Annotated in this window: 47 protein-coding genes, 1 tRNA gene, 4 pseudogenes and 2 riboswitches (2 of these 54 running past the window's edge); of the genes and pseudogenes, 24 read left to right on the forward strand and 28 right to left on the reverse strand. The window is 63.1% G+C overall.

Going from position 1 to position 57671, the window contains the following annotated elements; genetic code table 11:
• Both ACQ651_RS05075 and ACQ651_RS05080 read right to left on the reverse strand, forming a co-directional pair.
• Positions 1-1478: the 5' portion of a Y-family DNA polymerase gene (locus ACQ651_RS05075; RefSeq protein WP_430448615.1), read on the reverse strand. It extends 46 nt beyond the left edge of the window; 1478 of the gene's 1524 nt are visible here — the first part of the coding sequence; the start codon lies at positions 1476-1478; its stop codon lies off the left edge, out of view.
• Entirely contained in the window at positions 1393-2154 is a 762-nt protein-coding gene (locus tag ACQ651_RS05080) for an ImuA family protein (RefSeq protein WP_430448616.1), read from the reverse strand. Before ACQ651_RS05080 ends, ACQ651_RS05075 begins: the two co-directional genes overlap by 86 nt.
• A gap of 241 nt (positions 2155-2395) precedes the next feature.
• Here ACQ651_RS05080 and ACQ651_RS05085 point away from each other — a divergent pair, with 241 nt between their 5' ends.
• The 4 genes from ACQ651_RS05085 to ACQ651_RS05100 are packed head-to-tail and all read left to right on the forward strand — an operon-like array spanning position 2396 to position 9129.
• Entirely contained in the window at positions 2396-3652 is a 1257-nt protein-coding gene (locus tag ACQ651_RS05085) for an ATP-binding protein (protein ID WP_430448617.1), read from the forward strand.
• Positions 3653-3655: 3 nt separating this feature from the next.
• A complete protein-coding gene (locus tag ACQ651_RS05090; RefSeq protein ID WP_430448618.1) occupies positions 3656-6649 on the forward strand; it encodes a TrlF family AAA-like ATPase in 2994 nt (997 codons plus the stop codon).
• Positions 6650-6701: 52 nt separating this feature from the next.
• The gene (locus tag ACQ651_RS05095) at positions 6702-8264 is read left to right on the forward strand and encodes an AAA family ATPase (RefSeq protein WP_430448619.1); all 1563 of its coding nucleotides are present in this window, start codon (positions 6702-6704) and stop codon (positions 8262-8264) included.
• A 4-nt stretch (positions 8265-8268) separates the two neighbouring features.
• Positions 8269-9129, forward strand: coding sequence for an HNH endonuclease (locus ACQ651_RS05100; protein ID WP_430448620.1), 861 nt, complete (start codon positions 8269-8271; stop codon positions 9127-9129).
• A 76-nt stretch (positions 9130-9205) separates the two neighbouring features.
• On the opposite strand, the gene ACQ651_RS05105 is transcribed toward ACQ651_RS05100, so the two are convergent.
• A complete protein-coding gene (locus ACQ651_RS05105; protein WP_430448621.1) occupies positions 9206-10510 on the reverse strand; it encodes an integrase arm-type DNA-binding domain-containing protein in 1305 nt (434 codons plus the stop codon).
• 313 nt (positions 10511-10823) lie between these two features.
• Between ACQ651_RS05105 and ACQ651_RS05110 the strand changes: the two genes are divergently transcribed.
• A tRNA-Arg gene (locus ACQ651_RS05110) sits at positions 10824-10900 on the forward strand.
• A gap of 330 nt (positions 10901-11230) precedes the next feature.
• Here ACQ651_RS05110 and ACQ651_RS05115 read toward each other — a convergent pair.
• Positions 11231-12364: pseudogene (locus ACQ651_RS05115) on the reverse strand (IS3 family transposase).
• Between the two features lie 129 nt (positions 12365-12493).
• Complete coding sequence (locus ACQ651_RS05120; protein ID WP_430448622.1) at positions 12494-13504, reverse strand: glycosyltransferase; 1011 nt, start codon at positions 13502-13504, stop codon at positions 12494-12496.
• A gap of 309 nt (positions 13505-13813) precedes the next feature.
• On the opposite strand from ACQ651_RS05120, the pseudogene ACQ651_RS05125 reads away from it, so the two are divergent.
• Together ACQ651_RS05125 and ACQ651_RS05130 are read left to right on the forward strand one after the other, a co-directional pair.
• Positions 13814-14574 (forward strand): annotated as a pseudogene (locus tag ACQ651_RS05125) (IS5 family transposase).
• Positions 14575-14877: 303 nt separating this feature from the next.
• Positions 14878-15627 (forward strand): NERD domain-containing protein, encoded by a 750-nt coding sequence (locus ACQ651_RS05130; RefSeq protein ID WP_430448623.1) that lies wholly within the window; start codon positions 14878-14880, stop codon positions 15625-15627.
• A 279-nt stretch (positions 15628-15906) separates the two neighbouring features.
• Here ACQ651_RS05130 and ACQ651_RS05135 read toward each other — a convergent pair whose 3' ends face one another.
• Genes ACQ651_RS05135 through ACQ651_RS05150 form a run of 4 tightly spaced genes read right to left on the reverse strand, consistent with a single transcriptional unit; the run spans position 15907 to position 18934 of the window.
• Complete coding sequence (locus ACQ651_RS05135) at positions 15907-17142, reverse strand: DUF6522 family protein (protein WP_375552217.1); 1236 nt, start codon at positions 17140-17142, stop codon at positions 15907-15909.
• The gene (locus ACQ651_RS05140; protein ID WP_430448624.1) at positions 17135-17806 is read right to left on the reverse strand and encodes a P-loop NTPase; all 672 of its coding nucleotides are present in this window, start codon (positions 17804-17806) and stop codon (positions 17135-17137) included. The genes ACQ651_RS05135 and ACQ651_RS05140 overlap by 8 nt, the downstream gene beginning before the upstream one ends.
• The gene (locus tag ACQ651_RS05145) at positions 17803-18279 is read right to left on the reverse strand and encodes a P-loop NTPase (protein WP_430448625.1); all 477 of its coding nucleotides are present in this window, start codon (positions 18277-18279) and stop codon (positions 17803-17805) included. Before ACQ651_RS05145 ends, ACQ651_RS05140 begins: the two co-directional genes overlap by 4 nt.
• Positions 18280-18289: 10 nt before the next feature.
• Positions 18290-18934 carry a MarR family winged helix-turn-helix transcriptional regulator gene (locus ACQ651_RS05150; protein ID WP_430448626.1) on the reverse strand — a complete coding sequence of 215 codons (645 nt, stop codon included), beginning with the start codon at positions 18932-18934 and terminating at the stop codon, positions 18290-18292.
• Positions 18935-18976: 42 nt separating this feature from the next.
• Between ACQ651_RS05150 and ACQ651_RS05155 the strand changes: the two genes are divergently transcribed.
• Positions 18977-19837, forward strand: coding sequence for a sigma-70 family RNA polymerase sigma factor (locus ACQ651_RS05155; RefSeq protein WP_430448627.1), 861 nt, complete (start codon positions 18977-18979; stop codon positions 19835-19837).
• A gap of 353 nt (positions 19838-20190) precedes the next feature.
• On the opposite strand, the gene ACQ651_RS05160 is transcribed toward ACQ651_RS05155, so the two are convergent.
• The 5 genes and pseudogenes from ACQ651_RS05160 to ACQ651_RS05180 form a co-directional block, all read right to left on the reverse strand.
• Entirely contained in the window at positions 20191-21180 is a 990-nt protein-coding gene (locus tag ACQ651_RS05160) for an ABC transporter substrate-binding protein (RefSeq protein WP_227287166.1), read from the reverse strand.
• Positions 21177-21932 carry an ABC transporter ATP-binding protein gene (locus ACQ651_RS05165; RefSeq protein ID WP_227287165.1) on the reverse strand — a complete coding sequence of 252 codons (756 nt, stop codon included), beginning with the start codon at positions 21930-21932 and terminating at the stop codon, positions 21177-21179. Before ACQ651_RS05165 ends, ACQ651_RS05160 begins: the two co-directional genes overlap by 4 nt.
• Positions 21929-22522 carry an ABC transporter permease gene (locus ACQ651_RS05170; RefSeq protein ID WP_227287164.1) on the reverse strand — a complete coding sequence of 198 codons (594 nt, stop codon included), beginning with the start codon at positions 22520-22522 and terminating at the stop codon, positions 21929-21931. The genes ACQ651_RS05165 and ACQ651_RS05170 overlap by 4 nt, the downstream gene beginning before the upstream one ends.
• A gap of 199 nt (positions 22523-22721) precedes the next feature.
• The gene (locus ACQ651_RS05175) at positions 22722-23330 is read right to left on the reverse strand and encodes a YkoF family thiamine/hydroxymethylpyrimidine-binding protein (protein ID WP_430448628.1); all 609 of its coding nucleotides are present in this window, start codon (positions 23328-23330) and stop codon (positions 22722-22724) included.
• Positions 23324-23436, reverse strand: a riboswitch (TPP riboswitch). Its footprint overlaps the gene before it by 7 nt.
• Positions 23437-23805: 369 nt before the next feature.
• A pseudogene (locus tag ACQ651_RS05180) lies at positions 23806-25603 on the reverse strand (DUF3363 domain-containing protein).
• Between ACQ651_RS05180 and ACQ651_RS05185 the strand changes: the two are divergent.
• Together ACQ651_RS05185 and ACQ651_RS05190 are read left to right on the forward strand one after the other, a co-directional pair.
• Positions 25551-25976, forward strand: a pseudogene (locus tag ACQ651_RS05185) (integrase core domain-containing protein); the annotation flags it as partial. The pseudogenes ACQ651_RS05180 and ACQ651_RS05185 overlap by 53 nt on opposite strands.
• 87 nt (positions 25977-26063) lie before the next feature.
• A protein-coding gene (locus tag ACQ651_RS05190; RefSeq protein ID WP_430448865.1) for an IS3 family transposase occupies positions 26064-27166 on the forward strand; the annotation gives its coding sequence in 2 pieces (ribosomal slippage) (positions 26064-26316 and positions 26316-27166; 1104 coding nt in all).
• 42 nt (positions 27167-27208) lie between these two features.
• Here ACQ651_RS05190 and ACQ651_RS05195 read toward each other — a convergent pair.
• Complete coding sequence (locus tag ACQ651_RS05195; RefSeq protein WP_430448629.1) at positions 27209-28303, reverse strand: hypothetical protein; 1095 nt, start codon at positions 28301-28303, stop codon at positions 27209-27211.
• 103 nt (positions 28304-28406) lie between these two features.
• On the opposite strand from ACQ651_RS05195, the gene ACQ651_RS05200 reads away from it, so the two are divergent.
• The 4 genes from ACQ651_RS05200 to ACQ651_RS05215 all read left to right on the forward strand — a co-directional run bounded on the left by ACQ651_RS05200 (position 28407) and on the right by ACQ651_RS05215 (position 30894).
• Positions 28407-28871, forward strand: coding sequence for a zinc-binding dehydrogenase (locus ACQ651_RS05200; protein WP_375552228.1), 465 nt, complete (start codon positions 28407-28409; stop codon positions 28869-28871).
• A 41-nt stretch (positions 28872-28912) separates the two neighbouring features.
• Complete coding sequence (locus tag ACQ651_RS05205) at positions 28913-29113, forward strand: hypothetical protein (protein WP_430448630.1); 201 nt, start codon at positions 28913-28915, stop codon at positions 29111-29113.
• 228 nt (positions 29114-29341) lie between these two features.
• Positions 29342-29953, forward strand: coding sequence for a MarR family winged helix-turn-helix transcriptional regulator (locus ACQ651_RS05210; RefSeq protein ID WP_430448631.1), 612 nt, complete (start codon positions 29342-29344; stop codon positions 29951-29953).
• Positions 29950-30894 carry a DMT family transporter gene (locus ACQ651_RS05215; RefSeq protein WP_430448632.1) on the forward strand — a complete coding sequence of 315 codons (945 nt, stop codon included), beginning with the start codon at positions 29950-29952 and terminating at the stop codon, positions 30892-30894. The genes ACQ651_RS05210 and ACQ651_RS05215 overlap by 4 nt, the downstream gene beginning before the upstream one ends.
• A 426-nt stretch (positions 30895-31320) precedes the next feature.
• On the opposite strand, the gene tenA is transcribed toward ACQ651_RS05215, so the two are convergent.
• The 7 genes from tenA to ACQ651_RS05250 form a co-directional block, all read right to left on the reverse strand.
• A complete protein-coding gene (gene tenA / locus ACQ651_RS05220) occupies positions 31321-31992 on the reverse strand; it encodes a thiaminase II (protein ID WP_227287890.1) in 672 nt (223 codons plus the stop codon).
• Positions 31989-32816, reverse strand: coding sequence for a bifunctional hydroxymethylpyrimidine kinase/phosphomethylpyrimidine kinase (thiD, locus tag ACQ651_RS05225; RefSeq protein ID WP_430448633.1), 828 nt, complete (start codon positions 32814-32816; stop codon positions 31989-31991). Before thiD ends, tenA begins: the two co-directional genes overlap by 4 nt.
• Entirely contained in the window at positions 32813-33448 is a 636-nt protein-coding gene (gene thiE, locus ACQ651_RS05230) for a thiamine phosphate synthase (RefSeq protein ID WP_430448634.1), read from the reverse strand. The genes thiD and thiE overlap by 4 nt, the downstream gene beginning before the upstream one ends.
• The gene (thiM, locus tag ACQ651_RS05235; protein ID WP_430448635.1) at positions 33445-34239 is read right to left on the reverse strand and encodes a hydroxyethylthiazole kinase; all 795 of its coding nucleotides are present in this window, start codon (positions 34237-34239) and stop codon (positions 33445-33447) included. The genes thiE and thiM overlap by 4 nt, the downstream gene beginning before the upstream one ends.
• 52 nt (positions 34240-34291) lie before the next feature.
• Positions 34292-34388, reverse strand: a riboswitch (TPP riboswitch).
• Positions 34389-34626: 238 nt separating this feature from the next.
• Entirely contained in the window at positions 34627-37425 is a 2799-nt protein-coding gene (locus ACQ651_RS05240) for a cation-transporting P-type ATPase (RefSeq protein WP_430448636.1), read from the reverse strand.
• A complete protein-coding gene (locus tag ACQ651_RS05245) occupies positions 37422-37637 on the reverse strand; it encodes a helix-turn-helix domain-containing protein (protein ID WP_375552236.1) in 216 nt (71 codons plus the stop codon). Before ACQ651_RS05245 ends, ACQ651_RS05240 begins: the two co-directional genes overlap by 4 nt.
• Before the next feature lie 260 nt (positions 37638-37897).
• A complete protein-coding gene (locus ACQ651_RS05250) occupies positions 37898-39928 on the reverse strand; it encodes a glycoside hydrolase family 31 protein (RefSeq protein WP_430448637.1) in 2031 nt (676 codons plus the stop codon).
• Between the two features lie 133 nt (positions 39929-40061).
• Between ACQ651_RS05250 and xylB the strand changes: the two genes are divergently transcribed.
• Together xylB and xylA are read left to right on the forward strand one after the other, a co-directional pair.
• A complete protein-coding gene (gene xylB / locus ACQ651_RS05255; RefSeq protein ID WP_430450311.1) occupies positions 40062-41501 on the forward strand; it encodes a xylulokinase in 1440 nt (479 codons plus the stop codon).
• Complete coding sequence (gene xylA, locus ACQ651_RS05260) at positions 41498-42799, forward strand: xylose isomerase (RefSeq protein WP_430448638.1); 1302 nt, start codon at positions 41498-41500, stop codon at positions 42797-42799. The genes xylB and xylA overlap by 4 nt, the downstream gene beginning before the upstream one ends.
• On the opposite strand, the gene ACQ651_RS05265 is transcribed toward xylA, so the two are convergent.
• On the reverse strand, positions 42783-43835 hold the full coding sequence (locus ACQ651_RS05265) for a LacI family DNA-binding transcriptional regulator (protein ID WP_430448639.1): 1053 nt from the start codon (positions 43833-43835) through the stop codon (positions 42783-42785). The two genes, xylA and ACQ651_RS05265, sit on opposite strands and share 17 nt — an antisense overlap.
• A 130-nt stretch (positions 43836-43965) precedes the next feature.
• Between ACQ651_RS05265 and ACQ651_RS05270 the strand changes: the two genes are divergently transcribed.
• From ACQ651_RS05270 to ACQ651_RS05300, 7 genes are all read left to right on the forward strand, one after another.
• Positions 43966-44295, forward strand: a complete 330-nt coding sequence (locus ACQ651_RS05270; RefSeq protein ID WP_430448640.1) for an EthD family reductase — start codon at positions 43966-43968, stop codon at positions 44293-44295.
• Complete coding sequence (locus tag ACQ651_RS05275; RefSeq protein WP_430448641.1) at positions 44292-45047, forward strand: SDR family NAD(P)-dependent oxidoreductase; 756 nt, start codon at positions 44292-44294, stop codon at positions 45045-45047. The genes ACQ651_RS05270 and ACQ651_RS05275 overlap by 4 nt, the downstream gene beginning before the upstream one ends.
• 4 nt (positions 45048-45051) lie before the next feature.
• Positions 45052-47133, forward strand: a complete 2082-nt coding sequence (locus ACQ651_RS05280) for a glycoside hydrolase family 31 protein (RefSeq protein WP_430448642.1) — start codon at positions 45052-45054, stop codon at positions 47131-47133.
• A 70-nt stretch (positions 47134-47203) separates the two neighbouring features.
• A complete protein-coding gene (locus tag ACQ651_RS05285; RefSeq protein ID WP_430448643.1) occupies positions 47204-48418 on the forward strand; it encodes an ABC transporter substrate-binding protein in 1215 nt (404 codons plus the stop codon).
• A 64-nt stretch (positions 48419-48482) separates the two neighbouring features.
• Positions 48483-49385, forward strand: a complete 903-nt coding sequence (locus tag ACQ651_RS05290) for a carbohydrate ABC transporter permease (RefSeq protein WP_227287876.1) — start codon at positions 48483-48485, stop codon at positions 49383-49385.
• Entirely contained in the window at positions 49382-50209 is an 828-nt protein-coding gene (locus ACQ651_RS05295) for a carbohydrate ABC transporter permease (RefSeq protein WP_430448644.1), read from the forward strand. Before ACQ651_RS05290 ends, ACQ651_RS05295 begins: the two co-directional genes overlap by 4 nt.
• Positions 50206-51291, forward strand: a complete 1086-nt coding sequence (locus tag ACQ651_RS05300; RefSeq protein WP_430448645.1) for an ABC transporter ATP-binding protein — start codon at positions 50206-50208, stop codon at positions 51289-51291. The genes ACQ651_RS05295 and ACQ651_RS05300 overlap by 4 nt, the downstream gene beginning before the upstream one ends.
• A 12-nt stretch (positions 51292-51303) precedes the next feature.
• On the opposite strand, the gene ACQ651_RS05305 is transcribed toward ACQ651_RS05300, so the two are convergent.
• From ACQ651_RS05305 to ACQ651_RS05325, 5 genes are all read right to left on the reverse strand, one after another.
• Positions 51304-52170, reverse strand: coding sequence for an SMP-30/gluconolactonase/LRE family protein (locus tag ACQ651_RS05305; protein ID WP_430448646.1), 867 nt, complete (start codon positions 52168-52170; stop codon positions 51304-51306).
• Complete coding sequence (locus ACQ651_RS05310; RefSeq protein ID WP_227287872.1) at positions 52167-53114, reverse strand: ABC transporter permease; 948 nt, start codon at positions 53112-53114, stop codon at positions 52167-52169. The genes ACQ651_RS05305 and ACQ651_RS05310 overlap by 4 nt, the downstream gene beginning before the upstream one ends.
• Positions 53111-54079 carry an ABC transporter permease gene (locus ACQ651_RS05315; protein ID WP_430448647.1) on the reverse strand — a complete coding sequence of 323 codons (969 nt, stop codon included), beginning with the start codon at positions 54077-54079 and terminating at the stop codon, positions 53111-53113. The genes ACQ651_RS05310 and ACQ651_RS05315 overlap by 4 nt, the downstream gene beginning before the upstream one ends.
• Entirely contained in the window at positions 54076-55575 is a 1500-nt protein-coding gene (locus ACQ651_RS05320; protein WP_430448648.1) for a sugar ABC transporter ATP-binding protein, read from the reverse strand. Before ACQ651_RS05320 ends, ACQ651_RS05315 begins: the two co-directional genes overlap by 4 nt.
• Positions 55576-55649: 74 nt before the next feature.
• Entirely contained in the window at positions 55650-56684 is a 1035-nt protein-coding gene (locus ACQ651_RS05325) for a sugar ABC transporter substrate-binding protein (protein WP_430448649.1), read from the reverse strand.
• A 975-nt stretch (positions 56685-57659) separates the two neighbouring features.
• Here ACQ651_RS05325 and ACQ651_RS05330 point away from each other — a divergent pair.
• Positions 57660-57671, forward strand: the beginning of a protein-coding gene (locus ACQ651_RS05330) for a Hint domain-containing protein (protein WP_430448650.1). 717 nt of this gene lie beyond the right edge of the window; 12 of the gene's 729 nt are visible here — the first part of the coding sequence; its start codon is at positions 57660-57662; its stop codon lies beyond the right edge, outside the window.

Below are 57671 nucleotides of genomic sequence, written 5' to 3' on the forward strand. Positions count from 1 at the left end.
GCGTCCTCGCCGTCGCCGGCCCGGTAGATCCAGTAGCGTTCGCCGGCCTCGTCCTCGACCTGGAAATAATCGCGCACCGCGACCAGCTCGGCATCGCGTTTCCACCACTCCCCGAAGACACGTTCGGGACCGTCCGCACAGGCGACGCGGCGGCGAATGCCGCGCCACGTGAACGCGACGGGCGGATGATCGGGCAGGAGGGCCATCGCCTCGATCGGCTCGGGCCGGGCGAGCAGGCGCGCCGGCCGCGGCCAGTGGCCGGGCCAACTCGCCCCTGTCTCGGGGGCCATGGCCGGAATGCGGGTCACGGACCGCTCAGGCACATCGCTCGCAACGGGAGACGCGCGATAGAGCCGCAATTCGCCAACCCGGTTGGCGAGCGTGTCGACCAGATCGGAGACGTCCGGAACGGTGTCGTCCACAAGCGAGGTCACGCTTTGCCGCTCTGGCAGCGGTTCGGCGATGCTGGCGGCGAGCGTCATGATCTCGATGCCGAAGCCAGGATCGATGGTCTCGATCTTGTCGCACAGCAGCCGCGTCAGGCGTCTAGTGTCGCGCACCGGCAGAGCCGTGCCGACCCGCACGGCCTGGGCATGATTGTCGACCCGGTGACAGATGAGATCGAGCCGCCTTGCCCCCAGTCCCTTGGCCTCCAGCGAAGTGCAGAGCGCATCAACGAGCTTGCCGATATAGCGGGCGATGGTTTCGGCGGTCGAGATCGGCTCGGCAAAGCGGCGGCGCGCGTCGATGAGATCAGGCGGGCGGATCGGGTCGATGGGTTCGCTCGCCGTCCCCAGCGCCTGATCGACGCGGCGGCCGAGTTCCGGCCCGAAGCGCAGCGCCAGGGGCGCACGCGGCTGGTCGAGAAGATCGGCAATCCGCTCGAATCCGAGAAGACGCAGGCTCGCCGCCATATCGGCGGGAATTCGAAGTGCGGTCAGCGGCAGGTCCGCAATGTCCTGCGAGGCGGTCCCGGAAAGAGAGATGAAGGCGGCCTGTCCGCCGTAGCGCGCTAGAGCATGAGCCGCGCCCCAGGTGTCGGCGACCGCGGCGCGTGCGGTGATACCGGACCCGGCGAGACGCTCGATCATCTCGGCCAACATCGCGGTTTCGCCGCCGTGGAGGTGATCGGCGCCAGTCGTGTCGATCACGAGACCATCGGGCGGATCGGCGGCGGCGAGCGGCGCGTAGCGCCGGAGCACCCATCCGGCGAGCCGGTCGAGCGCTTCCGCGTCGGCCGTCGGATCGGCCTCCTCGATGATCAGGCCAGGGACCAGGACCCGCGCCTTGGTCTCGGGCATCCCGACGCGCAGCCCCGCGGCTTGGGCGGCAGCATCCGCCGCCTGCACCACCCGCCGTCTTCCCTCTCGGCCAACCATAATCAGCGGCGCCTCAACCGGAGGCGCGGCGTCGCCCGATTTCCTTCTGAACCGGTCGGTGGACCAGGTCGGAAGGAAGAGCGAGACAACCCGTGTCATCGCAAGCCTCCAGTTCAAAATCTGCGCTTTCCCCGGCCCGCGCGCGGATAAGCTCAACGAGCCAGCGGGCACGTCCAACACCCGGCACGGGCAACTTGGCCGAAGGGAGAACCGACACCCGCCAACGCGTGGTGGCGGCGGTCGGCTGTCCGAAATCCACCGCATCGTTCTGTCGCCGCCAGCGCCGGAGCGCGAAACCGACGGTGCCGGAGGTCTCGGCGGCCAGCTGCAACCGGCGCGAGGCCGTCATTGACAGGCGCGCGACTTCGCCGACGACCGCCCCAAGCCCGCCATGGCGCAAGCCTTCCTCGACGCATGCCAGGACGGTCTTGTCGTCGCCCGCCTCGACATAGATCACGCGGTCGGGGGGAAGGCCTGCCTGTGCCAGCGCCGGTGCGAAGAGATCCGGCCGGGTGATGCACCACAGCACCTTGCCCTTGGTCCGCGCGGCGATCCCGGCGGCGAACAGGGCCGCTGCCGCGCCATCGACCGTCCCGTGGCCACCGCCTGCGACCTCATGGAGCGCGCCCAGTGCGAGACCGCCGCCCGGCAGACGCGAATCGACCTCGGCGATCCCGAAGGGGAGCACCGATGTGACGCGCTTGCTCTTGCTTTCGAGTCGCTCGATCTGCGCGCGTAAAGACTCGATCGCGGACCGGGGCCGCGGTTGGGACATGGCTCTCCTGTTTCATGAACGACAGCATGTTCCCTATTTGTTCTATTCTTTCATGCGCGGAGTCAAGCTGGATGGCCGTCGGCTGGTCTCATTTGCGCAAAATGGGCTTCGAGGTTTCGCCCAAAATCAACGCCCGCCAGCCCTACGGTTCCAAACGTATTTCTGGCGGGTTCCAATCAACATATCGTTGACTTCCAATTATCATAGTCCATAGTTCCAATTTACCAAGGGTGGGATTCGCGTGTACGAACGCTTTGTCGAGCATCGCGCCAAGGAAGCGCTTTCAGATACGCCGGTAGTTCTCATCGTCGGACCCCGCCGCGCAGGCAAGACCACGCTCGTCCAGAAAATGGGCGAGGACGGGCGGACCTATGTCACACTGGATGACCAAACGGTCCTCGATGCAGCGCGCTCCGATCCAGCCGGCTTCATCCGGGGTTTTGACCGCGCCATCGTCGATGAGATCCAGCGCGCGCCCGATCTCCTGCTGGCGATCAAGAAAACGGTAGACGAGGACTACCGACCCGGCCGCTTTATGCTGACAGGCTCGGCCAATGTTCTGACATTGCCCAAAGTCGCGGACAGTCTCGCGGGCCGCATGGAAACCATTCGGATGCTCCCGCTTGCCCGTGCCGAAATCGAGGGTTGCACGCCAACGTTTCTCGATCGGCTTTTTGACCGTGCGCTAGAGGCAGGTAGGAACGCCATTGTCGGCGACGATCTGGTCCGGCTGGTCTTGCTCGGCGGTTTTCCGGAAGCCATTCGCCGCGAGAGCGAAAGGCGGCGGCAGGATTGGGCGCGGTCGTACCTCACCTCGGTTCTCACGCGCGATCTGAAAGACATCGCCGAGATCGAGAAGCTTACCGAACTGCCGAAATTCGTGCGCCTTCTTTCGGAGTATTCAAGCCAACTGGTCAACTATTCGCAATTCGGCGGCAGCATTGGCGTAAGCCACAAGACCGGCCAGCGTTATGTCGCGCTACTCGAACAGGTGTTTCTCGTCGCCACCTTGCAGCCTTGGTATACAAACGCGCTGAAGCGCATCGCCAAGACGCCGAAACTGCATTTCCTCGATACCGGCTTGCTGGCCACGGCGCGCGGCCTGACATTCGATCGAATGAAGGCCGACCGAGGCGCGTTCGGTGCGGTGCTGGAGACCTTCGTGTTCTCAGAGATCATGAAGCTGATGTCGGCGTCCGATTTGCGCCTGACGCCGTATCATTTCCGTGATCAACAGATGCGAGAGGTCGATATCGTGCTGGAACGCGACGACGGCATGATTGTCGGTATCGAGGTCAAGGCCAGTGCAACTGTCAAATCCGGCGACTTCGGCGGATTGCGGACGCTGGCCGAGGCGTGCGGTGACCGCTTCGCATACGGTGTGGTTCTCTACGACAGCACGGATGTCGTGCCGTTCGGTGACAGACTGGCGGCCGCACCGCTATCGACTCTTTGGAATGGGGAGCCGCTGATGAAAAAGAAGGGTGGGTCGAGATAGTCGATGGAAGGGGAAACAACGATCAACAGAGGGTCAGAATGGCGGAGATGGGAACCGCATATTCACGCGCCAGGTACGGTCATGAACAATCAATTCAGCGGGCCGAGCGCATGGAACGACTATCTGACCGCGCTCGAGCGAGCTACGCCAGTTATCGAGGCAATTGCGGTCACAGACTATTATGTGACCGATACATACGAAGAGGTATTGCGGTACAAGGCCGCGGGTCGCCTTCCTAACGCCAAGCTGGTCTTTCCGAACGTCGAACTCCGGCTTGACGTTGCTACGGCGAGAGGGGGATTCGTCAATCTCCACCTGTTCGTCAGCCCGGAAGATCCTCAACATCTCGACGAGCTGCGGCGTATTCTGTCGCGTCTGCAGTTCAATGTCATGCAGGACCGTTTCGATTGTACGCGCGCCGATCTCATCCGCCTTGGCAAGAAGGCGGATGCCAGCATCACCGATGATCGGGCTGCGCTGGCCTATGGCGTCAACCAGTACAAGGTCAATTTTCAGAAGCTTCGCGAGGTGTTCTCCGAAAGCGCATGGGCCAAAAAGAACATCCTGATTGCTGTCGCGGGCGGTGCAACGGATGGCACATCGGGTGTGCGCGAGGCCGCCGATCAAACAATCCGGCGCGAGATCGAGAGTTTCGCTCATGTGATTTTTGCTGGCAGTTCCGCCCAACGTGAATTCTGGCTGGGGCAGAAGAGCCTTGGTCCTGATGAAATCCGCACCCAGTATGGCGGCCTCAAACCCTGTCTGCATGGAAGCGATGCACACAAACTGGAGGATGTGGCATCGCCATTCGGCGATCGCTTCTCATGGATCAAGGGTGGGCTCGAATTTGATGCGCTTCGCCAAGCGTGCATCGATCCCGGCGGGCGCGCCTATGTCGGCGAGCAGCCGCCACGATCGGCGATGCCGTCGCAGGTGATCTCGCACATCCGGATTGACGATGCGGATTGGGCGATCACTCCAGACGTTCCCCTCAATCCCGGGCTGGTGGCGATCATCGGGGCCCGGGGATCGGGCAAAACGGCGCTGGCCGACGTGATCGCTGCTGGGTGCGATGCGATCACGCCGGCGGGCTGGGACGCCGATGAAAACATAAGCCCCTCCTTTCTGGCACGAGCGCGCAAACTGATCGGCAGCGCGACAACGACCTTGACGTGGGGCGGCGGCGCAGCGGTCACCCGCGCTCTCAATGGGAGCGACGGCAATGACCATTTGTCGTTCCCGCGTGCTCGGTATCTCTCCCAGCAATTCGTAGAAGAGCTGTGCTCGTCCATGGGCGTGTCCGACGGCCTCGTCGACGAGATCGAGCGCGTGATTTTCGAATCCCACTCGCAGGACGATCGCGAATGGGCGCTCGACTTCGCGGAGCTGCGCAACCAGCGGACCTCTCGCTTCCAGCAAGCGCGCGAACGCGAGGCGGAAGCGATCGCAGACATTTCTGATCGCATCGCCTCGGAGTTCGAAAAGGAGAGCCTAGTTGCCAGCCTGACCACGCAGGTTGGTCAGAAGAAAAAGCTGATCGCCGACTATATGGCCGACCGCGCGAAGCTTGTGGTCAAAGGCACTGAAGCGCAGGTCGCGAGGCACACCCAGCTCAGTGAGGCGGCGCAGAAGCTTAGGAATAAGATCCAGGCGTACGGCAATCAAAGCCGTACCTTCATCGCCCTGCAGGACGAAGTTCGCAGCATGCGCGCCACTGGGGCTCCTGAAATGCTCCGCCAGGCACAAGCGCGCCACGGCAACAGCGGCCTTGACGCCAAGCAGTGGGACGAGTTCCTGTTGATCTACAAAGGTGATGTTGACAAGAGCCTCCCGGCGTACATTGCGTGGGCCGATGGCGAGGTCCGCAAGTTCAACGGCGTTCCACCGCCACCCGGCGATCCGAATACGCCGCTGATTCCCGACACCGCCGATCTCTCGACGTTGCCGCTCGCTCCGATCGTCGCTGAAATGACACGCCTTGAGGCGCTGTTTAGCGCCGACAAGCTGGTGCGCGAACAATACACTGCACTGACCGGCCGCATCGCACAGGAGAACTCAGCGCTTCAGACGCTTGAGACCAGACTCACCGATGCGCAAGGTGCGGTGGCACGCCGCAAGGAGCTCCAGACCGAACGCGATGACACCTACGGTCGGGTGTTCGACGCGATCATCAATGAACAGGACGCGCTTGCAGGGCTCTACGCCCCTCTGATGGCGCGGCTGGCGGAATCATCGGGCACGCTGAGGAAGCTCAGCTTCTCGGTTCGCAGGATTGCCGACGTTCAAGCTTGGGGAACGATCGCGGAGGAAGAGCTTCTCGACCGCCGTAAGGCCGGGCCGTTCTACGGTCGAGGTTCGCTGATCGCGGCTGCCACTGAAGCACTAAAGCCGGCTTGGGAAACCGGTTCCGCAGCCGAGGTGCAGGCAGCTATGACAGCATTCATGGCGAAATACTTGAAGGACTTGCTGTCGCACGCGCCGTATGCGCCGACGCAGCAAGCCGAGTATCGAGCCTGGTCGAAGCAACTTGCCCACTGGCTTTTCGGCACCGAGCACATCACGGTTCGCTACGAGATCGCCTATGACGGTGTCGACATTCGCAAGCTGTCGCCGGGCACGCGCGGTATCGTGCTGCTGCTGCTCTATCTCGCACTCGATGATTCAGACGATCGTCCGCTGATCATCGACCAGCCGGAGGAAAATCTCGATCCCAAATCTGTGTTCGATGAGTTGGTGGCACTATTCATTGCAGCTAAGGCAAAGCGCCAGGTCATTATGGTCACCCACAATGCCAATCTCGTCATCAACACAGATGCGGACCAGATCATCGTAGCGTCTGCCGGTCCACACCCTTCGGGCGGCCTTCCGCCGATAACTTATTTGTCGGGGGGGTTGGAGAGCGCGGAGATCCGCAAATCAGTTTGTGACATCTTGGAGGGAGGCGAGGCCGCTTTCCGCGAGCGGGCACGACGCTTGCGGGTGAGGTTGGAACGATGAAGCCGTCGGCCAAAGGACGGAAGAACACATCTGCCGGGACAGGACAAATAGGATGAGGTTTGTCGTAAAATTCAGATCGGATAAATCGCCCACGACCAATCGGTATCCGCATGCTGTGCTCGTTCAGGACAACTGGGATGACTACGGATACAAAACGACTTTCCAAGTCACGTTGCACTTGGCCACCGACGAAAGCTACGATCTGGGAAGTATCAAGATTATTCAGGTGGGGCGTTCCAGTGGCTACACCGAAATGCCCAAGCGCGCTTTTCGTGAACTGCCCGAGAGCCACGCGTCACTGGGCGCAGACCTCGACTACTATGAAACGATCTATAAGCTCGGACGAGATGTCTTTGAGCCCTACTTGAGGGGTCTTCGAGACGTCGCGTTCGACGACGGGATCAAGGCCGAAGTCGAGGATACCGAAGCATACCAGGTTTCGCTGCTCCGCTTTGGCGGGGCAAAGCGTACGATCACCGACGCTGCACGATTGCTGCGCGCAGACGCGCTACCAGCAAGACGGCGAAGCGCAGGGTTCAAAGTCAAATTCAAAACGCGAGTGGCGCGCAATTCGAACGCGTTCACGATTGAATTCGATTTTCAGCGCCGGGGCCGGTTGCCCAATCGGATCAATGCGCTGATCGGATACAATGGGACAGGCAAAACCCGGCTACTATCTAACCTCGCTATCGTTGCGAGTGGCTTTGGCTACGGTAGCAAAGAAGATATTCTTGAAGATACGGCGGGCCGGTTCGTCGGTAATGCGCCACCATTCAAGACAGTGGTTGTGGTATCCTACAGCGCGTTCGACACTTTTGTCATTCCAGGAGGCACCGAGGAGGAGAAGGAGAGGCTCCAGGACAGTGGAGAGATATTTGGTTACGTCTACTGCGGCCTTCGCGAGCGATCGGGCGATGATGCACCAGATGATGAGCAAGCCTATCGGTTGCGCACTCCGTCGGAGATCGAGGCGGAGTTCCTAGCTGCACTGCAGCGGGTTCGCGAGGCCGACCGGCTCGAGAACTTGTTGGAGGTATTGAAGCCGCTTCTTCGTGACCCATCGTTTCAACGCATTGGTTTGACTCAGCTCTATGCCAATCGGGATGATGACGACCTGACGGAACTCTTCCGCGGATTGAGCAGTGGGCACAAGGTCGTCCTCAAGATCGTCACCGAACTCACGGCGCATATCTCAGGATCGGAACCAACACTGGTTCTCATCGACGAACCAGAAACCCACCTTCATCCGCCGCTGCTCGCCGCGTTCCTCAAGAGTGTACGAGACTGCCTCGAAGCCTTCGACGGTTATGCCATCATCGCCACTCACTCACCCGTGGTCTTGCAGGAAACGCCGGCGAAATATGTCCATGTGCTGCGCCGGTTAGCCGACCAGAATCGCGTTGTGTCGCCGAGTGTGGAGACGTTTGCCGAAAACATTGGCGTGATAACGCAGGAGGTTTTCAATCTCGGCGATGGCTCGACTGATTGGCACGAGACGCTGAGGGCGTTGGCGCGCCGGAATACTCTTGAGGAGATTGAAGAAGCGTTCGGCCGCAAGCTTGGTTTTGCGGCGCGCTCCTACATTTTGAGCATTCGAGATGAGATAGAGGAGTAGCGGGATGCGTTCGATTCCGCTGCTAGCCGTCAATGCGACGGATGTGTTTGATGATATCGCCGCCGCCAAACGTCAGCCGAGAAGGCGACGCATGTTGGCAGTACGCGCAAGGGTGCTCTCCGCATACCAGGAGTATCTGGACGCTGTACCGGAAGTCGGCGGCTTGGCTGAGGCACATATGACCAATTTGCAGAAGGAGGCGATGCGTCACGCATATGGGGTGGAGACCCAGCCGATGACTCAGCTCCGCGGCGATCTCCTGAAGAGGGTCAGCATTGCGCGGTGCCCATTCTGCGGTATCAGCGAGTCGTCGACGCTGGATCACTATTTGCCAAAGGAGCAATTTCCAGAGTTCTCAGTCTTTCCAAACAATCTCTGTCCGAGTTGTGCGGTCTGCAACACGCGCAAGCGAGACCGAATTCTAGACGAAGGCACGAACGTGCGCATGTTCCTGCATCCTTGCTATGACCAGATCCCAGACATGGGCTTTTTGGTGGTGCGAGTGAGGATGGAGGCAGACGCACTGGTGCTTTCGTACCGCCTTGTCCGACCGGCCGGAATGGCGCTTCAAGTATTCCAGCATTTGCGGTCGCACTTCAACGAGTTGAACCTCGCGGATCGATACAGACTGATGGGTCTGGAGCATTTGGGGGGGCAGTATTCCGCACTTCGCCGGGCCTATGGTTTGGGCGAGGACGCCGAACGAGTTGCGGAAAAACTCAGAGAGGGCGCAGAAGATTTTGAGGAAGTGTTTGGCCCTAACTACTGGCTGGCGAAGCTCTATCGAGCGTTGGCTGACAACGAAGATTTCTGCGACGGCGGGTTCGAGGCAGTGCGGGTACATGCACATCCGGTGCATGAATAATTGCCCATTTGGCACTAGGATTTCCGGCCGCCAGTTCAAGCCAGCACTGGTGCCAGAACCAGCCACAGCCTAATGATCAGGCCGAAACCTGCTCCGCGGCCTTCAGCTTGCTGCAGCTGCGCTTGTGCGCTGATGTTCCCGGCTGCGGGGACGTCATCATTGAGAAGACCTCCTCGGCGACACGATCTGCGGCTGCCACCAGGACCTCGTCGAGGTGGTGCACATAGCGGCTGGTGACGGACCCTGCGGCGTGACCGAGCAAAGCGGCAATCGTTGGTTCTGAATAGCCGAGGTCGCCAGCAACAGAAGCGTAAGAATGGCGCAAGGTGTGAGGCGTGACGCCTTCCAACTTTGCGCGTTTCGCAATGCGCCTCCACCCGTTTGGCATGCCACCGAACGACGACCCACCACGTGCGGGTGCGAGAACGGTTTCGCAGTCGTTATCCTGCTCGATTTTCTGAACACGGTTTAGAAACGCCAAGCCGATGGGGCGAACAGAGGCGCCTTCCTTGCTGTCCGTCAATCGGAGACATCCACCGTCTTCATCAACCTCGTCCCATCTCAACTTCGTGATTTCTCCTAATCGGCACCCACTGAGCGCGAGCAACCATGCGCCATCCACGACTTGCGCGGTCTCACCTTCTGCAGACGCCTGAAACAACGCCCGCCCGAGCTGCCGGTATTCGTCAGGGGTCAAGCGACGCTCTCTTCGATTGTCGGCCGGACGCCTCACGCCCAGGACGGGATTGGTCTCAATGAGCCCTTCGGAAACTGCGAACGAAAAAATCCCGCCCAGCAATCCAGTCGTCCGAGCGGCCGTGCCATTACCTCCGCGAACAATCGACTTCCCGCGCAGCTTATCTGTCTTCGCGACTCTTGCAGTCTTGCCCGTGGCCACGTCCCTCAAGAACCTATTGATGTCCGCCTTGGAGACATCGATGACTCGCTTGGAGCCCAGAAGGGGGACAATATGGCGGTCAATCCTCCCGCGGTCGACGTAGAGAGTGCTCTCCTTTTTCGGCCGGTTTCCCTTGCCAAGGATCAGTCCGTTTTCGGCGGCATGCATGTAATTCTCACACAGTTCCTGCACGGTAAGTGACTTGCGGCGCGTGACACGCTCACCAGCAGGGTCCTCTCCGCGCGAAACATCAGCGAGCGCTTCGATCGCCAGCTTGCGGGCCTGTTCGGCTGTGATGACACCGTGCCGTCCCAACGACATTCGCCGACGGACGTCTTGCGCGTTCCGGTAGTCGACAAAGTAGGTTCGGGTTCCGCTTGGCAAGATGAATGCGCCGAACCCCTTAAGGTCGCTGCACCAGATGGTGAACTGCTTCTCGCGGGGCTTGGCGCGCTCGACCAATGTCTTTGTCAATCTGGGCATAATGGCCTCCAAAAAAACTCACCAAAAACTCACCACGATATGGTAGGTTCTAGCGTATTGGAGGATATGACGGGATGTGACAACAGTCAAGATAGCGTTGTAAAATCATGGAGTTATAGCACTACCGGATAGTGTGGCGAAGTTTCGGATATCTTGCAGGTTTGCCCTCCGAAGGCGGATGTCAAGTCTGGCGGTGGTTAATGGGGCCGGTAGAAAGAGTAGACGAAACAAAGGCTTGAGCGGATGTCGGAACCGCTGTTCAAACGAGCCAATGTTTCGAGTAAGCACTGCGTAAGCAGTAGGAACACATAGAGCACCCGTAGCTCAGCTGGATAGAGTGTCGGCCTCCGAAGCCGAAGGTCACAGGTTCGAATCCTGTCGGGTGCGCCATTTTCTTTTATCAATCAATAAGTTAGAACAGATCTCCTTCATGGAGTTGCTGCTTACGTGAGGAATTCGCGTAAGCACGCGGTTCATCGTGGCATCCTGGAAAGCCGTAGTCGGCCTTATCGTCGGCGCTCGCGACTTAACAGACGTCAGTTGCCCGACCTATGACGAGAACAGTACCTGTTGCATTGGGATTTTTTAACAGCACCGAATTTCGCACTGATTGCACGTGTATCTGGTCTGTTCGCATTGTGGGAAATCATTGGTTCTTTGAGCTGGTCCTAGTATCCTGCACAGTTTCTCGGCCCTGCTAAGGTATATCGGGTTGTGTACTCAGGCCGCTTTCGTCAGTTCGATCCTCACTAAGTATGCCTCATCGGGGGTCCTCAGACCAAGTGCCGAGTGCGGGCGCTGGCGGTTGTAGAAGTCGATCCAACTGTCGACGACCCGCCCAGCCTCGAAGCCATCCGCGATATCCTGAAGGTAGACGGCTTCATATTTCATCGATCGCCAAAGCCGTTCAATGAAGATGTTGTCCATGCAGCGGCCGCGGCCGTCCATGCTGATCCGCACCCCGGCCTCGGTCAGAGTCGTGATCCACGCTGACCCGGTGAACTGGCTACCTTGGTCGGTATTCACGATCTCGGGCGGGCCATGGCGACGGATCGCCTCGTTCAGCGCCTCGACGCAGAAGTCCGCGTGCATCGTGTTCGAAAGCCGCCAAGACAGCACCTTGCGCGTCGCCCAATCCATGATCGCCACAACGTAAAGGTAGCCACGGCTGACTGGAACGAACGTGATGTCAGCACACCAGACCTGGTTCGGGCGGTCGATGGTCATGGTCCGCAGCAGGTAGGGATGGATCGGATGCGCCGGGTGAGGTTGGCTGGTCTTTGGCCTGCGATAGACCGCCTCCAACCCCATTCGACGCATCAGCCGCCGGATCCGGTGCCGCCCGACCGACAGGCCGTCACGCTTAAGCATCGCAACCATTTGTCGGCTACCGAAGAACGGATAGGCCGTGAACAACCGGTCGATCGACTTCATCAATGCCAGCGTGTCGTCGCGAACCGGCACGGGTCGATAATACAGCGACGACCGGCTGATCCCCAGGATGCGGCACTGCGCGCTCAGGCTGAGCTGCGGATGATCGGGCTGGACGATATTCTTGCGACGGCAGGGGCTCATGTCTTGAGCCCTTTGGCTAAAAAATCGTTCTCCACCGCCAACCTCCCGATCTTGGCGTGCAGATCCTTCAGCTCCGCTTCTCGGTCCACCGCGCCACCCGCCTTTCCGGCGAACACATCCGACAGGCCCTCCATTGCCTGCTTCTTCCAGGCACTCACCTGTGTCGGCAGCAGCCCGTGCCGCGCCCGCGATCTCCTGCACCGTCCTGTCACCACGCAGCGCTTCCAGCGCCACCTGGGCCTTGAAATGATCCGTAAACTTCCGTCGCTTCCGCGCCATCGTCATATCCCTTCGTCGTTGGGATACACCTTAGCTCACTGTCCAGTTTTCCGGGACCAGCTCATGCGGGCTTTCGCTGCGATTGCGCCAATGGCTGCTTTTCTGTTGCACGTTACCTGACATCGATTGCTACATGTCCTGAGCAACTGGTATCGCTCGCTTCAAACCAGCTTCGTTCCCCATACCTAAGTTGTGTTCAAAAACACGCCAGTTTTGTTCCGTGTGTTTGTAAGCTGCGTCAAACTGCCGAAAAACACTTGATTTCAGGCACCCTTGAGAAAGCAGGCCGATATCATGTTGGCCCAAGTTCTGGTAGAGAAACGTCGTGAACGCTCCCGGTCCGGACAACCAGAACATCCCTCGGGATGCGACATCACGAATGTTTTTCAGAACCTGCTCGAGCAACCCTTCCATCACCGGGTTTTGTGGTGGTGCGGCGATGAAACCGTTGATCGTCACACAGTTCGGAACATTCGTCATGGAAGACGCCCAGACCCGGTTTCCTGCGCGTTCCAAGAACTCGGAGGCGCGGTATTCAGGCATGCTGTCTGCATCACAGTAAACTCCACCACTCTTCACCAAGCGATACAGCCGAAACACGTCAGACTTCAGCGCGGGATGCCAGAGCTTTGAGTACGCATCGGCTGCGCTCCGTCCAAACCCATCGGCGATAAACTGCTGGGCAGAAGCGTCGTCATACCACACGTGGGTCTTGGCCGTGCTCCGCCAGAGTTGTCTACCGCCCTCAATTTCAGGAGGAGGTTTCATTTGATCCCAGAATTGAAAGGTGTCTTTGGACGGAGTCCCGTTATCGGGAAACCTCGCTTTGTGGGTTACGAAATTTGCCCACCCCATTGCTTTAAACCGGGTCATAGGATGGGCGGAAACATCTGAAACTATTTGGCGTAGATTTTCGGCCGAACCCTCGCACAGATCATTCAGCACAGCAGTCAGTAAGCGCGGTTGCCCTCCAACGGTATGGCGTGCGAGCGGAATAGCTGCCGCAAAATCCACTCCGGTATCACGTGCGAGCAGGTCATCAACCAAACGAAAAGGGATGCCTGCAACGTCGAAACCTTTCCCCGATAGTTTTTCAAGGTATTGATCCAGTTTGAAAAACAGAGACTTCGCTTTGAGCATGTCAATTCGTGCTCTGTGATTAGACTTTAAGTCTCGCGCCATCACTCTCTGTTTCCCAAAACTGTTGAGCTTCAACTGAGCTTGAGAGCAGGTCCCAAGAAATCGTTCAGCAATCAACCTGCGCCTAGAAGGCCTACCGGTTACGTTTACGCTCTCGTTTCGCTCCTTTGGTCTTTGCGGTCGATACTTTCAATCCATAGAAAAGCAAGCGCGCTTATCTAGGCCGTGTTGACAAAAGGGATTCACAAGTTGGTTCGGGCGTGATTCAAGCTGGTATCTGCTATGGAGATCAGTTTGCCCCGAGACCTGATGAGCGACGAAGAGTGGTCGCTGTTTGAACACTTCATCTCTGCTGTCCGCGCGCCGAATGGCCGCAAGCCTTCCAACCATCGCCTTGTTTTGGATGGGATATTCTGGATCGCGCGCACCGGATCACCGTGGCGCGACTTGCCCGAGGAGTTCGGCAAATGGTCCAGCGTTTACAGGCAATTCCGACGTTGGACTTTGGCGGGGCTCTGGGAAGACATCCTTGAAGCCCTCAATCAAAGCGGGACCGTCCCGGATGCCCTGCAAATGATCGACAGCACCGTCATTCGCGCCCACCATCAGGCAGCGGGCGCAAAAGGGGGACTCCAAGACACGGTCTTGGCCGTTCAAGAGGTGGGTTCACGACCAAGATCCACCTCCGCGTCAACGCGCATGGATTGCCTATGAGAATTGACATCACGCCCGGACAAATTTCGGACTATCTCGGCTTTGATCTCGTGATGGGTGACAATCTGCCCGAGCCGCGCGTGCTGCTGGCGGATCGAGGCTATGATGCTGATCGCATCCGGAAATCCATAAGTGAGCGCGATATCCTGACCCAAATCCCGATGCGCAAGACCAGAAAGATGCGCGTCGGTGTCGATCATGGGCTTTACCGGCTGAGGAACTTGGTGGAGCGCTGTTTCAACAAGCTCAAGAACGCCCGCCGTGTCGCCACACGATACGACAAAACTGCTGAAAGCTACCTCGGCTTCATAGACATCGCATCCATCCGCCTTTGGGTGCGCCATTTGTCAACATGACCTAGGCTAGCTGACAACTGACTGGCAACCACCTATAGTAGCCCTTCGTGCGAAGCGCAGCATAGGGCAAAATGGGCTCGTACCAGACCTAGGAGCGGGCGCAGCATCCTTTAGCATCAAGGCCCAAGGGGCTGCCGCACACGGCCCAAAGCCGACTTTGGTCGCATCAGCGGATGCCGCAATGCAGCTTCCCGGAAGCGGCCGTTCGAGCCACGCTGTCATCGTTTTCCAGCTTTTTGCCCAACGCTTCAATTCGCTTTATGTTCGGATTGAGTTGGCCACTGGACGGAGAACATAAAATCCTTGGAACTACTTTTAGTATTGCTCGCGGTCGGCGTAGCGTTTCTATATTTTTACCTGAAATCCCCAACAGTGATTGGCGCGGAAGGAGAACGACGCGTCAATGCGACGCTCAGCCGAAAACTAGATGAACAGGACTACATCCTACTCGAAGATCTTACCTTGCCAACCAGCCACGGCACGACACAAGTTGACCATATCGTCTTGTCACGTTTCGGTGTCTTCGTGATCGAAACCAAGAACATGTCGGGATGGATTTTCGGTGGCAAGACCCAAGCGCGTTGGACGCAGGTCATGCGTCGCCACAAATCACAGTTTCAGAACCCCCTTCGCCAGAATTACCATCACGTAAAAGTCGTCCAAGACCTGCTTGGAGTCAGGCCGGACCAACTGGAAAATCTTGTCGCATTCGTAGGCTCAGCGGAACCAAAAACCGAAATGCCAGCTAACGTGTTTTGGAGCAGACGAGACCTATTGAACTATGTTGCTTCGCGGACAGCCGTTCGGTTCACTGAAAATGAGGTGCACGATTTTGCCCGCAAACTGCGCAGCAGCGCTTTGGACGCCAACAAGGAAACACGGCGTGCGCATGTCCAGCACGTCCGAGAAAAAGCCATCCAAAAGGAAACTGATCTCACGAAATGCCCCCGGTGTGGATCGAAGATGATCGAGAGAGCCAATCGAAAGACTGGACAAACCTTCTATGGCTGTTCTCGATATCCCAAATGCCATGGCACGCGAAAGGTGAAATGACCTAGCGGGTTTTAGCGGCAGCTGCGCGGCTACCGCGCCGAAACAAAACGGCCCAGAGCCGACCTCCACCAATGGTCATGGATGCTGCGGTGCGGCCCATCGTTCCTGTCATTCGCTGCGCCCGCAATTTTTGAGGATCGGCGAACTCACAGTCTGCGGGACTTTGCCGTCTTTGCTCGGTCTGATGCCACGGACGGCTGTCAGCCTCGAAGTATTCGCAATGCGAAACATCTGCTGTGGTTAGATGCTCGAAATCCGAGGGATTACGCCAGAAGTTGTTTATTTGGCCATCGTCTCTTTCAGGCGACGGAGCTCCAGTGCGTGAGAATCCGCCTCGCTTTCGCCGGCCCGCGGTCCGCGGGACAGGGCGCGGGCGAGATCGAAATAGCCTTTGCCGGGACGCTTGTCGCGTCCGCGATTGACGGCGCGGGCGGCGATAAAGGCACGGTCTGCTGCGGCGTCCTCCCTCATCGTGGCTTCCAGGGCCCTGGTGACCTTGGCGATCGAGCCCGGGGTCCACAGACCGAGCGCGCGCGCCAATGCGCCGTAGGTGATCGGCACCTCGTCTTCGGTGAGACCTTGCAGATGGGCGCGGACGCGGTTGGCAAGCTCTTTCTCCCTGCCCGCGGCTGCCTCGATTACACGCGGCGGCGGGATCTCGCGGGCCGCGCCGCTTGCGTCGATTTCCGCGGCCCAGGCGCGGGTCGTCGTGCGCAGGACGATCCGGGTCTTGCCGCTGTCCTTTCCTTCGCCGGTCTCGGTCACGCCGACGACATCGCCCCTCTGCAAACCCGCGCGTAGCGCTTCTGGCGTGATGCCGAGCTTTGGTGCCAGGTAATCCGGGTCGACGATGATCTGCCCGTCCTCCCATCCGATGACGCCTTCGGGAACGGTTCGGTTCAGGATAGGCGATGGTCCATCGTCGCGCGCGTAGAACGGATTGTCCCCCGCCGCATGATCGGTGACATCGACGATCTTGCCGATTTGAGGCAGGGCGGCGCGCAGCATGCGTTCCACCCCTTCGCGAAGTGTGGCCGCAGAGGCCGCGCAGCCCTGGCAGCCGCCGGACATGCGCAGATAGACGGCGCTGCCCTCGACCTTGTCTACCGAGATATGCCCGCCATGGGCGGCCACGGCCGGATTGACCTGCTGGTTCAGCAGAGTCTCAACCGCCTCGAGCAGAGCCTGGTCGGGCGTGGTCTCATCCCGCCCATCCTGCCCGAGCGGTGCGTCGGTTTCGTCGAGCAGCTTTCGGATCGCATCGGCGATCGCGGGTTTCAGCGTTGCCCAGTCCGATTCGGCATTCTTTTTAACCCAAATCGTTGCACCGCCCACTTCGACTCGGACAACACCATCCAGCGCGAAAAGCGCGCGCGCCAGCGGGGCATCACCTGCGGCCTCGAACCGGACGGACGGGCGCCCCTGGATCGGCGCGTCCAGGATGAATCCCACAACATCGGGATCGTGGGTTGAGGATTCGGCCCGGATGCGGCGGCGGGTGGCGGCGTCAGACATCTTCAAGCTCCGTCCCCGCCATGGCTTGGAGGGCCTTGAAGACATAGATGCCGGTGTCGTGGCCGTCGCTGAAGGCCATACCGAGCGCGTAGTTGCCGACGCTCCAGACACGGGTGAGGCGGATATCCAGCGGCACGGTGTCCGGGTTCAGCAGCCGTTTGCCACTCATCTCGTCGCGGCATTGCGCGCATTGGCAGGCCAGCCGCAGGTCGCGCTCGCTCAACCTTTGATCCGTCCCGTCGGACCACCGCAAGAGCAGCGCGCCATCGGCGTGGTCGAGCGCCGCAAGCCGGTCGGGCGGTCCACCCTCGGCGATAGGCGCAGGGGACGGTTTTCCTACGCCCTCGGCAACCGTCCAGGCAAAGGGCGTTGCGATTCCCGCGACGTCACCGCCGGTCCAGGCCAACGTAGCAGCGATACTCCGGTAGGCCGCAGTCGCCGGACTGTGCGGCGCGGCGCGCACCAGTGGGCGGCCGTCGTCACCGCAGTCGACCACAGTCGGGTCAAGAGGCACCTTGCCAAGGAAATCTACGTCCAACTCCTGCGCGATCGCCTCTCCGCCACCTTGATGGAAGATATGCGTCACCGTTCCGCAGTCCGGGCAGGTGAAGCCGCTCATATTCTCGATCACGCCAATGATCGGGACATTGACCTGCTCCATCATGCGCAGGCCGCAGCCGCACAACTCTTGAGGCTGACATCCTGCGGCGTGCTGACGACTACCGCACCCGTTAGGGGAAAGGCCTGCGCCAAGGTCAGCTGGATGTCGCCCGTGCCCGGCGGGAGGTCCAGCAGCAAGACATCCAGCGCGCCCCACTCCACCTGTCGCACGAACATCTGCAGGTATTTCGTCACCATCGGCCCGCGCAGGATCGCCGGGCTGTCATCGTCGGACAACATGGCCATGGACATGACCTTCACCCCATACGCCTCGGCCGGGATCACCTTTTGGTCTGGCGACATTGCCGGCTTGCCGGCCGCGATGCCCAACATGCGCGGGATGGACGGCCCGTAGATGTCGGCGTCCACCACACCAACACGAAGACCGGCATCGGCCATGGCCACGGCGATATTTGCGGTGACCGTGGATTTTCCCACGCCCCCCTTGCCGCTGCTGATGGCGATCATGCGCGGCATTGCAGGGGTCTCAGGCTGTGCCATTTCGGGTCTCCTTGGGTTTTCCGGCGGCCGGGGCCGGTCTGTAGCTCGCGCAGAGCTTGGGAATGTCTTCGATGGCCAGTTCCGCCGCCATGCAGGCGCAATAGGCCGTGTCACCCGATTGAGCGTAATGGCTGCAATCCTGGCAGGTTCCGAAAGCGGGGAGGTCCCGCCGGATGGCCAGCGTGGATGCCAGTTGGGACAGCGTCGCAAGGAAGCGGTCGCGCTCAACGGTACCAAGGGTATCGATTACGTCGATCAGATCCCGAAGCGGATCGTGTGCCAGCGTTTCGCGCCCGCGATCGGTCAGATCGAAAGACACGCTGCGCCGGTCGCGGTCAGAGCGGGTCCCTGTAACCAGCCCCATGCGTTCGAGCGACTTTATGGTCTGCGACGCCGTGCCCCGCGTCGTTGCCTGGAAGCTGGCTAAGCCCGAAGGGGTGCGCGTGCTGCCGTTGGCGCGGGCGAAAAAGCGCAGACCGGTCCATTGAGCGGCTGTCAGTGCGGAGCGTGCGTCTTCGCGCCGTGCCGTACGGCCTACATGGACGAGCAGTTCCGCAATCTGGTCTGGTGTTTGCAGGTTGTCATTCATGCCAATTTGATAGCGAAACGAAACTACTTTGACAATCGTCAAATCTGCAGATTAGTATCGATACGATACTAAAGAGCGAAACCAATGAACAAACCCGTTACGAACTTGATCCAAGGTGCCCGACGCGTCCGCACCGCAGGGATGCTATCCGCTGGAGAGGAGCGGGCATTGATCGACGCTTGGCAAGCGCATGGGGACCGGCATGCGCGGGATCGTCTGATCCATGCTTTTGCACCCTTGTCTGGCTCGATCGTAAAACGCTTCAAGCGCAGGGGCGGTGAGGTCGACCCAGACCTGCTGCAGCAGGCCCAGATCGGGCTGATGAAGGCGGTCGACCGCTTCGAGCCGGATCGCGGCTTTCGCTTTTCGACCTACGCAGTGTGGTGGATGCGGGCCGAAGTTCAGGACTATTTGCGGGCGAACATTTCCGTCGTTCGGCGCCCCAATTCCGCGCAGTCGCGGGCAGCAGCCGTGCAGATCGCCGCTCTTGATGCCGAGATGGAGACCAATCCGGACATGAATCGGGCGGATTCGGACAAGAGACTCGCCGACGCACTGGGCGTGGACACCCACCGGGCGGCAGATTTGCGCGATCAGGTTACTGGTAGCGATAGCTCACTGAATGTGCCTGTTCGGGGAGAGGATGGCGTGGACCGCCTTGCGCTCTTGATCGACCCAAGCAGTCTTGAAGAGTCAGCCGCGTTGCTAAGCCTGAAGATTGCCGGACTACGCCGCGTACTCGTAGACGTGCTCAGCACTCTGCCCGATCGCGAACGTGACATTGTCGTCGCAACGCAAGTGAGCGATCCTCCGGCCACGTTGGAAGGGCTCGGCACGCGATATGGAATTTCTAAGGAGAGGGTGCGCCAGCTACGCGAACGGGGCTTCCAACGGTTGCGCGAAGCCTTGCGGCAGAGTGATCTTGGATTTGACAGCTTCTTTTGAATGGCTGATTGCGCCCCAATACCGCCTAGGGCGCGCCCTGGGCCATCACGCACCCGCGCCGACCCTAATGGGACATGACGGCAGATACGACTTAGGATATGGAAAGGCCTACGTCTCGAGGTGTCAAAGGCAGTTTTTTGCGGCATTCAATTATTGGTAGCCGCCGGTCGAGCAATTAAATAGCATTTCCAATGCATTGCCACTAAAGCCCGGTGCCTCGTAAGGAAGGTGCCTGCCACAAAGCCTTTGCGTAGCCCCGCGCACTGAAATTGGTACTATGTGTACCGAAAGGCAGGACCAGAGAGACATGATAGATGGTACGCAAATGCCACCTATTATACCCCGCAAAATTCTTAATCCGCCTGCGACAAATATTCATTTGTAAACCAGCTCGACACATCGGGCATCACATCAAGCGGCCTGCCGTCTTCGCCGCGCATGATACCGGCCTCAAAAAGAAAGCTGGTAATATTCGCGAACATCGCACCATCTATCAGGCCGACAGGTTCACCGGGGTCTTGCAGATAGCCGCCATCCACCAGCGCTGCCATCGAAGCGCGCACAAGATCGGGGTTCGTCAACATGCCCGAGGTTTCCGCGATCAGCATCTCTGCGGCCTCTTGCGGGTTGTTGGCTGCAAATTCATAGCCCCGTTGCGCGGCCTGCACAAAGGCGCGGGCGATGTCGGGGTTTTGCGCAAGCCACGTACCATTGCCGCCCAAAAACGTCGTATGCTGGTCTGGAACACCGTAATCAGCATAGCGGAACGCACGTTGCGGGCGGTTCAACAGAACAGAGTTTACGCCTTCCCATGTGCTGACCTCGAGCGTGAAATCAACGCTGCCGTTGGCCAGCGCTTCGTAGGCGGATGTGCCAAGCGTGACGGTATCGAAAACACCCTCGCCGCCGTCATTGCGGATGATCGTTGAAATCAACGCGTTTTCCCACGCACTGCCGAACCCTGCATAGATCTTGCCGTCCAGATCGGCGGGGCGCTGGATATCATCCCGCTCACCGTTGAAAACCACGCGTCCGGTTTCATGCTGCACGACTGCCAAGACGGCTGTCATATCGGCCCCCGTCGCGCGCTGGCTGTGGAACCCGACCGCACTCAGAATGCCGAACTCCGCGACACCTGCCGCCACCAATGTGCCCGACGAAGTGTCGGTATACGGCAGGATATCCACATCAAGCCCTGCGTCCTCGAACCAGCCTTGCGACTGCGCCACATAGAGGCCCACGTGGTTTGTGTTGGGTGTCCAGTCCAGTGCAACGCTGAGTTTTTCCTGTGCAGAGACAGGCAGGGCCAGCATCAGCAAAGCAGCGGTGATCAAATGTTTCATAGGGTCTCTCCGGTTTGGTTAAGTAGAATTTCAAGCAACTGCGCCTCGATTGCATGGGCGTCAGCGCTGACGGGGCGTCCCAGCCGCGGGCGCGGGGCGGGCACATGCACTTCCGCGATCACGCGGGCCGGTCGGCGCGACAGGACATAGATACGATCCGACAGCGCCACAGCCTCCCGGACGTCATGTGTCACCAGCAGGGTTGTCCAGCGCGCCGTGCGCCAGCGCTTTTCGAACCATGCCTGCATTTGGGTCCGCGTCAGCGCATCCAACGCGCCGAAAGGTTCATCCAAAAGCTGCACAGGCCGGTTCTGCGCGATGGTCCGCAAGAGGGCCGCGCGCTGGCGCATCCCGCCGGACAGTTGGGCGGGATAATGGTCGGTGAACCCATCCAGACCGAAATCGGCCAAGAGCGGCGTAACATGGGCGCGCGCATCTTTACGGCGTATGCCCTGTACCTCCAGGCCCAAGGTCAGATTGTCGATAATCCGCCGCCACGGCATCAACGCATCGCGCTGCGGCATAAAACCAAAGCCGTGTTGATTTGTCGCCAATGGCTGACCGTTGCAGGTGATCGTGCCGCTGTCATGTTGCGCAGCGCCGGTCAGCAGGCGGAATATGGTCGATTTTCCCGCACCCGACGGCCCGAGGATTGACAGGAACTCGCCCTCTGCGAGATGTAATGAAATATCATCCAGTATGGCTGTACCGCCAATCGTGAGGCCGACATTTCGCATGTCCAGAACACTCATCTATTCCCCTCCACATCGCGCCAGCGCAGCACGACACGTTGCAACAGAGCGGTGACCGCAAAGAGCACCAGGGTCAGCGCTGAACTGATCACCACAGCCGCCAGCACAAGATCGGGGCGAAAACTGTTCTTGGCGTTCAAGATCACGATGCCCAGACCGGCACGCGCGCCCACATATTCTGCGAAAATGGCCGCGACGACCGCATAGGTGATCGAGATGCGCAGACCGGCAAAGAAATAGGGCATCGCGGACGGAAACCGTGCGCTGCGGAATATCTGGCCGCGCGTGGCGCCCATCGACCGCATCAGATCCTCGATTTCGGGGTCGGTCGCCGCGTATCCGTCCACAAGGGCGACCAGCATGGGAAAGAAGGTAACAAGCGCCACCAGGAGAACCTTGGGCGTCAGATCGAACCCGAACCACAGCACGACCAAGGGCGCGATGGCGACAAGCGGTAATGTCTGGCTGACCACAAAGATCGGGAACAGCGCGCGACGGACACGGGGCATGAAATCCAGCACCACCGACAAGCCGAAGGCTACGGTAAGCGACAAGGCAAACCCTGCAAAGGTGGCTTTCAGTGTCGGCACCGTGTTGTCCCACAGCAGAGCGCGGTTCAATACGATTTGGTCTAGCACCCGCGAGGGTGCTGGCAGCATCAGCGGGGAAATTCCCGACAGGCGAACATAAAGTTCCCAGATCAAAAAGGCGCTGACCACACTCAGGACGGCAGGAATGCCGCGGGTCAGACCTCTGCCGGGACGGCGAGGCACATCAAACTGCATCAGATCAGCGTTTGCTGGGACTGTTGGCAGAAACGGTCAAATCGATCGTGACATGGCCATTCGGTGGCCCGAACTTGCAAAACGCCTGCTGGAGCGTGGCAAAGACCGGCCCTGCATCACCCGTCAGTCGCGTGCAGAAATTCTTGGAACGGTCAAAGGTTCCGCTTTGTTGCAGGAAGTCGATACAGCCCATGATCTCGGCCATATGATCGCCCGCCCCCATCACATAAAGCGAGAATTGCGCATCCGCCTGTTGCCCCTTTTCGGGGGTTGCAGCGATAGCTGCCAGCGCGTTCTTCTGGCGCAGGGCCAGCGGCTCTGACGGGTTGGCCAATGCCCCGGTCTGGCAGATCGGATCATCCGGTTCCCCCGGACACCCCCGTGACAGCGTGGCGCGCAAGACAACATGCTGGCCGGACGATGCAGCCGCCGCGTAAAGATCACACAGCGCGGGGAAAAGCACCTCTGGCGGGCCGAGGATAAGCGTTGAAATATCGTCGGTTTCAATCCGCAGCCTGTCGCGCCACGGATCAAGAGCGTCGAGCGATGACAAGATCACGTCAACGAAACCGTCGGTCATCGGGTAAAGGGATACTTGTGCGCCTGCAAACATTTCTGTCCTCCTTGCTACGCTGGCATTATCCAGATCAGCTTCGAGGGTCCGTGGGCTTGCGCCCCCATCTCAGCCGCGGCATTACGCGGCTCCCCTGTGGTGAGGAATGGGTGCCAGATAAGCGAAAGGTTCGCAAGTCAAACTGATTGGGCGAGCGGAATATTTATTGAGAGAGTGAGGGCACGCATTTTAAATCAAGTTCATTGCCGTATAAGCGCCAAACTCAAAGCCCCCATTAACCTCAGGTACGACCTGACTTCCGGGCATTTGATTGAAAGCTCATACCGCAACAACTGTGACCGTCCGCTTTTGACCGCTGGTTCGAAGCATGAAGCATCGCCCAATCTGGCAGGAAGACTAAGTTTGCAAAAGCCCATCCTTGCGCACAACAGCCTGTCGCCGCAGGCATGGGGACTGACCGCTTCGGCTGGAGGCTACTGACGCAATGCCGCAACCTCACAGTCCGCTTGCCGCCCTACAAGCCTAATCCCCTCTGCCGTCCGAAGTCCCAGTCCACCTTGCCGCCGGACATGGCGATACCTGTGATGTGCTTGCCGATCTGCTTCTCCAACGGTGGGTTCCAGGGCACGAGGCTGAACCCCAGTCCGTCGTCGATCATGGCGAAGCGCCCGCTGGCAAGCTGGGTCGAGCCGACCAGCGCACCGGCGACGTAGTTGCCGGCCTTGGCGGGCTCCCATGTGCGCCCGCGCTCGGCGGCCAGCGCCTTGCCGATACGGTCGATCTCGCAGCGCTCCAGCACTGCGACCGTCTTGCGCGGAATACTGATATAGCCATCCTTCGCCGTGGCGTGGCCCATATCGACGAGGTGCTGAGCACGTCGGTCGAGCGCCTCGGTGACCTCCCGCCCGAAGCCATGAGCCGCGACTGAGAGAGGCTGGCGTGCGGTCAGCTCGCAGTCGAGCCGGGTCGCGCCGTCATGCGTGACATGCTGGCTGAGCGGAATGGGCGAGAGGAGCTTGAGGCGGGCATCGCGACCGCCCCGTTTGAAGTCATGGGCGAGGCCTCGCTCGGGCAGGTCGGCGGGAATGGTCCAGTGTTCGGCGTGGATGCGTTCGACGATCCCTGCGCGCCGCAGCGCTTCCAGCCGCCGGACATGGGCTTTGACGAACATTTCGGGATCGGTGCTGCGCAGCTCCTTCGCCTGAGCGCGTACCACTTCCAGATGTGCGGACGGGCTGTAGACACCATTGGCATCGGTGACGGCCAGGATGTTGCGATCGGCAGCGCGCGGCGTGCTCGGCGTCTACTTCCATATGATGGATACGACCATCGACGCCGTCGATGACCAGATGCATGCGTTCGCCCAGCTCGTCACTGCCCAGTCCTTTCGACAGGACACGCCCGGTCACGGGCTCGGTCAATTGCGCACCATGCATCACATAGCGCGAGCCGGTTAGCCGGTCGGCAATGCCGGCATCGTCCACCGCTCGGTGCATCGTCTTGATGATATCGTTGCGGTTGCCAAGATCGCGCAACGCGCTCTCTGCCTCTGACGAAATCGCCCATTGGCCCGGTGTCACTTCTGTCGCCAGTCCCATGCGCTCCAAGTGGCGCGCCCGGTCGATCAGCAGCGCCCGGTTTTTGCGGAATAGGACGCGCATGTCCTTGTCCGGTCTGAGGTCGGCGAACTCGCTGCCTGCTTCCTGTTCGGCGATCAGCATCCGGTCGAGCCGGGTGAAGCGTTCGGCATGGACTTCGGTCTCAAGCTGGCGGCTGATTTCCTGCTCGCTTTGGCGACCCAGTTCCAGCGTGACGATCTCGCTCGCCCGCTCGCGGATGCCATGGGCGATATAGTCGCCCGCGATGTTGAGCGCCTTGCCATGGTCGGTGACGCCGCGCAGCAGGATGTGGGTATGCGGATGACCGGTGTTGTGGTGATCGACCGCGATCCAGTCGAGCTTGGTATCGAGATCGGCCTCCATCTGGCGCATCAGATCGCGGGTGGTCTCGCGCAGATCGGACAGCTCGACGCCGTCCTCGGCCGAAACGATGAAGCGAAACTGGTGCCGGTCCTCGCGACCCCGTTCCAGGAAGGCGCGGCCGTCCTCCATATCGCGCTCGGCGGAGTAGACCTGGCCCTTCTCGCCGTCGCGGGTCACGCCGTCGTGCTTCAGATAGCGCAGATGCGCATCCACCGCCTTGGCGCTCACGAACTGCCTTCCGCGCCTGCCGCCACGCTGCGGGTTGAGCTTCACGATGCGCGCCTTCACCGCTATCCGGATCGATCGTCGGCTGAGATCGGCGGACGTCATCGACGTGCTGTCGGATCAGTTCATCCTGCGGGGCGTCCCCGACCATATCAGATCCGACAATGGTCCGGAGGTCGTCGCCAAGGCCGTGAGAGAGTGGATCGCCGCCGTCGGCGCTAGGACGGCCTACATCGAGCCAGGGTCCCCTTGGGAGAACGGATATTGCGAGAGCTTCAACGCGAAGCTCAGGGACGAACTCCTCAACGGCGAGATCTTCTACAGCCTCGCCGAGGCGAAGATCGTGATCGAGAACTGGCGCAAACATTACAACACGAAGCGCCCACACTCATCCCTGGGCTATCGCCCGCCGGCTCCCGAGGTCGTGCAGTGGCCGGCTCCGCCATCCGGAGCCGCTTCGCCGGCCACGCCAGCCGTAGCGCCAATACTTGGTCTTGCCCCCTGCAACTGGTCCGAGCTGAGTGCGAAATTTTGGGTACATTTCTGGCAACAGAGGAGTGTACCGATGCCGAAGAAACGCTTTAGCGATGAGCAGATTGCCTTTGCCTTGAGGCAGGCGGAAGCCGGAACCACGGTTGGTGAGATTTGCCGAAAGATGGGGATTGCGGAAGCGACGTTCTATCGCTGGAAGAAGGTCTATGCGGGCATGGGCGTGTCGGAGATCCGAAGGCTAAAGCAGCTCGAGGATGAGAACGGCAAGCTGAAACGTCTGGTCGCGGATCTGACCCTGGACAAGACTATGCTTCAGGATGCGCTGCGAAAAAAGTGGTGAAGCCTGTCCGCCGTCGCGAGGTTGTCCGGCACTATCAGGACGTGTTTGAGGTGTCGGAGCGCCGGGCGTGTAATGCCATGGGCTTTGGGCGGGCTTCTCACCGATATCAATCCAGGCGTGATCCGGCGGTGGAGTTGCGGATGCGCCTGAAAGAACTGGCCGAGAGCCGCGTGCGGTATGGATATCGTCGTCTGCATATCCTGCTGCAACGCGAAGGCTGGCAGGTGAACCACAAACGCCTGTATCGCCTTTACTGTGAAGAAGGCCTGTCGATCCGGACGCGAAGCCCGAAACGACGACGTGCCTGCCGATACCGATCCGGCCGATCGAATGCCGACGGCATGAACGATGTCTGGGCGATGGACTTCATGTCAGACCGGCTGTTCGACGAGAAACCCTTCCGGATTCTGACCATCGTGGATTGCTTTACGAGAGAAGCTCTCGCGACCTCTGCGAGGACGAACTTCCGGGCTTACCAGGTGATCGACGAACTGGACCGGCTCGCGCGGATCAGGGGCAAACCTCGAAGCATTCGCTCAGACAATGGACCGGAGTTCGCCGGCCGGCTGCTCGACCAGTGGGCCTACCTGAACAAGGTCGAGTTGGACTTCTCAAGACCCGGGCAACCAACAGACAATGCCTACATCGAGGCGTTCAACAGCCGCCTTCGGCAGGAATGCCTCAACGCGTCTTGGTTTCTTTCCATGGACGACGCTCGAACCCGGATCAACAGTTGGAGAACCGATTACAACGAAACCAGGCCGCATTCGTCGCTCGGAAACTTGACGCCGAACGAATTTACGGCCCAACTGAAGGAAACCCGAAAGGTCGCATGAAGACCGGACCAAAAACAGGGTGAACCCCAGACCCGTCATGCACTAAGACTGAACCCGGACCACTCGATTGGGGAAGGTCAGGATCGTGCGTAGTCCTTCCGAAGCTGCATAAACCGCAGCACTTAGGCCCGACGGACCGCCGCCGTAGATCGAGAGGTCGTATTCTTCGTGCTTTGGCGCGGTAACCCATCCGAGGCGGGCCGCGATATCCTGTGGTTTTGGAGCGAATATGCGCTCCCCGTCCGGAAACTCGACAATCGGCAATTCCAGGGTCTCAAAACTGTCGATCCCCAGCATGTCCCGGCACTGGCCGGCATTCTCCAGTTCGACCCAGTCGAACGCTATGACCGTTCGGCTCAGATAGTCTCGGATGTCGGACCCGGCAGTCGATCCCGCCCGGCCGAAGACCTTCATCTCACTCGCGTCCGCTGCCGCCTTTGCCGTCGCCGCCGTGTGTGGGCGGACCACGAATGCGGCATCTCCCAACAGGCAGACACGTCCGAAGACCATCTCTGGTGGGGCCACATCGAAGATGGACTGGATGAAAGGCTCGGGCGTCGCGCGCACGAGGTCCGCGAAGTGCGGCTCCAGGTTTTCCGCGCGGCGATGGAGGTCATTCAGGGCCGTTGCGTTTACATGGCCGGCAGGCACCGACGCGTGCCGTTGTCGTCCCGCACCATCGGTCATGACAGAATTTAGGCTCTCGCCTTCGGGAACGGTCACATACCAGACCCAGTTCAGACGCCGTGTCCCCTTCGCGGTGCTGCCACCCTCGCTAGGGATCAGGTAGCACAGGGCATGCCCGCCACCGCCTACATCGCAGAAACAAAAATTGTCGTCGAAGAAGGCGACAAGCGCGTCCGGCAGATCGGTTTCGTCTGCGACGCCTCGCCAGGCGATGTAGCCTGCATAGCGCGAGATGGTTTCGGGTGCGAACCGGGCTTGGGTCTCGGACCGGAACCCGTCTGCGGCAATCAGCAGATCGGCGGTCAGGGTCTCCCGGTTCGCACGCAGCGTCACGCCGTTGGCAGTCGCTTCGGCAATCTCCAGCTCCATGCCCGCATGATACCGTTCGGCGGGAAAGGCGCCCGACAGAGAGGCAAAGATCGCCTCCCAGGACGTGAACTGTTCCGGCATGGGAAGGAGCTGCGCCTGCGCGTTCGAGAAGTGATGTAAGGTCGGGCTGGACGACGATCCCGGCACCCCGGCTGGCCAGCCGCGTGGCGGAGCGCTCGAAGACATGGACATCGTGGCCTGCCGCCAGCAGCGCATTGCCCGCGCAGAGCCCGGCAATGGAGCCGCCCGCAACAGCGACTCCGACCTGTCCCGGGAAAGCATCAGCCATCGACAAGGCCCGCCGCCCCTGCAGAGACGACGTCCTTATGGCCACACGCTGCTGGCCGTCGGTGGAGCGGGCGGCGTCGGCTCGATCCTGATCCAGCTTGCGCGTGAACTGACCGCTCTGACCGTGGTCGCGACCGCCTCGCGGCCCGAAACCCGTGCCTGGGTCGAGGCCATGGGCGCCCATCACGTCATCGACCATCGGGGCGACATGCCCGCACAAATGGAAGCGCTTGGCCTGACGTCGCGCTATGTCGCTGGTCTCATGGGTACGGAACAACACTTTTCGGCGATCGCCGAGATGTTGGCACCCCAGGCAGGTTCGGCCTGGTCGACGACCCCGATCCCAAGGCGGTCAACGTGAAGCTGTTCAAGCAGAAGGCGATCTCGCTGCATTGAGAATTCATGTTCACCCGCTCGCTCTTCGAAACGCACGACATGATCGAACAGCATCGCCTGCTATCCCGCGTCGCCGATCTGATCGACGAAGGGCGGATCTGGACGACCGCAAACCACGAAGGTGGTGCGATGACGCCTGACAGTCTGCGCGCGGCGCATCGGCTGCAGGAAAGCGGTGCTGCCATCGGCAAGACGAGTCTGACCTGATGAAAGGCCCGGTCACGAGCTAGCGGCTCGCTCGAACCACCATTGCTGCTTTGTGGGGAGTCGCCCTCGCAAGCCCTGCCTCGGCGGAGGCGTTCGCGCTTCGCGATTATGGGTGCCTTGATGAGGCGAAGGCCCGGGCTGCTCTGTTAGATAGCGGCTAAAGCCGGATCGAAGAGGTGCGAATGCTCCAACTCAAGGAACATCATTCTCCACGACGGAGCAACTATCGTGAAGCAGCGCCACCTTCCGCAGGCGAGCGTCTACTACTATAGCTTCACGCTTGTTTTATGTGTGCATCATGCATATAATATCCGCATGGACAACGAACGCACCGCCAACCTGCTTGGCGCGCTGGCTCTGGCGCTGAGCGACCGGATGACCGAAGAGGCCGAAACCCGCGCGGAGCATGGCGCCGCTGCGCCCGCGGCGCTGGTGAGCGTCGGCGCCGATCCGGGCCTGTCCGTCGGCGCGCTGGCGCAGATCATCGGGATCACCCATTCGGCCACCGTGCGGCTGGTGGACCGCCTGGCCGGCGACGGCCTCATGGAACGGTGCGCCGGCGTGGACGGACGCTCCGTCGGTCTCCGTCTCACACGCCGCGGCGCCGCCCGCCGGCGCGCCATCCTGAACGGCAGGCAACAGGTCCTCTCGCAGGCGCTCGCCACCTTGCCGGAAGACGGTCGCGCCGCGCTGACGCCGCTGATCGAAACTTTGCTTGGCGCCATGACCGCGGATCGCCGGCAGGCCGACCATATCTGCCGGCTGTGCGATGAGGATGTGTGCCCGGAGGCGATCTGCCCCGTCGAATGCGCGGCCCTGCGCGTCGAGGCCGCATCATGACCGGCATCCCGGGGGCGGGCGCACCGGCCGGGCAGGGCGCACGGCCCCGTCCCGGGCATGGGCTCGCCATTCTGGCCGCCATCCTGTCGGCCGCCTGCTGGGGATCGGCCACCGTCATGAGCAAGGGTGTGCTCGCTCACATGCCGCCGATGACGCTGCTCGCGATCCAGTTGACCGCTTCCATCACCGTGCTCTGGCTGGCCGTTCTTGTCTTGCGGCCCCGCGTAAGGCTGGACCGCCCCACGCGCCGGGCGAGCCTCTCCGGCCTGCTGGAACCGGGGGTGGCCTACACCTTCGGCATTGTCGGGCTGGCGCTGACGACGGCGAGCAATGCGGCGCTCATCGGGGCGGCCGAACCCCTGCTGATCCTGCTTCTGGCCTGGCTGCTCCTGAAGGAGCGGATCGGCCCGCCCATGCTCGGCCTTGCCGCCTTGGCCACGCTCGGCATTATCCTCGTGATCGCGCCGGATGCGGGCGCGTTTTCCGGACAAGGCTCGCTTGCCGGCGATGCGCTCATCCTCGCGGGGACCTTTTTCGCGGCGCTTTACGTCATCGCGACGCGGCGACTGGTGGGCCGGATGGACCCGCTGCCGCTGTCGGCCTTGCAGCAGAGCGTCGGACTGTTGTGGACGCTCGGCGTCCTGGCCGCCGCGCTTCTGCTCGGGCTTGCGGCACTGGGGCTCGACGGCGTCCCGTTGCCGGTTCTGCTTCTGGCCGCGGCCTCCGGCGTCATTCAATACGCGCTGGCCTTCTGGCTCTACCTTTTCGCTTTGCAGAGCCTGCCCGCCAATGTCGCCGGTTTCTGCCTGACACTCATCCCGGTCTTCGGCATCGCTGCCGCCTACGCCTTCCTGGGCGAGGCGCTGAGCGGAGTGCAGTGGCTTGGCGCTGCACTGATAATCGTTTCAGTGGCGATCGTGTCCCGCCTGCAAGGGGATTGATGTCGCCCCTTGTGGCATAGCGCCGTGATGGAGCCGCGCCGTCTTCGCATCTGTCTGTCGAGCCCGATGCGGTGAGCTCTCCGCGCGCGGCGGCGGTGATGGGCAGCGGCCACCCAGCCGGTTCCCGTCGGATGGCAGCGCCCGAACCGGTGCCGCGCCTTCCGGAGGAGGCCCTGAAATGCCCCTTTCGCAATATCGAAAAACGGGGCAATCTGGCGGTGCGCTCTTTGACATCGCGAATGCCCTTTTGGATCAGTGAGTTCCAGCCAGACTGTTCCCCGCGCCTGCGGGGATGAACCGGTGGAGGTGTCTCCTCTGCCGGTCTCTTTTTCCTGTTCCCCGCGCCTGCGGGGATGAACCGGGATTCCGTTCCGGTGCGAATGGCGCGGCGGCGGCTTGTCGATGGCGTCCCCGCCGGCCACAGGGTCAGGCGGGCACCGGCCATTTCTCCTCGTGATAGGCGCTGTCCCAGAACATCCATTCATATTGCGCGGAGCGTTTGAAGGCGTTCAGCATGGCGACACGGCGGGCTTCGGTTGACCGCTCCGCGGCCTCGTCGGCGATGGCGATCACGGCCTCGACGGACTGGCCGAAGGACGGATCGCTATAGGTGTCGATCCAGGCCCGATAGGGGTTGTCGGGGCCCGTGTCGGCGGCGATGTGATTGCCCACGTCCCAATAGATCCAGAAGCAGGGCAGAACCGCGGCCACGAGTTCCTCGTAGCTGGCCTGATGGGCCACGGTCAGAAGGAAATTCGTGTAGCCGTAACAGGTTGGCGACGGTTCGAATTGCGCGGCCTCGGTCGGGGCGATGCCGAATTTCTCGAAAAAGCCTTCGTGGAGTGCCCTTTCGACGATCAGCGCCCCCTGGGCGGAGCGCGCGAATTGCTCCATCGCGCGGGTGTCGGGGGCCTTGGCCGAGGCGATGGCGAGTGCGCGGGAATATTGCTCCAGATAAAGCGCGTCCTGGATCATGTAGAACTGGAACCGTTGACGCGACAGGCGCCCGGCGGCCAGCTCGCGGTTGAACGGCAACTCCAGGATGCGGTCGCGAAGCGCCGTCGTGTCCTGCCGCGCGCGGGCGCTGAATGTGGTCATGCCGAGATCTCCTTGGTTCTTGCGGACGCCCAGAGCGCGTGAAAGTGGTGGACCGGTCCATGCCCTTGCCCGACATCGAGCGCGTCGCTTTCCTGCAGGGCACGGGTCAGATAGCTCTTGGCATCGGCGACCGCTTCGGCCATCGAAGACCGCTGTGGCCTGAGCGCAGCGATTGCCGCCGAGAGTGTGCAGCCTGTCCCGTGGCTGTTGCGGGTCCGGATCCGCATGGCCGGAAGGGTCGTCAGCCTGTCGCCGTCGAAAAGGATGTCCGGGCTGGTTCCGCCCGTCAGATGGCCGCCCTTGAGCAACACACCGCCCGGGCCCAGCTCGTGGAGCGCGCGCGCCGCGTCCTCCATCGCATCGGCATTGTCGGGCGGCGCGCGGTCGAGCAGGACACCCGCCTCCGGCAGGTTCGGGGTGATCAGGCTCGCCAGCGGCAGAAGCGCGGTGCGCAGCACGTCGATTGCCTCCGCGGCAAGCAGCCGGTCGCCGCTCTTGGCGACCATCACCGGATCGAGAATGACCACATCCACCTTGTGATGACGGAGCCTTTCGGCGACGACCGCTGCAACCTCGGCGGTGTCGATCATGCCGATCTTCACCGCATCGACGCGCACATCGGCAAACAGCGTGTCGATCTGCGCCGCAACGAAATCGGGCGGCAGATGCAGAATGCGCGCCACGCCTTGCGTGTTCTGCGCGACCAGCGCCGTCACCACCGACATGCCATAGGCACCGAGCGCCGAGAAGGTCTTGAGATCGGCCTGAATACCGGCGCCGCCGCTCGGGTCGGTGCCGGCGATGGTCAGAACATTGGGGATCATTGATGGGCCTCCTTGAGTGCCAATGCGATGGAATGCGCCGCTTTGCCCGGGTCGTGGGCGCCGCAGATGGCGGACACGACGGCCATCCCTGCGGCACCCGCGGCGGTGATGCTGGCGGCGTGATGGCCGTTCAGGCCGCCGATGGCGATGGCCGGAACCGGTGCGGCGGCTACAAGCCGTGCCAGCCCGTCGAAGCCGATGGGCGGCTTGTGGTCCGGTTTCGTTGCGGTGGCGAAGACGGGCCCCGCGCCCACATAGGTCACAAGGGCGGGGTCGGCGGCGCGGGCGGCGTCGACGGTTTCGACCGACAGGCCCAGAATCAGGTCGGGGCCGATCCGGGCGCGGGCTTCGGCCACGGGCATGTCGTCCTGCCCCACATGGAGCCCGTCGGCATGGCAGGCGCGCGCGGCGTCGATATCGTCATTGACGATCAGCGCTGCGCCGGTGCCCGCAAGCGCGGCCCTCAGGGCCCGGCCAAGGGCTGTGCGCTCCGCCGTTGACGCCGTCTTGTGGCGCAGCTGAACCATCGTTGCACCGCCCGCGACGGCGGCCCGAGCCGTTTCCACCATGCCGCGCGGGCCGCAAAGCGCCGGGTCGAGCACGAGATAGAGCGATAGGTCGAACCGGATCATGCGGGCGTCATCCGATCGCGCCCGTGGAAGGCCGCCGCGTCCAGTGCCGCCAGCGCATCAAGAAACCGCCAGCCGAAGGATCCCGGCCCCTCGGCCTTTTCCGCGGCGATCTCTCCCGCGGTGGCAAAACTCGCCAGGGCGCCAACGGTCGCATCGAACGGGTCGGGCACGGCGGCGGCGAAGGCCCCGACGAGGCAACTCAGGGCACAGCCAAGTGCGGTCACCTGCGGCATCAATGCCGATCCGCCGGTGATCCTCACGGCCCGCGCGCCATCGGTCACGAAGTCCACGGCACCGGTCACCGCGACCACGCAGCCGCGTTCGCCTGCAAGCCTCCGGGCGCCGCTTTCCGCGGCGGCCACGCTGTCGGTCGCGTCGGCGCCGCGCCCGGCGCCGCTGTCGCCCGCTACCGCAAGGATCTCCGAGGCGTTGCCGCGCAGGATCGTCGGCGAAAGATCCATGAGCCGCATGGCCACGTCCCGTCGGTACGCGCTCACCTGAAGCGCCACGGGGTCGAGGACCCAGGGGCGTCCGGCCCGCCGCGCCCCCTCGATCGCGGCGACCATGCCCTCCACCCATGACGGCGAGAGCGTTCCGATATTGATGGTGAGCGCATCGGCCACCGCCGCGAACTCGCCGGCTTCCTCGGCTGCGTGCAGCATCGCGGGCGATGCGCCAGCGGCAAGCAGCGTGTTGGCGGCGACATTCATCGCCACGTAATTGGTGATGCAGTGAACGAGCGGTGTGGCCGCGCGTGTCGCGGCGAAAGCGTCTGCGGGAGATGTGGTCACTATGGCCTCCTTTGGGCGGAGGCCAGGCGACTCGAAGCGGGAAATGAGCCCGTTGAAGCGCCGAGCCACTCCCTCCGCCAGCATGATCTGGTTCAGGTTCAAAGGGTTCTTCTCAGCCCGCCAAACGGCAGACGCCCCTGTGTCTCGCGCCCACCATACACAGCCTGCGAGGTTTGTCATCCGGTGTTGCGGTGGGGCAGGCGGATCCTATTGTCGCATTCGGACGGGACGGGAAATTGCGGGCAGGACGACCGAGACCGCGCAGGCCTGCGGCCACAGGCGAGGGCTGCAAATCCGCCGATGCGCTATCGCGGTGGCGGGGTCACGTCCCCCGCCAGATTTCAGCGCACCGGCCCCGCGGTTATGGCGGTTGAGGCGCGGCGTTCTTCATATCCCCCGAGGTGGGGATGACGCCCGCGCGCCCGGTGCCGGTGGGCGCGGTCTGGCCCGCCATGCCTTCAGGGCGCGCTTCTCGATCTCCAGCACCAGAAGGAGAACCGGGCCGACCGCGACGACCATGAGCCCCTGGCTGAGGCTCAGCGGGCGGGTATCGAAAAACGCCTCCATGAAGGGCGCATAGGTGAAGGCGAATTGCAGCGCCGTCACCGCCACGATCGCGATCAGAACGGGGCGCGTGCCCAGGATCGCCCGGATCGACAGGGATGTGGTGTTCAGGAACCGCACCGAGAACAGATAGAAAATCTCCATCACCACAAGCGTGTTGACGGCGATCGTGCGGGCCTCTTCAAGGGTTGCACCGCGAGACTGCGCGAGGGTGAACATGCCGAAGATGCCGGCGCAGAACAGAAGCGACACGAAGCCGACCCGCCAGAGCACGAAGCGCGACAGGATCGGCTCGTCGGCGGGGCGCGGCGGGCGGCGCATGATGTCGGGCTCCGCCCCCTCGAAGGCCAGCGCCATGGCAAGAACCACGGAGCTGACCATGTTGACCCAGAGGATCTGGACCGGCGTGATCGGCAGCGTCAGCCCAAGCAGCAGCGCGAGGATCAGGGCCAGCGCCTCGCCGCCGTTGACCGGCAGCAGGAAGACGATGGCCTTCTTCAGGTTGTCGTAGACGGTGCGCCCCGCGCGCACGGCCGCCGCTATGGTGGCGAAATTGTCGTCGGCCAGCACGATCTCGGCCGCTTCCTTTGCGGCCTCGGTTCCGGTCCGTCCCATGGCCACACCGATATCCGCCCGCTTCAGCGCCGGGGCGTCGTTCACGCCGTCGCCCGTCATTGCAACTGCGGCGCCACCCGCCTGAAGTGCCTCCACCAGCCGCAACTTGTGCTCGGGGCTGGTGCGCGCGAAGACATCGACGCGCTCGGCGGCGGTGCGCAGACCGTCGGTATCCAGCCCGTCGATCTCCCCGCCGGTCAGGACCTCGTCGCTGTTTTCAAGCCCCAGCCTGCGGGCGATGGCAAGCGCGGTGCCGGCATGATCGCCGGTTATCATCTTCACACGAATACCGGCGGCGCGGCATTCGGCGACCGCGGCCACCGCTTCGTCTCTGGGCGGGTCGATCAGCCCGACGAGGCCCAGAAGCGTCAGGTCGCCATCCACGTCGTCGAAGCTCAGCGTCTGTTTTTCGGGGTTGGCGGGTTGGGTGGCGATGGCCAGAACCCGCTGCCCCTCTGCCGCGATCTCGTGCGCGCGGGCATGCCAATAGGCCGCATCAAGCGGCTGGTCGCCATCCTCTTCGCCGTGCTGGGTGGCGCACATGGCGATGATGCGTTCCGGCGCGCCCTTGACGTGGATCGCGGCGCCCCCCTCGTGGTCGTGATGCAGGGACGCCATGAAGCGGTGGCGCGCGTCGAAGGGGATTGCATCGGTTTGCGGGTTCGACTGGCGGAGCGCATCGGGATCCTGCCCGGCCTTCCACCCGAAGGTGACAAGCGCGCCCTCCATCGGGTCGCCATTGGCCGACCAGATCCCGTCGCTTTCGCTGACTTCGGCGTCGTTGCACAGGATCGCGCCCCGGGCCAGATCGGACAGTAGCGGATGGGCGGAGACATCCACGTCGCGCCCCTCGAAAGTGATCCCGCCATGGGGCGCATAGCCTGCTCCGGTGACCTGATACATCCGCCGTGCCGTGACCACCGAGGCCACGGTCATCTCGTTCTTGGTCAAGGTGCCGGTCTTGTCGGAGCAGATGACCGAGACCGAACCCAAAGCCTCGATCGCGGGCAGGCGGCGGACGATGGCGCGCCGCTCGGCCATGCCCTGCACCCCGATGGCCAGCGTCACCGTCAGGATCGCGGGCAGTCCTTCGGGGATCGCCGCGACCGACAGGCCCACAACCGCCATGAAGATGTCGCTGAAGCTCATCCCACTGACGAAATACCCGAAGACGAGGATCAGCGCGGCCACGACAAGGATGGCGAAGGTGACGGTGCGCGCGAACCGCTCCATCTGCCTCAGCAGCGGTGTGGACGTGGTTTCGACCGTTTCGAGCAGGCCGCTGATCCGCCCGATCTCGGTTTCCGCGCCGGTCGCGACAACGATGCCCCGGCCGCTGCCCGCGGCGACCAGCGCCCCGCTGAAGGCCATCGACCGGCGATCGCCGAGTGTCGCATCCTCGGCGACGGGGTCGGGCGCCTTTTCCACCGCCACGGATTCGCCGGTCAGCACCGCTTCCTGTATCCGTAGCCCGTAGGCGGCGGTAACTCTCAGATCGGCCGGCACCCTGTCGCCCGGTTCCAGCAGGACCAAATCACCCGGTACGAGCTCTTCCGCCGGGACCGAAACCCTGCGGCCGCCCCGCAGCGCCCGGGCCTCGGGCGCGAGCATGTCGCGGATGGCCGAAAGCGCCCGCTCGGCCCGGCCCTCCTGCACATAGCCGATCACCGCGTTGACCAGAACCACGGCGAGGATGACGCCGGTATCGACAAGGTGCCCAAGCGCCGCGGTCACCGCCGCCGCGGCCAGCAGGACATAGATCAGCAGGTTATGGAACTGGCGCAGAAACCGCGCAATGGGCCCCGCCTGCGCGGATTCGGGCAGTCTATTGGGGCCATGGCGCTCCAGCCGGTCCGCCGCCTCCGCCACGGACAGGCCCGCGGAGCCGGTTTTCATCTCGCCCTGCACCATGTCGACCGGCCTGCTGTGCCAGACCGTGGGCGAGGGGGCGGGGTGGCTTTCGACCGGGGAGGCGTCGGCGTCGATACGCGCGGGATGTTCCGTCATGACGTCCGGGACCCGGTGCCGTCGGTCCAGCTCGGGGCGCGCGTTGCGTGTTCGTTCACGAACGCCTCAAGGTCCTTCACGGCGACCCGGAATTCCCGGCCAAGCTTCACGGCCCGCAGATCCCGCAGGTGAATCCAGCTTCGCACCGTCTGCTCCCGGACTTTCAGAAGCTTCGCGATTTCCTGCGTGGTCATGAACGGTTTGCTCAACATGATCTGCTCCTGAAACATCGACGCTGCAGTGCAATATATGTCGCGAACGGCTGTTGATAAGTCTCAACGCATCCCAAACATTGTCAAACAGCATCAACCGCCCTGAAAACACAAGAACTCCCCGGTGCTGCCCGTTTCCTGGTCGAACGCCTGCTGTGGCGGTCGTGCTTTGCAAGCTGGATGCCTCCAACCGGGCACGAAGGCCGCCGGAGAGCGATCCGGGCGCTGTTCACCCGCAGGTCGGTTCCGGCGCCCTCTGGTCAGGATGTCCCGAACCCTGCCATCTCGGCCTCCGCGCGCCGGTAGACGGGGATCCGCTCAAGCGGGCAGGGGGCCTCGATCCGCTGGCCGCCGGCGTGCCGGGTGCCGGTCCACATACAGATCCAGTCGGTGCCGTCCGGCAGATAGACGCGGCGGGTTTCGGCCCCGGCCTCCAGCACCGGGGCCACAAGAAGATCGGGGCCAAGCATATGGCAATCGGCGATGGTGGCGGCGACGGGATCGTCCGGGAAATCCACCATGAGGGGCCGCATCGGCGGTATCCCCCGTGCGGCCGCGGCGGCCATCTGGCTTCGCAGATAGGGTCTGAGCCCGGCGCGCAGATGCAGGTAGCGGGTCAGGATGCTTTCCACCTCCGGGCCGAAGCTCCAGATCTCGTTATCGGCCCCGCCAAAGCTGAACTCATGCCCGAACCGCGGGTCGCGCGCCGCGTCCTGGCGGAAACCGTGCAGCCGGAAGATCGGGCAGAAAGCCCCCCACTGGAACCAGCGGATCAGCAATTCGCGAAACCCGGCATCGCCGATATCGCCGCCCTTGAAGCCACCGATATCCGTGGTCCACCAACTGATCCCCGAAAGCGCCATGTTCAGCCCGGCGGTCAGTTGCCGGGCCAGATCGGCAAAACTCGATCTGACGTCGCCGGACCACACCACCAGCGGAAACCGCTGCGACCCGGCCCATGCGGAGCGCGACAGCATGAGCCCGTCGGTCAGGCCGTCGGCGGCGAAGGCCTCGGCATATCCCTGCTGATGCAGGAACGCATAGATATTGGCCACATCGCGCCCGTCCCCCAGATGAAAGCGCAGATTGTCGGGATGCATCGGATACATCTCGGGCTCGTTCGCATCGAGCCAGAACGCGTGAATGCCGTGCCGTGCGTACCCTTCCCGCACATGTTGCCAGTGAAAGGCGCGCGCCTCCGGGTTTGTCGCATCGTAGAACCGTAGCGGGTTCATCCCGTCGGGCTCCCGATCGTAGAAGATCGATCCGTCCATCGCGCCGCGGCGACTGTCCACCAGCCAGCCGTTTTGCAGGAATGTGCCATAGGTGTCGGCATTGGCGTTCACCGTCGGCCAGACCGAAACCATGGGTGCCACGCCCATGTCCCGCAATTCGGCCACCATGGCGGCGGGGTCGGGAAATTCGTCGCTGCGGAAGGTCCATTCGCCCATCTTGGTCCAATGGAAAAAGTCGATGACGATGCAGTCAAGCGGCAGGCCGCGGGCCTTGTAGCCGCGCGCCACGCGCAGCACCTCCTCCTGGGTTTCATAGCGCAGCTTGCATTGCCAGAACCCAAGCGCCCAGTCCGGCAATTCGGGCGGCCGCCCCGTCAAACCGGTATATTCGGTCAGGAGATCGGCGGGTCCGGCGCCCGCGATCACGATGTAATCAAGCTGTTTCGTCGCCTCCATCACCCATTTCGTGCGGTTTTCGGCAAGCTCCACCCGTCCGACACCTGGGGCGTTCCACAAGACGCCATAACCACGCGACGAGATCAGGAAGGGGATCGTAATCTCGGTGTTCTTCTGCATCAGGTCCAGAACGCAGCCCTTGAGATCGAAGCGCCCGTGCTGATGCTGGCCAAGGCCGTGAAACCGTTCCCCGTCCTGCGCGGCGAACCTGGTCTCGATGGCCCAGAGATCGCCGGCCTCGGCGGAATGGTGGCGTGTGCCGGGCCAGAGGATATGGGGCATCTCCTCTTCCAGCAGAAGCGCGCCGTTGACCCGGTCGCTGACGCGCAGTTCAACGGCGGGGCCCATCCCCCGCGGCACGAGGCGCAATTCGGCCCGCAGGCGCCCGTTCGTCAGGATCGCGGCCTCGCCGGTGAGGTCGATCGCCGCGTCATGGGCCGGCAACGTCTCCAGCAGCGCACCCGGACGCTCCATGTCGATGCGGGCGTTCTTCGTTGCCCGCAGGCGCATGCCATTCGGGCCGATCGGGTCGAGCCAGAGCGTTTCCCCATTATGGCGCGCCACGATGCGGTCGCCATCCCGGCTGAAGACCTTTTGCATTCCGGACCTCGTTTTGTGCAGGATGCCTCAGCGAGGAGGCTAGCCATAGCGGCGACGAATTACAAACGTTTGTATTGACCGTTTCCATACCCGATTGCAGGATGCGCGGATGGGACACGAAAGGCGGGGCGACATGTATCTGGGACTCGATCTTGGCACGACCGGGCTGAAAGCGGTGCTGATCGATGGGGAACGCCGCCTGCTGGCCGAGGCGACAGCCCCGCTTTCGGTGTCCCGGCCGCATCCGGGCTGGTCCGAACAGGATCCGGCGGCGTGGATCCGCGCGGCGGAAACGGTGCTGACGGCGCTGGCGGCGGAGCGGGACCTGTCCGCGCTGCGCGGTATCGGCCTGTCGGGGCAGATGCATGGCGCGGTGTTGCTGGATGCCGCCGACGCGGTGCTGCGGCCCTGCATCTTGTGGAACGACATACGCGCCCATGGGCAGGCCGCAGAGATGGATGCCGATCCGCGGTTTCGCGCAGTGACCGGCAACATCGTGTTTCCCGGCTTCACCGCCCCCAAGCTGCGATGGGTCGCGGATGCGGAGCCACGTCTCTTCGCCTCGGTCGCCAAGGTCCTGTTGCCAAAGGATTACCTCAGGCTCTGGTTGACGGGCGAGCACGCATCGGACATGTCCGATGCGGCGGGGACAAGCTGGCTCGATACGGGCCGCAGGCTCTGGGACGAGCGCCTGTTGGCGGCGACGGGTTTGTCGGTCGCGCAAATGCCGCGCCTTGTCGAGGGCTCGGATGTGTCCGGCCACCTGCGCCCGGCGCTTGCCGGTCGGTTCGGCCTGACCGCGGGCATCCCCGTCGCGGGCGGCGGCGGCGACAATGCGGCGACGGGCGTGGGGATGGGCGTGGTGCGGGCCGGGCAGGCCTTTGTCAGCCTCGGCACCTCCGGCGTCCTGTTCGCGGCAAATGACGCCTACGCGCCCGCGCCGGAGACGGCGGTTCACACATTCTGCCACGCACTGCCCGATACGTGGCACCAGATGGGGGTGATCCTGTCGGCCACCGATGCGCTGAACTGGTATGCCGGGCTGGTGGGGGAGGATGCGGCCCGGCTGGCCATCTCTCTCGGCCCGTTGCGCGCACCGGGGGAGACGCTTTTTCTGCCCTATCTCGGGGGGGAGCGTACCCCGCTCAACGATGCCGCGATCCGCGGCGCCTTTCTGGGTCTTGCCCACGCGACCGACCGGGCGGCGGCGGCGCGCGCCGTGATGGAAGGCGTCACCTTTGCCTTCTGCGATTGCCGGGACTTGTTGGCGGCCACGGGCACCCGGATCGACGGGCTGATCGCCACCGGCGGCGGGGCGCGGTCGGACTATTGGCTGGCGGCAATCGCCACAGCGCTGGACTGCCCGGTGACATTGCCCGTCGCGGGGGAGTTCGGCGCGGCCCATGGCGCGGCCCTTCTGGGTCTGATGGCCGCCGAAGACGTGGGCGCAGAGATCGCGGAGCCGCCCGCGACCGCCCGCATCATCGCGCCTGAAGCCTCTTTCACGGATGCCTTCAGGGCCGGGCACGCCCGGTACCGCAAGGCGCGAACAGCAATTCAGGGACTGACATGACCGATATTTTCCACGGGATTCCGACGCTGCGCTTCGAGGGTGTCGAGACCGAGAACGAGTTTGCCTTTCGCCACTACGACCCGGATGCGCGGATCCTGGGCAAACGGATGGAAGACCATCTGCGCTTTGCGATCTGCTACTGGCACAATTTCGCATGGCCCGGCAGCGACCCGTTCGGCGGGCAGACGTTCCAGCGGCCATGGTTCGGAGACACGATGGAACATGCCCGTCTCAAGGCCGATGTGGCGTTCGAGATGTTCCAGAAGCTGGGCGTGCCGTTTTTCTGCTTCCACGATGCCGATATCCGGCCCGAAGGCGACAGCTTCGCCCAGAACACCGCGCGATTGCGCGAGATGACAGATTATCTTCAGGCCCGGATGGAAGAGACGGGCCTGCGGCTGCTCTGGGGCACGGCCAATCTGTTTTCCCACCGCCGCTACATGGCCGGTGCGGCCACCAATCCCGACCCGGATGTCTTCGCCTTTGCGGCGGCCACGGTGAAGACCTGCATGGATGCCACGCATCAGCTCGGCGGCGAGAATTACGTCCTTTGGGGCGGGCGCGAGGGCTATGAGACATTGCTCAACACCAATCTGCGCCGCGAGCGGGCGCAGGCCGGGCGGTTTCTTCAGATGGCGGTGGACTACAAGCACAAGATCGGGTTCGCCGGGACCATCCTGATCGAGCCGAAGCCGCAGGAACCCACCAAGCATCAGTACGATTACGACGTGGCGACGGTTTACGGCTTCCTGAAGGATTTCGGACTTGAGGGCGAGGTGCGGGTGAATATCGAGCAGGGTCATGCGATCCTTGCCGGTCACAGTTTCGAGCATGAACTGGCGCTGGCGGCATCGCTCGGCATCCTCGGATCGATCGACATGAACCGGAACGATTATCAGTCGGGCTGGGACACGGACCAGTTTCCGAACGCGGTGCCCGAGGTTGCGCTGGCCTATTACGAGATCCTCAGGGCGGGCGGGTTCACGACGGGCGGCACGAACTTCGATGCCAAGCTGCGGCGCCAGTCGCTCGACCCGGCGGATCTGATTCTGGCCCATGCGGGGGCGATGGATATCTGCGCGCGGGGCCTGAAAGCGGCGGCGGCGATGCTGGAGGATGGCGGGCTGGAGACGGCGCGCGCCGCACGCTATGCCGGCTGGGAGACGCCCGCGGCACAATCCATGCTGCGCAGCGATCTCGACACGATTGCCGAACGCGTCATCGCCGAGGAGATCAACCCCGAGCCGGTATCCGGCGGTCAGGAGCGGCTGGAAAATCTGGTCAACCGGTTCGTGTGAGCGGCGCCCGTTCGATCAGCCGGTGGGATTGACGCAGCAGCAGCTTCGGCGCGATCTCGTGATGCTCGAAGGTTCCGTCGGCGGGCGTGCCGTCGACCGCAAGACGGCGCAGCATCACCTTGCTCAGCAACTCGGCGACATGGCTGTCTTCGGTTGAAAACGTGGACAGCGGCGGCGCGGTATGTTCCGAACCCGGGAAGTTCTGTCCGCCGAAAACCGTCAGGTCACGGCCCACGATCAGCCCGGCGGCGGCGGCGACACGGTAGACGCCGAATGACAGCGAATCCTGAATGCAGGCGAAGGCGGGGCGCCGCGGGTTGGGGGCGAGGATCTTCCGGGCGACATCCTCCCCGGCCTGTTCCGTCATTTCGACACGGTGCAGCGTCGGTTCCGGCAGGCCGAGCCGGGCCGCCTCGGCACATGCGCCGGCGACATAGTTGTCGGCAAAGTTCAGACCCTCGGGCGCTGCCAGCACATCGATCGGGCCGCTGGCGGAGGCGTGCAGGGCCCGGATCGCAAGCCGTCCCGCCTCTGCATAGTCGATCTCGACCAGTGGATGACGATCCTGCCAGTCGGTCTGGCCGAAGGTCACGAACGGCATGCCCGATTCCAGCAGCAGCGCCACCCGCGGGTCTGTCTTGCGGGTCCGGCCCAGAATGATGGCGTCGGCCAGCCTCTCGTCGACGATCTGGCGAACGATATCGACCTCCTCCGCCCGCTCGCGGGCGGCAAAAACCGCAAGGCTCAGACCGGCATCGCGCAGATGCTGATCCAGCGTCGACAGAAGCTCCAGGAAGATCGGGCTGGCGAAGCGCTGCTGCGGTGGCGACAACAGCACGGCCACCCGCCCGGATTTGCCCATGCGCAAGGCACGCGCGGCGGCGTTCGGGCGATAATCCAGCTCATCCGCCAGTTCGCGGACCGCGCGGCGTGTCGCCTCCTTCACCCGCGGGTCGTCGCGCAGCGCGCGCGAGACCGTGGAGACGTCCATACCCAGTTTCAATGCCAGCGTTTTCAGGCCCACCCGTTTCTGCATAGGTCCTCCTTGGCGCTCGAAACTTGTGTACATTATGCAGATGCGGCTGGCGAGAGAGCAAAAATCCAAACGTTTGTATTGACCGGCTGGCGGAATCACCGTCTTCTTGCAGGCAGGAGGTGGGGGTGACATGGTCAAGCTCGTGGCGTTGGTGCGCAAAAAGCCGGGGATGGCGACGCAGGCCTTTCGCGACTATTGGCTGGACCGGCATGCGCCATTGGCCGCCGCCATTCCGGGGCTGCGCGGATACCGGATCAACATTGCCGGGGATCCAGGCGATATGGCCCCGGCCGCGTACGATGGATCCGCCGAAATCTGGTTTGACGACCGCGCCGCGATGGAGGCCGGGCTGAGTTCCGAAGCGGGGCGTATCGCCGGAGAAGACACTGCCGCCTTCGCTGCCAGCATCACGTTTCTGGTGACCGAGGAACACGTCATCCTGCCCGGTGGCGGGCCGTGACCGCGCGCATGTTTCCCGTCGCCGACCGTCACCGGGACCGCATCTACGTGATCACCGGTGGCGCGAACGGAATCGGGCGTGCCTGCGCGGAACGCTTCGCCGCCGAAGGCGCGCAGGTGATGATCGCCGATATCGACCCCACGGGCGCCGATCTGGCCGAAACCCTTGGCGGCGCCTTTCACCGGACCGACATGGCCGACCCCGATCAGGTGAGAGGCCTGGCGGCCGTCACCGTGGCGCGGTTCGGGCGCATCGATATCTGGCACAACAACGCCTTTTCGGCGGTTTTCAAGCCGATCCACGAGCAGACGCTGGACGAGTTCGACCGGATCACCGGTATCGGCATCCGTGGCTACTGGATGGGTGCCAAGGTCGCCGTGGAACAGATGCGGCGGCAGGGGGGCAGGGGCGTCATCGTCAACACCGCGAGTGTGCAGAGCTTCGTGGGCGAACGGGGGTTTTCCGCCTATCAGGCAACCAAGGGCGCGGTGCTGGCGCTGACCCGGTCGCTGGCGCTGGATCATGCGCCCGATATCCGTTCGGTGGCGATCGCCCCGGGCCTGATCGCCACCGATGCGATCGGGGACATCCCCGAGGATGTGATGGAGGAGGTTCTTGCAGGCATCCCCGCCGGGCGCGCCGCCCGGCCCGAGGAGGTCGCGGCGCTGGCCGCATTCATCGCCTCGGAGGAGGCGGATTACATGTCGGGCACCGCCGTCATTCTTGACGGTGCCTATCTGGCGATCGGATGATCTGATGGCGGTGTTCCAGGAAGTCGACGGCGGTCTTGAATGCCGGTTCATGGGCGAGATGATCCGCGTTACCCCGTGGGGGCCGGATGCGGTGCGGGTGCGCGCGCGCCCGGGCCGGGGACTGGTTGCGCCCCATGTCGATGCGCTGCTGCCCGCACCGGCGGGTCGCGCGGAGATCGAGATCGGGGCGGATCGCGCCAGCCTCACCCATGGGCGCATCCGCGCCGAGATCACGCTGACCGAACGTTATGGCGCCGATATCAAGCGCGAGGCGGTGATCCGGTTCCTGCGCGCCGATACCGGGGAGGAACTTCTGGCCGAAACGCGCAGCCATTTCGCGGGCCCGCGCACCCGCAGCTTCAAGGCGCTGGCCAGCGGATCCTGGCGGCTGGAGGCGCAGTTCCGCGCCTATGAGGACGAAAGCCTCTGGGGCATGGGCCAGCCGCAACACGGCGCGATGGACCTTAAGGGCGTCTCCACCACCTTGTTGCAGCAAAACGCCCATGCGGTCATTCCCTTCGTCGTTTCCTCCCGCGGATACGGGTTTTTGTGGAACAACCCGGCCACGGGGCGTGCGGAGTTTGCCCGCAACGTCACCCGCTGGACGGCGGAGGCGACGGGCGGCCTTGATTACTGGATCACCGCAGGCGACAGCCCCGCGGAAATCCTGCGCAGCTATATCCGCGCCACCGGGCATTCCCCGGATGTGCCCGATTGGGTTCTGGGGTTCTGGCAATGCAAGCTGCGCTACCGGAATCAGGAGGAGCTGTTGTCGGTCGCGCGCGAGTACAAGCGCCGCGCGCTGCCGCTCTCCTGCATCGTCATCGACTTCTTCGCCTGGACCCGGCAGGGCGAATGGCGGTTCGACCCGAAGGACTGGCCCGACCCCGAGGCCATGGTCGCCGAACTGGCCGAACTGGATGTGGAGGTCATGGTGTCGATCTGGCCCACGGTCTCCGCCTCGTCGATCCATTACCGGCAGATGACGGAGGAGGGGCTGCTGCTTGGCACGGAGCGGGGCATTCCTGCGATCATTCCGTTCCCCGACAAGGACCCGTTCGGGGCCGGCTTCTTCACCTATTACGATGCCTTCAACCCGGCGGCGCGGGCGTTTCACTGGGATATCGTGCAGCAAAACTATCTCGATAAAGGGATCCGGCATTTCTGGCTTGATGCCTGCGAGCCGGAGATGCGGCCCGCCCATCCCGAGAACATCCGCACCGCGCTTGGCAACGGGACCGAAATGCTCTGTGCCTATCCGCTGGTGCATGAGGCCGGGTATCGCGAGGGTCTGACCCGCGCGGGCGCGGCGGACGGGGTCTTGCTCTGCCGGTCGGCATGGGCGGGCTCGCAGCGCCATGGCGTTATCCTTTGGTCCGGCGATGTCTGGTCCGACTGGGCGTGGTTCCGGGCGCAGATCCCTGCCGGCCTGCATGCGGGCATGGCGGGAATGGGCTGGTGGACCACCGATATCGGCGGCTTCTACGACGGGCATGGCGGATCGGCGGCCTTCCGCGATCTTCTGGTGCGCTGGTTCGAATTCGGCGTCTTCTCCCCGATCTGCCGCTTGCACGGCTTCCGCGTGCCCGACGACATACCGCCGCCGGCGCCCGGTGAGCCGGTCACCTACGGGCAGGATACGTTCAACATCTTCACCGACACCGGCGGCTCGAACGAGGTCTGGTCCTTCGGGCCCGAAGTGGAGGCGGTTCTGGTCGAACTTCTGGGCCTGCGCGAAAGGCTGCGGCCCTATCTGGAGACCGTTTTCGCCACCTATGCCGCCACCGGCGATCCGGTCATGGCGCCGCTGTTTTATCACCACCCCGGCCAGCGGGACCTGTTCGACCGGGCCGACGCCTACATGCTGGGCCCCGATATGCTGGTCGCGCCGGTGCTGGAGGCCGGGGCCACCGCCCGGTCGGTGGCCCTGCCCGAGGGGCAGGACTGGGTCCACGCCTGGACCGGGATTGCCTATTCCGGAGGCACTACCGCCGATATCGACGCTCCCTGGGGCCGGATACCGGTGTTTATCCGCAAGGACAGGGCCGAGGCGCTGCTGCCGATTTTCGAAGGCACGGTGCCATGAGCTATAAAAGACCGCGGCCGCCAGACAGTGGACCGGGGCAGAACGACACCCGACACCAAGGAGGATTCTCATGAAGAGACTTGTATATGCATCCGTTCTGGCGCTGATGACGGGCGCGGGCGGGGCGGTGGCGCAGGATGTGACCCTGACGCTCTGGACCGAAAGTGCGACCGCGCCGGAATCGGTGTTTGCGCAGGAGTTTTCCGCAATCGACAACGGGATCACCATCGAGATACGGGAAATCCGTTTCGATGATCTGGTGACCGATACGTTGCGCGCCGTGGCGACCGGCACCAACCCCGATCTGATCGCCATCGACAATCCCGATCACGCGGCCTTTGCCTCACGCGGGGCGTTTCTGGACATCACCGATCAGGTGGCGGCATCGGATGTGATCGACATCGACGCCGTTTTCGAAGGGCCCCGCGCCAGCCTGACATGGGACGGGCGCATTTACGGGATACCGCGCGCCTCCAACACCATCGCGCTGTACTACAATCGCGATCTCTTTGCCGCCGCCGGGCTGGACCCGGACAGCCCGCCCCGGACATGGGATGACCTGCTGGAGGCCGCGCGCGCCCTGACCGACCCGGAAAACGATGTCTACGGCATCGCCTTTTCGGCCCGCGCGTCCGAGGAGGGGACATTCCAGTTTCTGCCCTGGGCGCAGATGGCCGGCGGCAGTTTCGACAATATCAATGCCGAGGGTGTGGCCGATGCCCTGGCGCTCTGGAAGGCGTTTCTCGTTGAGGGCCTGGCCAGCCCTGATACGCTGACCCGTGGCCAATGGGATTCCACCGGCACCTTCAATGGCGGCAATGCGGCGATGGTCATCTCCGGCCCGTGGGAGCTTGGCCGCATGGCGTCCGACGCGGCATTCGACTGGGGCGTTACGCTTCTGCCGGTCCGCGAAGACGGGGGCGTGCGCGCCTCGGCGCTTGGCGATTTCAATCTGGCGATCTTCGCCAATACCGACCACCCGGAGGAGGCCTTCGCGTTTCTGGAATACTACATGAGCCAGGTGGACCGGGTCTGGCCCGAATTCACCCGGCTGCCCTCGGTCGCGGGAGTCGCGCTGGCGCCCACGGGCGACGCGCGGATCGACGCGGCCGCGCAGGTCTTCACCGAACAGCTGAGCTATGCCCGCAATCGGGGCCCGCATCCCGACTGGCCGCGTATCAGCCAGGAAATCCAGACTGCGTTCCAATCGGTTCTGACCGGTCAGGCCGAGGCGCAGGAGGCGCTGGACGAGGCGGCCGCGCGCATCGACGGCATCATGAACTGACCTTCCCGGACCGGGGCGGCGACGGTCGTGCCGCCCCGGTTCTTCCTGCCCCGCGAGGTGGATCATGACACGCATTCTGCGCAGCCTGCGCGACGGGATCGGCTTCGATGTCCTGCTGGTCATCATCGCGCTCAGTTATCTGCTGGTCTTCGCGGGGCTGCCGCTGATCTACAATGTCATCATCAGCTTCCAGACGGTGGATGTGTTCAGCCTCGGGACGCTCTGGCATCCCAATGCGGGGTTCGACAATTACCGTGCTATCTTCGACGATCCGCTGGCCGGCCGGGTTCTTTGGCAGACCATCGTCTTCACCCTTGGCTCGGTCGCGCTGCAATTCACGTTCGGCTTCGCGCTGGCGCTTTTCTTTCACCAGAATTTCACCGGCGCGACATGGATCCGGGGGCTGTTTCTGGCGGCATGGGTCATGCCCGGGCTGGTGGTGGGTGTTCTCTGGAACTGGCTCTTGTCGGGAGATTTCGGGGTGATCAACCATCTGCTGGAGAGCCTCGGTCTGATCGAGGATCCGGTTTTCTGGCGCTCGAATGTGGAGACCTCGCTCTATGCGGTGTTGATCGCCAATATCTGGTACGGAACGCCCTTCAACATGATCCTGCTGGCCGTGGGCCTTGCCGCGATCCCCGGGGATCTGTACGAGGCGGCGGAGCTTGACGGCGCCAACGCGTTTCAGCGCTTCTGGACCATCACGCTGCCGATGATGCGCGCCACCATCGGCGCCGTTCTGGCCCTTGGCATCATCTTCACCCTGCAGCAATTCGATCTGTTCGCCGCGATCACGCAAGGGGGGCCGGCGGGGTCGTCCACCGTGGCGCAATACTGGTCCTGGCAGCTGTCCTTCCGCGAGTTCGATTTCGGGCGCGGCGCGGTGATCTCGGTTCTGATGATCATCGTGGTGCTGTTCGTGTCGCTGATCTATGTCCGCTCCACCAAGGCGGAAACGCAGCTGTGAGCGGGGCGGTGACAAACCGGGTGCTGCTGGCCGTGGCGCTGGCGCTGGCGGCGGTGTATCTCTTTCCGCTTTACTGGATGTATGTCACCAGCCTGAAGACCCAATCCTCGATCTTCGCCGTACCGCCGGAGTTCCTGCCCGGTGCGCCGCAATGGGACAACTACGCCACCATCTGGGAGGTGGCGAATATCCCGCGCTATATCGGCAACAGCCTTGTCATCGCCTCGGGCGTCACGCTGATCACGGCGCTGGTTGGATCGGGCTGCGCCTATGTTCTGGCGCGTTACCGCAACGGCTGGATCGATGCGGCCCTGTTCGCGGTGCTGATGTTGCAGGTGCTGCCGCCGTCGCTGATGGTCACGCCGATTTTCGTGGGCTTCGCGTCGGTCGGTCTTCTGGAATACCCGCGCTTTGCCACGATCCTGGCATTCTCTGCCAAGACGATGCCGTTTTTCGTCATCCTGTGCCGGGCCGCTTTCATGACCGTGCCGCGCGAACTGGAGGAGGCGGCGCTGGTCGACGGAAACTCCCGCATCGGCGCCTTCTTCATGATCGTGCTGCCGCTGGCGCGGAACGGGCTGCTGATCTCGGCGCTTCTGGTGTTCATGAACGGCTTCGGCGAATACGTCTATTCGGCCTCCATCATCGCCGATAACCGTCTGCAACCCGCCTCGATCGGGATGACCAATTTCCTGCAGCCCAATGTGGTGAACTGGAACGCGATCATGGCCTTTGCCGCCACCTATGTCACCCCGATCCTGGCCGCGTTCGTCCTGTTGCAGCGGCAGATCGTCAATGGCCTGACCGCCGGAGCCCTGAAATGACCTATCAGATCGAGCTGGACCGCGTCGAAAAGCACTATGGCCGCTTTCATGCCCTGAAGGAGATCAGCCTGGCGATCCCCAAGGGCCAGTTCGTGGCCCTTGTCGGGCCGTCGGGTTGCGGGAAATCCACCTTGTTGCGTTCTATCGCGGGGCTGGAACGCATCACCTCGGGGACGCTCCGCATCGCAGGCGAGCCGGTGAACGACCTGCCGCCGCGCAAGCGCGATCTGGCGATGGTGTTCCAGTCCTACGCGCTTTACCCGCACATGTCCGTTCGCGACAACCTGACTTATGCGTTGCGGCTCAAGGGGGTGTCCCGGGCCGAACGGGCCCGGCGCGCCGAAGAGGTGGCGGCCGTCATCGGGCTTGAAACCCTGCTGGACCGCCGCCCGCGCGAATTGTCGGGCGGGCAGCGCCAGCGCGTCGCCATGGGCCGCGCCATCATCCGCCAGCCACGCGCCTTCCTGTTCGACGAGCCGCTGTCGAACCTCGATGCGGCCTTGCGCGTGCGCATGCGCAAGGAGGTGCGCGCGCTGCACGACCGGATCGGCGCGACCAGCGTCTATGTCACCCACGACCAGATCGAGGCGATGACCATGGCCGATCACGTGGTCGTCCTGCAGGGCGGCCGGATCGAACAGCAGGGCACGCCGATGGCGCTGTACGACCGGCCGGCGAACCGGTTCGTCGCGGGGTTCATCGGCAGTCCGGCGATGAATTTCATCCCCGGCGTCATCGCCGGGGATGGCCGCGCCGTCCGGTTGGCCCTGCCGGGCAACCCGATGCTGGAAACCACGATCGCCGGCACGCCGGGCCTGCAGGTTGAGGTCGGCATCCGGCCCGAACACATGGTGCTCGGGCCCCCGGATGCGCCCCATGCCGTGCCGCTTGTGGTCAATGCGGTCGAGACGACGGGTGCGGCCAGTTATCTTTTCACCGAAGGAGAGCCGGAGCTGATCGTCACCACCGAAGGCACCGCGACGATCAGGGCCGGCGACACGATCGGCGTCTCCGTAGACCCGGCGCGGGTGCATCTGTTCGAACCTGAGACCGGCGCCTCCCTCCGATCCGCTTCGCTCTGAACTCCGGCGGGCCTACCATGCCCGGCCGCTGCGCGTCTTGGTCCTGACCCGGTAAAGGGAACGGGTCGCGGTGATGAACAGCTCCGACAGGTCCGCGCCGCCGAACTCCACATTCGTCACCATCTCGGGCACCGGCACATGGTCCACCGGCGCACCGTCCGGCGCGTAGACATGGACACCGTCGCCCCCGGCAACCCAGAGCCGCCCCTCGATATCGACGCGCATCCCGTCAGGCACCCCCATCGGCATCACCGCGAAATCGCGCAGACCCGACAGGCTCCAGTCGGGGGCCACATCCATCGCCAGCACCTTGTGATGCATCTCGGAACTGTCGGAGACATACAGGATTTTCTCGTCTGGTGAGAGACAGAGCCCGTTCGGCCGATAAATCTCCGTCATCAGCGGCTCAGGCCGGTCGGTGCGGTCGGTGATGCGGAACACCCACGCCCCGTCGAGCTCCTGCGCCTGCTGATAGCCGTGCAGGGCGCCATCCAGATAGCGCACGCCAAAGGGCGGATCGGTGAACAGGATCGTCCCGTCCGAGGCGCAGATCACGTCATTGGTGGAGTTCAGGACATGCGGCCCGTAGCCCGAGGCGAGGACGCGGCGCCTGAAATCGCGGGTTGACCGGGCGGTCAGGCTGCGGGTCGTGTGTTCGCAGCAGAGGATTTCGTCATGTCGCGACAGGGCGAGACCAATCGCGAAATGGGCATTCCCGATCAGCGTTTCCGCGCGATTATCCGCGGGGCGCCATATCTGGATGGTGTTGCCGGGGATATCGGTGAACAAGAGCGCGCCGCGCCCGGGGATCCAGCAAGGCCCCTCGGTGAAGCCGAAGCCGGTGGCCAGTTGCGCCACGTCGCCTGTCCAAAGTCTCATTCCGGGACCTCCCTGCCGCCGCGCGCCCACCGGTCGATCAGAACCACGGCGATGACCAGCACGCCCTTGATCACCTGTTGGGTGTTGAAATCGATATTCAGGATCGCAAGCCCGTTGTTGAGAATGCCGATAAGCGCAACGCCCAGCATCGTGCGCGGCATCGAGCCCGCGCCACCGCCAAGACGTGTGCCGCCGATCACGGCGGCGGCGATGGCATCGAATTCAAGGCCGATTGCGCCATCGGCGCGCGCATTGCCGATCCGCGCGATCAGGATCATGCCCACCAGCCCCATCAGCGCCCCCGTCAGGGTGAAGATCGCCAGCCGCAGCCGCGCCACCGGCAGGCCCAGCATGCCCGCGCTTTCCGCGTCGCCGCCGAGCGCGTAGATATTCGCGCCGAACCGCGTGCGTGCCAAAAGCCACCACATCAGCAGCGCCACGGCCAGCAGCCACCAGAAGGCCGCGCGGTTGCCGGCGAAGACCCCGGTCGCAAACATCTGGCGGAACCATTCCGCGTCGAACAGGATCGTCCGGCCGCCGGTCAGCGTCAGCGCCACGCCCTGCGCGATGAAGAAGCTGACCAGCGTTGCAATGAAGGAGGGGATGGCGACATAGACGACCAGTAGCCCGTTCAGAAGCCCGAAGCCCGCGCCCACGGCCAGGCCGATCGGGAGGGCCCAGATCCCGTATCCCCCGGCAAGCGCGATCGCGGTCACCACCGCCGCCGCCGAGGCCACCGCCCCGACGCTGAGGTCGATCTCGCCGGCCAGGATCACGAATGTCATCGCGGCGGCGGCGATGCCAAGGATCGCGACCTGCCGCCCGATCCCGATCAGATTGGCCGGGTCGCGAAAGGCAGGGCTGAGCAGCATCAGCGCCGCCAGCACCACAAGCAGCGCCACGGCCAGCCCGTAATCGGCCATATGCCGGCGCGCCGGCTTCATGACCGCCCACCCGAGGCGAGGCGCTCCAGCACCACGGCCAGAAGGATGATCATGCCCTTGACCACATATTGCAGGTCGATGTTCACGTTCATCAGCACCATGCCATTGTTCAGAGCCGCGATCAGCGCCGCCCCCATCAACGTGCGCAGGAGCGATGCGCGGCCGCCGAAAAGGCTGGCGCCCCCGATGATCACGGCGGCGATGGCATCAAGCGTCAGGGCCGGAACCGACGCGGGCGCGCCGCTGCCGAGCCGGGCCGCCGACAGCACCGCGGCCATCGCCACCAGCCCGCCCATGATGGCGAAGACCATGATCTTGCGGCGGCGAACGGGCACACCCGACAGCCGCGCCGCGGCGGCATTCGCGCCGATGGCGAAAAGCTCCCGCCCGGCCACGGTCCGGTCGAGAAAGAAAAGACAGGCGAGGAACGTGACGGCCACGATCAGCAACGGCACAGGCAGGCCAAGGGCGCGGGCATCATAGAAAAGAACCAGAAACGGCTCGCTCATGATCGCAACCGAGATCGCGCCGGTGAAGACATAGGCCAGCCCCGTGGCGATGGCCATCACACCAAGCGTGACGATGAAGGAGGGGATATCGCCCAGCACCGTGAGCGCACCGTTGAGCGCGCCGATGAGTATGCCCAGAGCGAGAACGGCCGTCACCGCCACGGGCCATCCCGCGCCCGCCTCCATGATCTGCGCCAGGATCACAGCAAGCAGGGAGACGACCGCGCCGACGCTCAGGTCGATCTCCCCCAGAAGGATCACCATCGTCATGCCGAAGGCCACCAGCATCAATGTGGCGCTGTCGGTCACGAGGCGTTCGAAATTGCGCAGATCAAGGAAGTATTCGCTGGACAGGGCGAAGAAGACGATCACCCCCAAAAGCCCGGCATAGGGCAGAAGATCACGGATCATCCGTGCCAGACCCGGGCCGCGCGCGCGGACGGCCGCGCGCGTCATGCGGCCGTCTCCGCGGCTTCGGTGAAGGACAGCTCCAGCAGGTTCTCCTCGGTCGCCGTTTCCGCCGGGAGGATGCCGGCCACGCGCCCCTGCGCCATGACTGCGATCCGGTCGGAGATCTGGAGCAACTCCGGCAGTTCCGAGGAAATCGCCAGAACCGCGGCGCCATCTGCCGCAAGCTGCCGGATCAACGCGTAAATCTCCGCCTTGGCGCCCACATCCACACCGCGGGTCGGCTCGTCCAGCAAAATGACGCGCGGGGCCGTCGCCAGCCATTTCGCCAGCGCCACTTTCTGCTGGTTGCCTCCCGAAAGCGTGTCGACCGCCACGCTCGGGCCGGCGGCCCTGACGCCCAGCCGTTCCATCCAGTCGCGTGCGAAACCGGCGATGCGGTTCGGGCCGATCACCCCGCGCGGGGCCAGCCGGCGGAGACTGGGCAGGGCGATGTTGTCCGCCACCGAAAGCGGCAGCACCAGCCCCAGACGTTTGCGATCCTCCGAGGCATAGGCCACGCCCTGGGCCATGGCCTCGCCAATATCCGCCGGGGCGTAGGGCCTGCCGAAAAGGATCATCCCGCCGCTGTCGGGCCGGTCTATTCCGGCGATCAGGCGGGCCAGTTCGGTCCGTCCCGCCCCCATCAGCCCCGCCATGCCCAGAACCTCGCCCGCCTTCAGCGACAAGCTGGCGCCGCGCACCGCCGTGCCTCGCGCCAGCCCTTCGACCTCAAGGGCCACGGGCAGATCTTCGCCCGCCGTGCCGTGCCGGTCTTCGGCCACGTCGCGGCCGACCATTGCGCAGATCAGCGCGGGACGGTCCAGATCGGCCGTGGCCCCGCTCAGCACATAGTGCCCGTCGCGCAGGACCGTGATGCGGTCGGACAGGGCGAATACCTCCGACATGCGGTGGGTGATGTAGATGATGCCCACGCCACGCTCCGAAAGGCGGCGCACCAGAGAAAACAAAAGCTCCTCCTCGGCGCGGCCAAGCGAGGAGGTCGGCTCGTCAAGGATCAGAACCCGGGGGTCTTGCGCAGAGGCCCGGGCGATCTCCACCATCTGCCGCTGCCCGGTGGACAGCCGCCCGGCAGGCGCGGTGGCCTCCAGCGGAATGCCAAGATCGTTCAGTATGCGCTCTGCCGTGCGGATCAGGGCCCGGCGATCCAGCCACAGCCCGCCCGCGCGCACCGGTTCGCGCCCGATCAACAGATTTTCGGCCACGCTGCGATTGGGCAGCACGGTCAGTTCTTGAAACACCGTATGGATGCCTGCGGCCTTGGCTGACGCCGGGCCCGGGAGGCGGACCGCGCGCCCGTCGATCCTGATCTCTCCGGCATCCGGCTGGAACAGGCCCGAGGCGATCTTCATCAGCGTCGACTTGCCCGCACCGTTTTCACCCATGAGGGCATGAACCTCGCCCGCGGCCAGCGCGAACCGCGCATCGTCAAGCGCCAGAACGCCGGGAAACCGCTTGGTGATATGGGACAGTTCAAGAAGCACGCGGGAACCTTCCCCCAGCCGGGCACGCGGGGGGTGTCCCGGGGGGACGGCGCCCCCCGAAACGCTGGCCGGTGTCACTCCGCCCAGGGTGGGGTGACGCCGGGATACTGGATCGCCCACATCTCGGCATAGTTTTCGGCCGTGACCAGCAGGTTCGGGGTGATGATCTCCTCGCACAGTTCCGCCCCGAGGATCGACTGCGCCAGACCTTCGATTGCCGCGCGCCCCTGAAGGGCCGCCTGCTGGCCCGACAGAGCCACGATATTGGTGTCGTCGGAATGAAGCTCCATGTATCCGGGCACTTCTGAATCGTAGCCTGCGATGGGGATATCCCGCCCCGATTGTTCCACCGCTTCGGTCGCGGCGTTTACCGCAAGGCTCCAGGTTGCGACGATGCCCGCAAGATCCGGATTGGCCTGGATCACGTTTGCGGCCAGTTCCAGCAACCGGTCCTGGCTGAAATCGGATTGCAGCGAAATGATCTGCCCGCCCGAGGCGCCGACCGCATCCAGCACACCCTTTTCCCGGTCGCGGATCGTTTGCAGCGCAAAGGGGATACCCAGGATCGCGATCTGTGCGTTCGGTGCGCCGATTTCGGCCATCAGCGCCGCTGTGGCGTCGTAGCTGCCCTGATAGCTGGCGGCATTCATCACGCTGATCACATCGCCGCGCGCGGGCGCGCCGCCGACGATGAAGACGGCGATGCCAGCCTGATTGGCACGGCGGACGGCCTGCCCGATGGAGCCCGCATCGACGGCGGTCAGAAAGATCCCGTCGACCCCGCGCTGGACCAGCGCATCGAATTGGGAAAGCTGGGTATTGGCATCGAAATCGGCATTGTTGACGATCAGGTCGACGCCGATTTCCGCGGCATGGGCCTCGGCACCGGCCACCAGCGTGCGGCTGAAATCATCCGAGATGTTGTTCGTCAGAAAGCCGAAGGTCAGATCGCGGGCAGCGATCTCGGCTTCCTGCGCGTCGGTCAGGTTCAGCGCTTCGGCGGTGCCGAGGCAACTCTCCTGCGCAATGGCGCTAGTGGCCGTCATCAGTGAGGCCGCGGCGGCAAGACCTGCCACCAGCCGCCGCGCGGACCTTATCGAGACTGTCATGGTATCCCTCCCTTGCCGTTCATGGGTCCAGCAAACGACGATTCGCGGCTTCAGGCAATACAAACGTTTGTATTATGAGTTGATACGGCCTGGGTGATCGGGCCTGCGTGCGGTCAGCGCGGGAGACGGGATCGCAAGACGGCGCTGCGGGCGATATCCCGCAGGGGTAAGGGGGACGTATCCGCTGACCCTGCGCAGGAAGATCGGCGCCCATATGGTCGGGCGCACAGTCTGGCCTCATGTCGATCAGAGAGCAGACGCGGCAGCGGGATCGGAACCTGATCGCGATCTCTGCGGGTGCTGCGGGGCAAGGGCGGCTGCGGGGCAGGGGTCGTGATCGCGCCACATGAGGCCCGGCTTCCGCGATACCTCCGGCATCGGAGCATGCCCGATTGCGACTGACGGGTCGCGCAAACCGGGCGCCTGACAGGGGTGGCGATTCGCGCTGAGCCGTGTTTTGACGCTTCGATTCGCGGCGATATCGGCTTTGTGCCTGTAACATTTTTTGGAACGATCCATAAAACGACCCCGAAAACCTGTCTAAAGGGATAGGTTTCTCATTGTTTCGATCCACTGAACAGGCTGTCCAAGAGCTATTTCTCTGCCGGATTTCCGATGTCGGAATGCGTGGCGCGAATGCCCTAATAATTTGTTAATAATAGGTTTATGCAGCTTTACCTTAACGGAAAGGCCGGTGCAGATGACCCTCTGCCGAGCCTCATGTCCCAACCTGTCGTACAAGTGTCGGATTCGTGACTTCACAAACCTCCTGGATTTGATATTGCATAGCTATGCAGCGATTGCCGAGGCAGTACGCCCGACACCGCAAAGCAGTTGGAAATACTTTCCATCGTGAAAAGAAACTTCGGTTTCATGTCGCTCTCCCGGCGGGTGGTCGGGCAGGGAGTTTGGCAACCGAACCAAGAGGAAAGATCGCCCGCGTGTCTGGGTGAGTATCGAGTGAACGAGGTCGTCATGCCGAACAGT

The organism is Rhodophyticola sp., from assembly GCF_965284195.1.
Lineage (GTDB): Bacteria > Pseudomonadota > Alphaproteobacteria > Rhodobacterales > Rhodobacteraceae > Rhodophyticola.

Coding starts and splice junctions, on each gene's coding strand:
- ACQ651_RS05080 (WP_430448616.1), bottom strand. CDS start 2,154: ATGTCCCAACCGCGGCCCCGGTCCGCGATCGAGTCTTTACGCGCGCAG.
- ACQ651_RS05090 (WP_430448618.1), top strand. CDS start 3,656: ATGGAAGGGGAAACAACGATCAACAGAGGGTCAGAATGGCGGAGATGG.
- ACQ651_RS05095 (WP_430448619.1), top strand. CDS start 6,702: ATGAGGTTTGTCGTAAAATTCAGATCGGATAAATCGCCCACGACCAAT.
- ACQ651_RS05100 (WP_430448620.1), top strand. CDS start 8,269: ATGCGTTCGATTCCGCTGCTAGCCGTCAATGCGACGGATGTGTTTGAT.
- ACQ651_RS05105 (WP_430448621.1), bottom strand. CDS start 10,510: ATGCCCAGATTGACAAAGACATTGGTCGAGCGCGCCAAGCCCCGCGAG.
- ACQ651_RS05120 (WP_430448622.1), bottom strand. CDS start 13,504: ATGCTCAAAGCGAAGTCTCTGTTTTTCAAACTGGATCAATACCTTGAA.
- ACQ651_RS05135 (WP_375552217.1), bottom strand. CDS start 17,142: ATGTCTGACGCCGCCACCCGCCGCCGCATCCGGGCCGAATCCTCAACC.
- ACQ651_RS05140 (WP_430448624.1), bottom strand. CDS start 17,806: ATGATGGAGCAGGTCAATGTCCCGATCATTGGCGTGATCGAGAATATG.
- ACQ651_RS05145 (WP_430448625.1), bottom strand. CDS start 18,279: ATGCCGCGCATGATCGCCATCAGCAGCGGCAAGGGGGGCGTGGGAAAA.
- ACQ651_RS05155 (WP_430448627.1), top strand. CDS start 18,977: ATGAACAAACCCGTTACGAACTTGATCCAAGGTGCCCGACGCGTCCGC.
- ACQ651_RS05160 (WP_227287166.1), bottom strand. CDS start 21,180: ATGAAACATTTGATCACCGCTGCTTTGCTGATGCTGGCCCTGCCTGTC.
- ACQ651_RS05165 (WP_227287165.1), bottom strand. CDS start 21,932: ATGAGTGTTCTGGACATGCGAAATGTCGGCCTCACGATTGGCGGTACA.
- ACQ651_RS05175 (WP_430448628.1), bottom strand. CDS start 23,330: ATGTTTGCAGGCGCACAAGTATCCCTTTACCCGATGACCGACGGTTTC.
- ACQ651_RS05195 (WP_430448629.1), bottom strand. CDS start 28,303: ATGCCGGAACAGTTCACGTCCTGGGAGGCGATCTTTGCCTCTCTGTCG.
- ACQ651_RS05200 (WP_375552228.1), top strand. CDS start 28,407: ATGGACATCGTGGCCTGCCGCCAGCAGCGCATTGCCCGCGCAGAGCCC.
- ACQ651_RS05205 (WP_430448630.1), top strand. CDS start 28,913: ATGTTCACCCGCTCGCTCTTCGAAACGCACGACATGATCGAACAGCAT.
- ACQ651_RS05215 (WP_430448632.1), top strand. CDS start 29,950: ATGACCGGCATCCCGGGGGCGGGCGCACCGGCCGGGCAGGGCGCACGG.
- tenA (WP_227287890.1), bottom strand. CDS start 31,992: ATGACCACATTCAGCGCCCGCGCGCGGCAGGACACGACGGCGCTTCGC.
- thiD (WP_430448633.1), bottom strand. CDS start 32,816: ATGATCCCCAATGTTCTGACCATCGCCGGCACCGACCCGAGCGGCGGC.
- thiE (WP_430448634.1), bottom strand. CDS start 33,448: ATGATCCGGTTCGACCTATCGCTCTATCTCGTGCTCGACCCGGCGCTT.
- ACQ651_RS05240 (WP_430448636.1), bottom strand. CDS start 37,425: ATGACGGAACATCCCGCGCGTATCGACGCCGACGCCTCCCCGGTCGAA.
- ACQ651_RS05245 (WP_375552236.1), bottom strand. CDS start 37,637: ATGTTGAGCAAACCGTTCATGACCACGCAGGAAATCGCGAAGCTTCTG.
- ACQ651_RS05250 (WP_430448637.1), bottom strand. CDS start 39,928: ATGCAAAAGGTCTTCAGCCGGGATGGCGACCGCATCGTGGCGCGCCAT.
- xylB (WP_430450311.1), top strand. CDS start 40,062: ATGTATCTGGGACTCGATCTTGGCACGACCGGGCTGAAAGCGGTGCTG.
- xylA (WP_430448638.1), top strand. CDS start 41,498: ATGACCGATATTTTCCACGGGATTCCGACGCTGCGCTTCGAGGGTGTC.
- ACQ651_RS05265 (WP_430448639.1), bottom strand. CDS start 43,835: ATGCAGAAACGGGTGGGCCTGAAAACGCTGGCATTGAAACTGGGTATG.
- ACQ651_RS05270 (WP_430448640.1), top strand. CDS start 43,966: ATGGTCAAGCTCGTGGCGTTGGTGCGCAAAAAGCCGGGGATGGCGACG.
- ACQ651_RS05280 (WP_430448642.1), top strand. CDS start 45,052: ATGGCGGTGTTCCAGGAAGTCGACGGCGGTCTTGAATGCCGGTTCATG.
- ACQ651_RS05285 (WP_430448643.1), top strand. CDS start 47,204: ATGAAGAGACTTGTATATGCATCCGTTCTGGCGCTGATGACGGGCGCG.
- ACQ651_RS05290 (WP_227287876.1), top strand. CDS start 48,483: ATGACACGCATTCTGCGCAGCCTGCGCGACGGGATCGGCTTCGATGTC.
- ACQ651_RS05300 (WP_430448645.1), top strand. CDS start 50,206: ATGACCTATCAGATCGAGCTGGACCGCGTCGAAAAGCACTATGGCCGC.
- ACQ651_RS05305 (WP_430448646.1), bottom strand. CDS start 52,170: ATGAGACTTTGGACAGGCGACGTGGCGCAACTGGCCACCGGCTTCGGC.
- ACQ651_RS05310 (WP_227287872.1), bottom strand. CDS start 53,114: ATGAAGCCGGCGCGCCGGCATATGGCCGATTACGGGCTGGCCGTGGCG.
- ACQ651_RS05315 (WP_430448647.1), bottom strand. CDS start 54,079: ATGACGCGCGCGGCCGTCCGCGCGCGCGGCCCGGGTCTGGCACGGATG.
- ACQ651_RS05325 (WP_430448649.1), bottom strand. CDS start 56,684: ATGACAGTCTCGATAAGGTCCGCGCGGCGGCTGGTGGCAGGTCTTGCC.